Below are 56,966 nucleotides of genomic sequence, written 5' to 3'. Positions count from 1 at the left end.
CCTGCTCACCTTCGGCCTGATCGCCAATTTTACCGCGAAGAGCAATGCCGGCCGCGCGCTCGGCTGGGTGATCGGCGGCGCCGGCTTCCTGTGCGGGCTCTACCAGTGGATCTTCTATGCCGATTTGATCGCGCGCGACGGTGACCCGACGCGGCTTGATCTCGTCGTCGGCACGGTGCTGGCGGTGCTGATCTTCGAGGGCACGCGGCGCCTGATGGGCGCGGCGCTGCCGTTGATGTGCGGCGCGTGCCTCGTCTACTGGTTCTTCGGCCAGTATCTGCCGTCGCCGCTCAACCACCGCGGCTATGATTTCGACCAGATCATCACGCATCTGTCGTTCGGCACCGAAGGCTTCTACGGCGTGCCGATCTACGTGTCGGCGACCTACATCTTCCTGTTCATCCTGTTCGGCTCGTTCCTGGAGCGCGCCGGCATGATCCAGCTCTTCACCGACGTTTCGCTCGGCCTGTTCGGCCGCACCCGCGGGGGACCCGCGAAAGTCGCGGTGTTCGCCTCGGGCATGATGGGCACGATCTCCGGCTCGGGCGTCGCCAATGTCGTGACCGTCGGCCAGTTCACGATTGCCTTGATGATCCGGTTCGGCTATCGCCGCGCCTTCGCCGCCGGCGTCGAAGCCACGGCCTCGATGGGCGGGCAGATCATGCCGCCGGTGATGGGCGCGGTCGCCTTCATCATGGCCGAGACGCTCGGCGTGCAATATTCCGAGATCGTCAAGGCGGCGGCCATTCCCGCCATCCTCTATTTCGCGTCCGCCTTCTGGATGGTGCATCTGGAAGCCGGCAAGCACGGCCTCGTCGGCATGAAGCGCTCGGAAATCCCGAGCGCCTGGAGGGCGCTGGTGACGCGCTGGTACCTCGTGCTGCCGCTCGCCGCCCTCGTCTACATGCTGTTCGAGGGCTTTACGCCGCTCTATGCCGGCAGCATGGGTCTGGCGCTGACGGTGGCGCTGATCCTCGGCACGGCCATCACCACGGGCGCCTCCTCGAATGTGATCCGCACCATCTTCTGGATCGGCCTTGCGCTCGTCGTCGCCGCGCTCTCGCGTGACGGCCTCAAGATCGTGCCGGTCGCCTGCGTTGTCGTGGGGTTGATCGTGATCACCGCCTTCGTGCGCGGCGGCTTTGCGGCGTTGCGCGCCTGCCGCGATGCGCTGGCCGAGAGCGCCAAATCCGCCATCACCGTCGGCATGGCCTGCGCCATCGTCGGCGTCATCATCGGCATGATGTCGCAGACCGGCGTCGGCACCATCTTCGGCGGCTGGGTGATCGGTCTCGGCGAGAAGAGCCTGTTCCTGGCGCTGATCATGACCATGCTGCTGTCGATCCTGCTCGGCACCGGCATCCCGACCATCCCGACCTACATCATCACCGCCGCGCTCGCCGCGCCCGCGCTGGCCAAGCTAGGGGTGCCCTTGATCGCGAGCCACATGTTCGCGTTCTACTACGGCATCATGGCCGACCTCTCGCCGCCGGTGGCACTGGCGGCGCTCGCGGCGGCGCCGATCGCGAAGGAGAATCCGGACAAGATCGGCTGGGAGGCGATGCGCATCGCGCTCGCCGGCTACGTCATTCCGTTCATCTTTGTCTACTCGCCAGCCCTGATGCTCCAGGCCGGCGACCCCATGGCGGCCAAGCTCGGCTTCTACGGCGCGGTGGCGCTGGCGACCGTCAAGGCATTGGCGGCGATCGGCCTGTTCGGCATGGTGGCGATCGGCTTCCTGTTCACCCGGCTGACGCTGATCGAGCGTCTCGTCGCGCTCGGCGCCGCGTTCTGCCTGCTCGGCGATTTCCCGTTCAGCGACACTGCGGGCTTTCTGCTGACGGCGGCGATCGTGCTGTGGCAATGGCGCCAGCGCCCGCCTGTAACGGTCGAGGCGGCGTGAGCCTCTGCTTCGCAACGGCTTTCGGCGCGAAGGCGCTGGCGCTGTCCGCGTTCACGCTGGTCTGGACGCATTCGATCGCGAAAGTCGACTGGCAGGAGGATTGGCGCGTCACCCCCGCAGGCCTCGAACTGGTGCAGGCCCGCGTCAAGGGCACCGGCCCCGGCATGGAGCCGCCGCCCGAGGCGCGGCTGGTCGACGGCTGGTTTCAGTGGCAGCCCGCGCAGGCACCGATGCAAGAGGTCATGCTCGCCAATTCGGGCGCGGCGGGCGAATGGCGGCTGTGCCATGATGGACAATGCCAGGCGCTGTCGGAGATTGTCGGGCATCCCATTGGTGCTAACGTGACCACGATGAAGATTTGCGACGATCCGTAGCCCGGATGGAGCGCAACGCAATCCGGGACAGTGGCCCCGGATTACGCTTACGCTCCATCCGGGGTACAACAAGAATAACAACAAGGAGACACACGATGGATCGGCTCAAGGGCAAGGTTGCGATGGTGGTGGGCGCCGGCTCGATCGGACCCGGCTGGGGCAACGGCAAGGCGACCGCCGTGACCTTTGCGCGCGAGGGCGCGCAGGTGTTTTGCGTCGACCGCAACGGCGCCGCGGCCGAGGAGACTGCAAAGATCATCACGGGCGAAGGCGGCAAGGCGACGGCGTTCACGGCCGACGTGTCCCGGTCTGCCGAGATCGAGGCGATGGTGGCGGCGTGCCTGAAGGCCTATGGCCGCATCGACGTGCTCGACAACAATGTCGGCATCGCCGAGATGGGCAGCGTGGTCGAGGTGACCGAGGAAAGCTGGGACCGCGTCTTCAGCGTCAACCTCAAGAGCGCCTATTTCGCCATGAAGCACGTCATTCCAGTGATGGTGAAGCAGGGCGGCGGCTCGATCATCAACATCTCCTCGATCGCCTCGATCCGCCACATGGGCATTTCCTACGTCACCTATGGCACCTCGAAGGCGGCGATGAATCAGATGACGCGCACCACCGCGATCGAGTTCGCGCGCCACCATGTCCGCGTCAACGCGATCCTGCCCGGCCTGATGAAGACGCCGATGGTCGAACACTCTGCCGGCCTGGCCGCCAGCTACGCCAAGGGCGATGTCGAGGCGATGTGGCGCGCGCGCGATGCGCAGGTGCCGATGGGTCACATGGGCGATGCCTTCGACGTCGCCAACGCCGCGCTGTTTCTGGCGTCGGACGAGTCGAAATATGTAACCGGGATCGAGCTGGTGGTCGACGGCGGGATCACGTGCAAGGCGGGGGCGTAGCTCCAATCTCCGCTGTCGTCCCGGGGCGCGCAACGCGCGAACCCGGGACCCATAACCACGGGGTGGAGTTGTTTTGCTGAAATGGTAACCCCGAGTCTTCGCATAACCACTCCCTGTGGTTATGGGTCCCGGATCGGCGCTCCGCTCTAGACAACGCTTCGCGTTGCCTGGAGCTGCGCTTGTCCGGGACGACAGCGGAGGTTACTGCGCCAGCGCCAGAATTCCGCCGGCGAATGCGTGCCACGCCGCGCTCTCGCTGATCGGCCAGTTCAGGACCTTCACCGCCAGCAGCGCGAGCGTGCCATAGATGTAGACCGGATGCACGCGGCCTTCGGTGCGCCAGTCGCGCACCATGGCGACGACGAGCAGCAGCGATGCGACGACGGCAGGCGCAATCGTCACCGGCACCGGCGGCGGGCCGGGCGGTCCCGGAGGCGCCAGGAAGGTCAGGAACCAGCGCGCGATCGCGGCATCGAGGATCGAGACTGCGGCGAGTAGCATCAGGCGCTTGTGAATCTCGGGTCTGCGCGTGTTCATGATTGCGAGCACGAACACGATTGCGAAGAACGCAATCCCGCTCATCGGCACGATCGAGAAGCCGATGCCGGCCTCGCGCTGCCCGAGCGCGGCGGAATGCTGCATCACATGCACGGAGGCGAGGAAGCCGAAGATCGTCATCGCGGTGGCGAGCGACACGCCGGCGATGCCGAGCGAACGGTGATTGACCACGCGCCCCGAGGCCGCGAGCCAGGTCTGAAGCACGAAATAGACAGACCAGGTGAAGAACAAGAGTCCGTGAAAGTGAATCACGGGGCTCGCGGACAACGTCCGGTTGGCGAGCGGAACCCAATAGGTCGGTGCGAAGCCGAGAAACGCGGTGGCCGCGCAGGCCAGGGCCATATGCAGATAAAAATATCGCGCAGGCGACGCATCTCGCGCGCGTACACGACGGTCGTCGGTCAGGGTCGTCATCAGGAATGAGTCTGGGGAGGTGGGGTTTGGTTCAAACCCCGCTGTCGTCCCGGGGCGCGCGTAGCGCGAGCCCGAGACCCATAACCACAGGACGTGGTTCTGTCGTTGGCTGGCAACTCCGAGTCTTCGCCAAACATAATTTCGTGGTTATGGGTCCCGGATCGGCGCGCGCTTAGGGCGCGCTTGTCCGGGACGACAGCGAGATTGTTGCCTCATCCCCCCGCGCTCAATTCTGCGCGATCGAGCTCCTCTTCGAGCCGGTGGAAGGCATCGTCGCCGATCACCTCGGTGGCGCGGAGTTCGAAGATCGATTTGCGCGCGGCCGCGATGGCGCGGCGGCGCAGGGGATCGGCGGGCAGCTCGCCATTGGCGATGCCGCCGTGGGGATCGGTCCCGGCCTGCATCAGGATGGCGCGATATTCGAGCCGCAGGATCTCCGCCTCCTCCGACGGATCGCTCTCGATCGCATCGAGCGCGGCGCGATAGGCGACGGCGCGGGCGCGCGCGACCTCGGTGCCGACGGGGTCGTCGTCCCTAAGGCCGAACGCCAGGATCAGCGGCCGCAGCGTCAGGCCCTGGATCACCAGCGATCCCAGCACCACCGCAAAGGCGATGAAGACGATGAAGTCGCGATAGGGAAAGTTTTCCGGCAGAGCGAAAGCGGTGGCGAGCGTGACGAGGCCACGCATGCCGCACCAGGAGATGATGAGGCCGCCTTTGGGCGAGGCGACGGCCCTGGGGTCGTTCGGATGATAGATCCCCTGCGCGACCAGCACCCGCAAGGTCGTGCGATAGAACGTCACCCAGGCGAGGCGCACCAGGATCACCGTCAGCAGGATCCAGGCCGCGGCCACGCAATATTCCCAGCGCACGTCCGCATCCAGCCGCGTCCAGATCGGCCGCATCTGCATGCCGATCAGCATGAAGGCGAGCACGTTGAGCACGAACACCATCGTTTCCCACACCGCATAAGACGGCACCCGCAGCCGTGCCGGCATGCGCGCCCCCGCTGTGCGCGCCATGGTGATGGCGTAGACGACGATGGTGAGGATGCCGGAGAGGCCGAGATGCTCCGCGGCGATCCAGACCATGAAGGTGGTGGCGAACTGCACGATGATCGCGCTGGGTGCTTCCTTGACCCGTTCCAGGAGCAGCGGGATGATGTAGCCCGCGAGGAGGCCGGCGACGACGCTGCCGACCAGGGCCAGCGCCATCGTCGGCGCGACCTGGCTCCATGTCAGGTGCTCGGTGGCGACGGCACCGACCGCGATGCGGTAGATCAGAAGCGCGCTCGCGTCGTTGAGCAGGCTCTCGCCCTCCAGGACTTTCACCATGCGGTGGGGCAGCTTGACCTGGCTCAGGATCGCGACCGCAGCGGCCGCATCGGGCGGCGCGACGATGGCACCGAGCGCGACCGCGGCGGCCCACGGCATATCGGGCATCAGCCGGTGCGCGACGAAGGCGACGCCGGCCGTGGTTAGGCCGACCGCGGCGACGACCAGGGTCGAGACCGGAACCCAATTGTTGCGCAGATCGCGCAGCGAGGTGTCGAAGGCGGCATCGAGCAGCACCGGTGCGACAAAAAGCGCCAATGCCAGGTCCGGCTCCAGCGCCCAGGACGGACTGGACGGCACGAAGGCGATCAGCGCGCCGCCGATCGCCAGAAAGGTCGGGTAGGGGACCTTGATCCGCCGCGCCAGCGCCGATAAGGCAACGGCGCCGAGCAGAAGCGCGATGATCCATTCGAATGTCGACACGATGATCCCCGAAGCCGGTTTGAGCGGCGCCACAAGCTAGCACCAATCCGGCCGTATGATGGATAGTACGGCCCCGAGGCAAGACGTAAGGCAAGACTCAAGGCAAGACCGAAAGCAGACGTCCGACAGCAACGAGCATGCGTTTTCGAAAACTCATTCAATCGTCAGGTGCCGTATTGTTTGGGGCGCTGTCGCTCACTGCCGCCCAGGCTGCGACCGGCGGCGAGCCGGCCGCGGTGATACAGGTCGATGTCGCCTCATGCCTCGCGGCGACCGCGGCAGACGATGTGGACAAGGCTGCCACGGCCTGTGCCGCCGTGATCGACAATGAGAAGACGGCGAAGGGGGACCTGATCAAGGCGCTGATCGCGCGCGCGGCGCTCTATGCGCGGCACGACCAGGTCGACCGCGCCATCGCCGACGACAGCCGCGCGCTTTTGCTCGACCCTGGGATCGCCGACATCTGGAATGCGCGCGGCGAGCTCTGGCTGAAGAAGGGCGACAAGCCCAAGGCAGTGCAGGATTTCGGCGCGGCGCTCAAGATCGACCCGAACCACGAGAAGGCCAAGGCCAATCACAAGGCAATGGCGCGCGAGCTCGAGCGGATTGGCGCGCAGATGGCGGTCGCCGGCAAGCCCAGCTTCAATTGCAGGCGTGCGGCCCGGGCGGCGGTGGAGAAGGCGATCTGCGGCAACCGCGAGCTCGCCGATCTCGATCGCGAGATCTTTGCCTCCAATGCCCGGGTGATCCGGGAGGCGCGCAATCCGGCGGAAGCGAAGAACCTCCAGCGTGAGCAGGACGAGTTCATTGCCCGCCGCAATGCCGGTTACGGCCGGGCGGGGTATGACCTGAAGAAGGCGATGCAGGAGCGGCTGCAGCGACTGAATGGCGTGGACGGGTATTGACGATTCTTCGCCTCTCCCCGCAGGCGGGGCGAGTGAGTGATGCGCCGCGCGCCCCTAACTGTTCCCAAATTGAACCCATTTCTTCCCTGCCGCGACAATGGTGAGAACCCGACGTCACGGAGCACTCTGCCATGTGCGGCACACATCCTTCCGCGCAAGCGCTTTCGCTTGCCAAAATCTCGCTTCGCGCTTTTCTTCTCGGGGCGGCGATGAGCCTCGTCCTTGCAGCCCCCGCCTCGGCGGGCGCCGATTGCGTGATGGGCAGCAAGGCTGCTCCCGCGGAGCTGATCCCAGCCTGCACCGTCATCATCGACCAGAGCGCAAGTCCCGCGTCCGACCGCGCGGCGGCGCTGCTGGTTCGCGCCGACGCCAATGCCCGGACTTCGGGCGGCCTCACGCAAGCCCTGCGAGACATCGACCGCGCCATCGCAATCGACGGCAAGAATGCAAAGGCCTGGCGCCTGCGCGGCGACCTCTTGCGCGAGGCCGGCGGCGATCTCAACCGCGCGGCGGCGGATCTGAGCAAGGCGATCGAGCTCGATCCGCGGGATGCGGAGGCCTACGAGCTGCGCGGTGTCGTGTACACCACCCAGCGCAGGCTTGACCGTGCGCTCGCCGATTACGACCAGGCGATCAAGCTGAAGCCGGATGATGCACAGGCATGGTCCGACCGCGGCGTGAACTACTATCTCGGCGGCGACAACGAGAAGGCGATCAAGGATCTCAGCGAGGCGCTGCGGCTCGATCCCAACCGTCCGCGCACCTACACCAACCGCGGCGCGGCATACAAGAAGCTCGGCCAGCTCGACAAGGCGGTGGCCGACGACGGCGAGGCGATCAGGCTCGATCCGAAGGTGCCCGAATATTTTGACAATCGCGGGCTCACCTATGCCGCCATGAAAGAGTACGACAAGGCGATCGCCGATTACGACCAGGCGCTGCGCCTGGCGCCCCGGCCGAACTTCTTCACCAACCGCGGCGATTCCTACCAGTTCAAGGGTGAGTTCGGAGCGGCGCTCAGCGACTACGACGCTGCGCTGAAGCTCGATCCGAATTTCGCGCAGACCTACAACAACCGCGCCGTGCTCTACAAGAAGATGGGCGAGCGCAAGAAGGCGCTGGCCGATTACGAGACGGCGCTCAAGCTCGATCCCGGTAACGAGAATGCTGCCAACGGCCGCCGCAGCACGATCGCGGAGATCGCGAAATTCGGCGGTGAGCCGCCGCGGGCGCTGAATGCGGCGTCCGGCAATGGTCCGTCCTTCGAATGCGCGACGGCCAGGCGTGAGGTCGAGAAGGTGATCTGCGCCGATCCGCAGCTGGGCGTGCTCGACCGCCAGATCGCCGAGACCTACGAGCGCGTGCTGAAATCGGCGGGCAAGCGCTCGGCTGGCGAGCTGCGCAAGACCCAGCGCGATTTCCTTAGCCTCCGCAACGTCAGCTTCGGCCGGCCGGGCTATGATCTGAGGAAGGTCATGCAGGACCGGTTACAGAAGCTGAATGCGACGGAGAGCTGAAGGGGTGTTGAAGAAACCGAGGTAGAGCGGCTGGCTCGGTTACCTCTCCCGCTTGCGGGGGAGGTCGACGTGCTCGAAGAGCGCGGCGGGTGGGGGCTCTCTCCTCTCGGCGACTTCATCTGTATGTGTGAGTCTTGGACAACCCCGACGCGGTAATACCCCCACCCCAGCCCTCCCCCGCAAGCGGGAGAGGGAGCTAACTGCCGATGCCGCGCAAGCCTTCTCCAAAAGACCCATCCTTTTCAGCTTGAACCGCGGCCCGTTCCCGGGAAAATACCTCTCAAACAAAGTCCGACACTTGATCCGGGTCATGGCGGGGCGACCGTCCGGCCGCAAATTCAAGGTCAGGCTGATAAAGGTAACGGGAGCGCGGGAATGACCATCCAGGGCAAGAGCAGTTATCATGAGGTTCACGCGCGCTCGCTGGCCGACCCCGAAGGCTTTTGGGCCGAGGCGGCGAAAGAGATCGACTGGATCGAGCCGCCCAAATCGATCTTCGACCCCTCGCAGGGAACCTATGGCCGCTGGTTCACGGGGGGCGTCGTCAATACCTGCTACAACGCGCTCGACCGCCATGTCGAAGGCGGCCGCGCCGACCAGGTCGCGCTGATCCATGATTCGCCGCTCAGCGGCGGCGTCACCAAATTCACCTATGCCGAACTGCTGGACGAGGTGCAGGCGCTCGCCGCCATCATGCAGGATTTCGGCGTCGCCAAGGGCGATCGCGTCATCCTTTATATGCCGATGGTGCCGGAGGCCGTGGTCGCGATGCTCGCCTGTGCTCGGATCGGGGCGGTGCACTCGGTGGTGTTCGGCGGCTTTGCAGCGAAGGAGCTTGCGACCCGCATCGACGACGCGCAGCCGAAACTCATCCTCTCCGCAAGCTGCGGCATCGAACCCGGCCGCATCGTGCAGTACAAGCCGCTGCTCGACGAGGCGATCAGGCTTGCCGGCAGCAAGCCGAAGGCCTGCATCGTGCTGCAACGTCCGCAGCTCACTTGCGACCTGACCCCGGGGCGGGACTACGATTGGGCGAGCCTGCGCCGCAAGGCGATGAACGACGGCAAGAAGGCCGCATGCGCGCCTGTTGCCGCGACCGATCCGCTCTACATCCTCTACACCTCGGGAACGACTGGCATCCCGAAGGGCGTCGTGCGCGACAATGGCGGCCATCTCGTCGCGGTGAAATGGTCGATGTTCAACCTCTATGGCGTCAAGCCCGGCGAGGTGTGGTGGTGCGGCTCCGACATCGGCTGGGTGGTCGGCCACAGCTACATCGTCTACGGGCCGCTGCTGCACGGCGCGACGACGATCATGTATGAGGGCAAGCCGGTCGGCACGCCCGACGCCGGCGCGTTCTGGCGCGTGATCGCCGAGCACAAGGCGGTCGCGTTCTTCACCGCGCCGACCGCGTTCCGCGCGATCCGGAAAGACGATCCGGAAGGAAAGTTCATCCGGCAATACGACCTGTCGAAATTCCGCACCCTGTTCCTCGCCGGCGAGCGTGCCGATCCGCCGACGGTGGCATGGGCGGAGCAGCAGCTGAAGGTGCCGGTGATCGACCATTGGTGGCAGACCGAGACCGGCTGGTGCATCGCCGGCAATCCGGTCGGGCTTGGCATGCTGCCGGTGAAGCACGGCTCGCCGACGGTGCCGATGCCGGGCTATCAGGTCGACGTGGTGGACGAGGCGGCAAAGCCGGTCGGGCCCAACACCATGGGCTCGATCGTCATCAAGCTGCCGATGCCGCCGGGCTGTCTACCGACGCTGTGGAATCAGGATGCGCGCTTCAGGGAGGCTTATCTCAGCGAATTCCCCGGCTATTACAAAACCTCCGACGCCGGCTACAAGGACGAGGACGGCTATGTCTTCGTCATGGGCCGCACCGACGACATCATCAACGTCGCCGGCCATCGGCTCTCCACCGGCGGTATGGAGGAGATCCTGGCCTCGCATCCCGATGTTGCCGAATGTGCCGTGCTCGGCGTCAAGGACGCGATCAAGGGCGAGGTGCCGTGTGGCTTCCTGGTGCTCAAGGCCGGCGTGAAGCGTGCGCCCGCCGAGATCGAGAAGGAGATCGTCGCGCTGGTGCGCGACAAGCTCGGACCGGTCGCGGCCTTCAAGCTCGCGATCACCGTCGGCCGCCTGCCCAAGACGCGCTCCGGCAAGATTCTGCGCGGCACCATCAAGAAGATCGCCGACGGCGAGTCCTGGACCATGCCGGCGACGATCGAGGACCCCAAGACGCTCGACGAGATCGGGGAGGCGCTGAAGGGGCGGGTGTGAGGTTTGCTCTGGCGGTGATGCCGGTGAGACGCAGCGCTGCCGCATCACCTTCCGCTGTCATCGCCCGCGCAGGCGGGCGATCCAGTACTCCGCAGCAGCAGTTGTGACCCCATTCCCGCCGCGGCGTACTGGATGCCCCGCCTTCGCGGGGCATGACAGCGTGCCAGGGACTTACAATCTCCTCATTCCGCGCTAAACAGGACCGGCCAACAGGGGACCTCGTATGCCACTCGCCGCCGCGCCGCGCCTGCTTGCAGCCTTAGCTCTCGCCATCGCTCTCTCCGCCTGCTCCGCGCGCTACCAGACGCCGGTGGCGGTGGGCGGCGACGATGACGATGCGGTCTGCCTGAGCCGGGGCAATGCGCAGGGCTCGCCGGAATACGTGGCCTGCCGCAAGGATCGCGACGTTCAGCGCAACGCCGCCACCGCGCGTGCCGATCGCCGCCAGCGCGACCTCGGCGAATACATGCTGAACCATCCCGAGCGGCCCTGATGTGAGGTGCGGCATTATCCTGCCGCGCCGCGCACCCCGCATTCGTGACTTCCGTGACAGATCTGCAACGCCGTGGCCAAATCGTGGCGGCCTCTGGCTGAATTGATCGAAGTCAAATCCTTCGGCGCCCCCTTTCTGCTCTGACGCTCATGTCGCGCAACGACGCGCGAGTGAAGGCTGAAGGGGATTGAAATGCAGAGAACGACAAGAAACCTGGCGCGGCTTGCGACGGTTGGCGCGATGCTCGCGGGCACGTTTGCATCGGTGCAAGCTGCCGATTTGCCGGTTTACAAGAAGGCGCCGCCGCCGGTGGAGGCGTTCAATCCGTGGATGGTGCGTCTGCGCGTGCTCGGCGTGTTGCCGGATGCTGGCGGTTCAACCGTCAATGTCGCGGGCGTACCCTCGCTGTCCTCGCCGAATTCCGGCCTTTCGATCAGCGACCAGGTCGTCCCCGAGCTCGACATCAGCTACTTCTTCACCAAGAACATCGCGGCCGAGCTGATCCTCGGCGTGACCCGGCACTCGATCAGCGGCACCGGCTCGCTCGCCAACCTGCCGATCGGCAAGACCACGCTGCTGCCGCCGACGCTGACGCTGCAATATCACTTCGACCAGTTCGGCGCGTTCAAGCCGTATATCGGCGCCGGCGTGAACTACACCGTGTTCTTCAACAATTCCGCGGCCAATACGCCTGCCGCAATCGCCGGTCCGCCCGCGATCGTCGCCACCACCACCAATTTGCACGTCAGCAACGCCTGGGGCGGCGCCGTGCAGTTCGGCTTCGACTACATGATCGACCGGCACTGGGGTCTCAACGTCGACGTCAAGAAGCTCTGGCTGCGTCCGGATTACAGCGCCACCGTCTCTGGCCTGCCGGTCACCGGCACCGCGCATATCGATCCGTGGCTGGTCGGCGCGGGCGTGACGTACAAGTTCTGAGGGGCGTTGCTTGGAGACAAGCTGTGGCCGCAGCTCGCGTGTGACGACATGCGTCGCACTCACTCAGCCGTCCCCACAAACAAAAACGCGGCGGGTTTTCCCGCCGCGTTTGCATTCGATGGTGAATGAACGAGAGAGGACTACTCCTCCTCGTCTTCCTGCTTCTTGCCGCCGAGCGTCTTCAGCTTGGCGAACACGGCGTCGAGGTTGAGGTCGTCGCTCGATCGCTCGGCCGGCTCGAACTCGTCCTTCTTGGTGGTCTCGGACGCCGGCAGCAGGGTGGCGCCGCCATAGGCTGCGTCGATCGGCTTCTCCTTGGCGGCGCGCGCCACCTCGAAATCAAGCTCGATCTGCGAGCAGAGGCCGAGGGTGACGGGGTCGATCGGGGTCAGCTGGGAGGTGTTCCAGTGGGTTCGGTCCCGCACGCTCGCGATGGTGCTCTTGGTGGTGCCGACCAGGCGCATGATCTGGGCGTCCTTGAGCTCGGCATGGTTGCGCAGCAGCCAGAGGATGGCGCTCGGACGCTCGTGGCGGCGCGAGACCGGGGTGTAGCGCGGGCCCTTGCGCTTGGGCTGGGGCGGCAGCACCACCTTGCTCTCCTGGAGGCGGAGCCGATAATCCGGATTCCTCTCGCCCTTCTCGATCTCCTCGCGGGTCAGCTGGCCGTTGGAGAGGGGATCCATGCCCTTGATGCCCTGGGCAGCATCGCCGTCGGCGATCGCGCGCACCTCGAGGGGGTGCATCTTGGTGAAATCGGCGACCTGGTCGAAGGTCAGCGCGGTGTTGTCGAGCAGCCAGACGGCGGTCGCCTTGGGCATCAGCGGTGCGTTGCTCATGGCAAATCTCCTTTGTGCTTCGCCCACCCCTCTGGAGGCGAAACCGGTGGTCATCAGCGATGACTGGGAATTCGCGCTATATAAGCCCGGAGGGGGTAGCCACGCAATGGTTCTGCTATAGATAGTGCCTTGACAGCGCCCGAAAGGGGGCCCAATTCCCTGTAAGCCCGTACCCAAGCCCTATTCCATCCATCGACCGCTTCCCGCCCATTTGGCGAGGTGATTCGGTCCCGAGATCGCTCAATGTCAGCCAAACCAGACCTCAAGATCGTGCTTTGTTCTCCCCGTGGCTTCTGCGCCGGGGTGGTCCGGGCGATCGACACCGTGGAACGGGCGCTCGATAAGTACGGCGCCCCCGTCTATGTTCGCCATGAGATTGTGCACAACAAGTATGTCGTCGATGGGTTGAAGAAGAAGGGCGCCATCTTCGTCGAGGAGCTGGCCGAAATCCCGGAAAACACCACCGCGCCGGTGGTGTTCTCGGCCCACGGCGTGCCGAAGTCGGTTCCGGCCGATGCCCAGTCCCGCAATCTGTTCTCGCTGGATGCGACCTGCCCGCTGGTGACCAAGGTGCACCGCGAGGCCGCGATCCACTTCAAGCGCGGCCGCGAGATCTTCCTGATTGGCCACTCCCATCACCCCGAAGTGGTCGGCACGCTCGGCCAGCTTCCGACCGGCGCCGTGACCCTGATCGAGACCGCCGAGGATGCCAAGACCATCTCCCCGAAGGACCCCAACAACCTCGCCTTCGTGACCCAGACCACGCTGTCGATCGACGACACCGCGGAGATCGTGGCGCTGCTGAAGGAGCGCTTCCCGAACATCAACGGGCCGCACAAGGAAGACATCTGCTACGCCACCACCAACCGCCAGCTCGCGGTGAAGAAGGTGGCGCCGGTGGTCGACGCGCTCATCGTGGTCGGTGCTCCCAATTCATCGAACTCGCAGCGCCTGCGCGAGGTCGCCGAGCGCGAGGGCTGCGGGATTGCGGTGCTGGCGCAGCGTGCCACCGACCTCGACTGGGACAAGTTCGGCAACATCAAGAGCCTCGGCATCACCGCGGGCGCCTCCGCGCCGGAAGTGATCGTCGAGGAGATCATGGACGCCTTCGCCGAGCGCTACACGCTGCATGTGGAGACGGTCTCGGCCGCGGAGGAGAACGAGTTCTTCCCGCTGCCGCGTCAGGTGCGCCCCGAAGCCGCCGCCGAGTAGACCTTTATGGCGGTTTACACCGACGTTGCCGCCGAAGAGCTTGCGGATTTCCTGAAGCAATATGAGCTCGGCGAATTGCTCTCCTACAAGGGCATCGCCGAGGGCGTCGAGAACACCAACTTCCTGCTGCATACCAGCCAGGGCTCGTTCATCCTCACGCTCTACGAGAAGCGCGTGGCGAAGAACGATTTGCCGTTCTTCCTCGCCCTGATGACGCATCTGGCCGAGCACGGCATCAACTGCCCGCTGCCGGTGAAGGGAAGAGACGGCGAGGCGTTGCGCGAGCTGTCGGGGCGTCCCGCAGCGATCATCACCTTTCTCGAAGGCATGTGGCCGCGCAAGCCGAACGTGGCCCATTGCGCCGGCGTCGGTGCGGCGCTGGCGAAGATGCATCTGGCCGGTGCGAACTTTGCGGTTCGGCGCGCCAATGCGCTGTCGGTCGCGGGCTGGCGGCCGCTATTCGATGCGGCTTCGAACCGTGCCGACGCAGTGCAGCCGGGCCTGCGCGCCTTTCTCGCGACCGAGCTCGACTATCTCTCGAGCGGGATCTGGCCGGACGGTCTGCCGGAGGGCGTGATCCACGCCGACCTCTTCAACGACAACGTCTTCTTCCTCGGCGACCAACTCTCCGGGATCATCGACTTCACCTTCGCCTGCAACGACATGCTGGCCTATGACGTCGCGATCTGCCTCAACGCCTGGTGCTTCGAGCCGGATCATTCCTTCAACGTCACCAAGGCGCGCGCCTTCCTCAACGCCTATGGCCGCGTGCGAAAGCTCTCCGACGCCGAAGAGGCTGCGCTGCCGCTGCTGGCGCGTGGTGCCGCGATCCGCTTCCTGCTGACGCGGCTGGTGGATTGGCTCAACGTCCCCGAAGGCGCGCTGGTCAAGCCGAAGGACCCGCTGGAATATTTTCGCAAGCTGCGCTTTCACCAGAGCGTGACGAGCGTCCGCGATTACGGGCTGATGCCATCAGGATTGGTCGCGTGAGCGAGCGTCCCAATGTCACGATCTATACCGATGGCGCCTGCTCGGGAAATCCCGGGCCGGGCGGCTGGGGCGCGATCCTGAAGTTCGGCGACAAGGAAAAAGAGCTGAACGGCGGCGAGCGCCACACCACCAACAACCAGATGGAGCTGATGGCGGCGATCTCCGCGCTCGAGGCGCTGAAGAAGCCGTGCACGGTCGATCTCTACACCGACAGCCAATATGTCCGGCAGGGCATCACCGGCTGGATCCACGGCTGGAAGCGCAACGGCTGGCGCACCGCCGACAAGAAGCCGGTGAAGAATGTCGAGCTATGGCAGCGCCTGGATGCCGCGCTGAAGCAGCACGAGGTCCGCTGGCACTGGGTCAAGGGCCACGCCGGCCACCCCGAGAACGAGCGTGCCGATCAGCTCGCGCGCGACGGGATCGTGAAGGCGCGGTTGCAGCAGCGGCTGGCGGAGTAGGGGCGCTCTGCCGGCGCTCCGCTCTCAGGTTTCGTAGGGTGGGCAAAGCGAAGCGTGCCCACCGTTTTCTCTTGAAGGTAAAAGTGGTGGGCACGGCGCTAACGCGCCTTTGCCCACCCTACGGCAGTTTCGCCGCTGTCGGCGCTCCACTCTCAACTGTCATCGCCCGGCTTGACCGGGCGATCCAGTATCCCAGAGACGGTTGTGATTGAGCCGAGACGGCTCGGCGTACTGGATGCCCCGGTCAAGCCGGGGCATGACAGTATCTCTTGTCGCTAAGAGAAGCTCAGAGCTGCCCGAGCAGCGTATCGCCGCCGGAGACTTCGACCTTGCCGGGCATCGCCTCGAGGTTGAGCTTCTTGACCACACCGTCCTCGACCAGCATCGAATAGCGCTTGGAGCGGATGCCGAGGCCGTTGGCGGAGGCGTCCAGCTCCATGCCGATCGCCTTGGCGAATTCGGCATTGCCGTCGGCGAGGAAGATGGCCTCGTCGCGCTGGTCGGTGTCGCGCTTCCAGGCGTTCATGACGAAGGCGTCGTTGACGGACACGATGGCGATGCTGTCGACGCCCTTGTCCTTCATGGCATAGGCGTTGAGGAAGATGCTCGGCAGATGCATCTTGTGGCAGGTGCCGGTATAGGCGCCGGGCACCGCGAACAGCGCCACCTTCTTGCCCTTGAAGATATCGTCGGTGGTCTTCACCTGCGGGCCTTCCGCCGTCATCACGCGGAATTTCGCCTCGGGCAGCTTGTCGCCAGTCTGGATCGCCATTGTCGGTCTCCCTGAATATCGATCCCGCTTATTAGACCGTGCGGCGGGCCTGCACAATATTGCCGGCGGGCGAAGCGGTGGGGGTGGGGCCCCTTCACCGTGATGTCATCAACCGGCGAAGCCGCCCTTGTCGAGGAAGGCCTGCTCTTCCTCGGTGCTGTCGCGGCCGAGCAGCCGGTTGCGGTGGGGAAACCGGCCGAACCGCTGGATGATGTCGGCGTGCTCCCGGGCGTATTTCAGGTTTTCGGCATTCTCGGTGTTCTGAAACAAAGCGACGCAGTGCAGCTGGTCAGGAAGGTGCTCGGAATGCATGAGGGGCAGATAAAGGAATTCGAGCAGGACCGGATCGACCCTGGCATCGACACCGCGATCGATCGCCCGGCGGGCGACGTCGCGCGCCTGAGCATCGCTGGCAAAGGCCTGGGGCGTGCCGCGGAACATGTTGCGGGGGAATTGATCGAGCACGATGACCAGCGCGAGTGCGCCGTCATCGCTTGCCTCCCATGACGCGAGCTCGCCGGCGACCGCCTTCTGCCACAAAGCAAGGAAGCGGCGCCTGACCTCGGCATCGAAGGCGTCGTCGCGCTTGTACCAGCGCTCGCGGCCGGCCTCGCGCCAGAAGGCGAGAATGCCCGATGGCGCGATATCGCCAACCGCGGTCATGAACCGGCGACCCGCTTACGCCGCCTGAGCCTTTTTCTCGTCGCGCAGTTCGCGTCGCAGGATCTTGCCGACATTGGTCTTGGGCAGGTCGCTGCGGAATTCGATGTGCTTGGGCACCTTGTAGCCGGTGAGCTGCTCGTGACAGAATTTGATCACGGCCTCGGCGGTGAGGTTCTGATCCTTCTTCACCACGAAAGCCTTCACCGCTTCGCCCGACTTGGAATCGGGGATGCCGATCACGGCGCATTCGAGCACGCCCGGATGGCTCGCGATCACTTCCTCGATCTCGTTGGGATAGACGTTGAAGCCGGAGACCAGGATCATGTCCTTCTTGCGGTCGACGATCTTGGTATAGCCCTTCTCGTCCATGATGCCGATGTCGCCGGTGCGGAAATAGCCGTCCGCGGTCATCACCTTGGCGGTCTCCTCGGGCCTGTTCCAGTAGCCCGACATCACCTGCGGACCCTTGGCGCAGATCTCGCCCGCCTGGCCGAGCGGCACCTCGTTGCCGTCGTCGTCGCGGATCGAGATGTAGGTCGATGGCACGGGAATGCCGATCGTCCCGGTGAACTCGGTTGCCGTTGCCGGATTGCAGGTCAGCGTCGGCGAAGTCTCCGACAGGCCGTAACCCTCGGCGATGAAGCAGCCGGTGATCGCCTTCCATTGATCGGCCACGGGGCGTTGCACCGCCATGCCGCCGCCGTTGGAGATCTTCAGCTTGGAGAAGTCGAGCTTCTTGAAATCAGGGTGGTGCATCAGGCCGTTGTAGAGCGTGTTCACGGCCGGGAAGCTGTTGACCTGGTATTTCGCCAGCTCCTTGACGAAGCCGGCGATGTCGCGCGGGTTGGGGATCAGGAGATTGCAGCCACCGGCGCGCACCGCGAGCAGGTAGCAGGCCGTCAGCGCGAAGATGTGATAGAGCGGCAGCGCGCAGACGATCATGAGCTGGTCGACATGCGGCGGCGCGGCGAGCGCCGGCTGGAGCCAGGCGTCGTTCTGCAGGACGTTGGCCACGATGTTGCGGTGGAGCAGGGTGGCGCCCTTGGAGACGCCGGTGGTGCCGCCGGTATATTGCAGGAAGGCGACGTCGCCCGGCGAGAGTTTTGGCTTGTTGAAGGTCATGCCGCGGCCGGCCGACACCGCATCGTTGAAAGAGACCGAGCCCGGCAGCGACCATGCCGGTACCATCTTCTTGACGCGGCGGACGACGAGATTGACGATCACGCCCTTGAAGCCGAGCAGATCGCCCATGCTGCCGACGATCACGTGCTTCACCTGCGTCTTGGCGATCACCTGCTCGACGGTGTGAGCGAAATTCTCCAGCACGATGATGGCTTCGGCGCCGGAATCCTTGAGCTGGTGCTCGAGCTCACGTGGGGTGTAGAGCGGATTGACGTTGACCACCGCGAAACCGGCGCGCAGCGCGGCAGCCGTCGCGATCGGATATTGCAGCACGTTCGGCATCATGATGGCGATGCGGGCGCCGCGCTGCAGCCCGCGGCCCTGCAAATAGGCGGCGAGCGCGACCGACATCTGGTCGAGGTCGCGATAGCTGATGGACTTGTCCATGCAGATGAACGCCTTGCGGTCGGCGAACTTGGTGAAGCTCTCTTCAAGAAGGTCGACCAGCGATGCGTATTGGGTCGGCTCGATATCGGCGGGCACGCCGGGCGGATATTGCTTGAGCCAGATGCGCTCCATGGAAAACTCCCCTCATCTACCAGAGCCCGCTGTGTCTCGGGCTTGCCTCATTGCTGCCAGTATCGAGCCTGCCGGAACGGGTGGCAAGTCGTCGAGGCTTAAGACATAGGTCAGGAAGTGGCTACTGGAATCGTCGCGTAACCGCGCTGCCGCAGGTGCGAAGCGCGGGGGGCCCGGCTCGGCGCGCCGTTAACTGTTGTTGGCCGGCTTGGCGGCGGGCTTGGTCGCGGCCTTGGGCTTGGCGGGCTTCTGATCGCTGCTAGCCGCGGGCTTCTCGGCGGGTTTTGCCGCCGCGTCGTGCTTGGCGGCAGCATGCTTGGGCGCCGCCGGCTTCGTCGCAGTCTTGCCGTCGCTCTTATCGTTGCTCTTATCGTTTTTCTTGGCCTCAGCCGGCTTGGCGACAGGCTTCACGGCCGCCGTCTTGGTGTCCTTGGCGGGGTCCTTGCCCGCGTCTTTCGGCTTGTCGGCCGCGTCAGGCTTCTTGGCCACGCGCGACTTCTTGCCACGCGGCTTGGACGCCGTCTGCTGGTCGGCATCGGCCGCGACCGCCGCGATCAGGGCGGTGCCGGTGCGGGTTGGGCCGGTATAGACCAGCACGGGCTCGGTCGCCGCCGGAGCTGAGGCCATCAGCTCGGAGGCCTTCATCAGGGGCGGCTGGAGGCCGGCGGTGAAGAAGGTCACCTGGGCTTCGCCGCCGGTGGCCGAGGCCGATCCGGACGTCGCGCCATTGGCCGCGATCAGTGCATCGTCGTCGTCGCTGGCCGGCCGCTTGCGATGGCCGCCGCACATCTCGTCGCGCAGGTTCGGCGGCGAGGCGTCGACCGGCACGAGGTTATCGACCGTGCCGAGCGAGGGGCGCAGCCACGTCAGATTGTCCTGGCCGAAGCCGCGCTCCAGCAGCTGCGCCGCCTTCACCGCGCGCGCAGTGCCGGAATTGGCACCGAGCACCACCGCGATCAGCCGGCGGCCGTTGCGCGTGGCCGAGGCGACGAGGTTGTAGCCGGAGGCACAGATGAAGCCGGTCTTGAAACCGTCGGCGCCAGGATAGCGGCCGATCAGCTTGTTGAAATTGCCGGTGGTGCGCTTGCCGAAGCGGATCGCCGGGATGTGCACGAAGTATTCGTATTCCGGCAGGTCGCGCAGGAACGAGCGTGCGAGGATGCCGAGGTCGCGCGCCGACGTGATCTGGCCGTCGGCGGGCAGGCCGTTCGGATTGACGTAGCTGGTCTGCGTCATGCCGAGTCTCTTCGCGGTGTCGTTCATCATCGCGGAAAAACCGTCGATCGAACCGCCGATGCCTTCGGCGAGCACCACGGCCATGTCGTTCGCCGACTTGACCATCATCATCTTCAACGCGTTGTCGACGGTGAGCTGCGTTCCCGGACGGAACCCCATCTTCGAGGGCGACTGCGAGGCCGCCGTCGGCGATACCGTGAGCAGCGTGTCGAGCGTCAGCCTGCCGTCCTTGACTGCCCTCAACGTCACATAGGCTGTCATGATCTTGGTGACGGAGGCCGGATACCAGGGAATGGTCGCGTTGTCGGCCTGCAACACCTTACCGCTGTCGGCCTCGATCAGCAGCAGCGCTTCGGCGCTCGCCGCGCGCGGCGCAAGCAGCGCGGCACATGCGAGCGTCGCAGCGAACAGGTTGAACAGGGATTTGCGAAGCAGCGGGCGTAGGGCGTGCACTATCCGATTCCGGTCCTTGGAGACCCGCCTGATACGGGCGGTGCTCGTGATCTGATCGTCGGTTCTGAAATCCAGCGCCGCCGCTTGCGGCGCCGCAAACCTATACCGGCTGGTGCGTCGAGAACAGGGGCATGAGCTGGGTATTCCGCAATGAAATAGGCCGAATTTCGACGATCCTGTGGGGACTTGCTACGGGGATTTGGCAGCAGTCGCAGCAGCCTCTGCGGCTGTCACACTGGCCCGTGTGGTCTCGTGAACCATGAACTGGGCCCTGGCGAGCTCGGCGAAATGGCCGCTCTTGGCCACGAGTTCATCGAAAGTTCCACTTTCGATCACCCGTCCGTTCTCGAACACCAGGATCCGCGTGGCGTTGCGGATGGTGGAGAGGCGGTGGGCGATCACGAAGGTGGTGCGGCCCTTCATCACTTCGTCGAGAGCGGCATTCACCTTGGCTTCGGTGACGGCATCGAGCGCGGAGGTGGCCTCGTCCAGGATCAGGATCGGCGGGTCCTTCAACAGCGCGCGGGCGATCGACAGCCGCTGCCGCTCGCCGCCGGACAGCATGCGGCCGCGCTCGCCGGCATTGGTCTCGAAGCCGCCGCTGCGCTCGATGAAATCGAGCGCCTGCGCCCGCTCGGCCGCCTTGCGCATTTCGGCCTCGGTCGCGTCCGGCTTGCCGACGCGCAGATTCTCCGCGATCGAGCGGTTGAACAGCAGCGCCTCCTGGAACACGACGCCGATATTCCGCCGCAGCGAGGTCAGCGTGACGCCGCGCACGTCCATGCCGTCGATCTTGATGAAACCCGACTGCGGGTCGAAGGCGCGATGCAACAGCGCGATCGCGGTGGATTTGCCGGCACCGGTCGGGCCGACCAGCGCGATGGTCTGGCCGGGCAGTGCGGTGAAGGTGAGGTCCTCGATCGCCGGCCGCTTGCCGTCATAGGAAAAGGTGACGTCGTTGAACTCGACGAGGCCCGACAGCCTGCCGGCGTCGATTGCGTCGAGCCGGTCGTGCACCGCGGGCACGGCGTCGAGCACATTGAAGAACTCGCGCAGGCGGGGCGCTTCCATGAACACGTTGTTGATGAAGCTCACCACCTGCTCGAGCTTCTGGATCAGCAGCGTCGCAAAGCTCACGAACATCACGATCTCGCCGACCGAGGTGAGCCCCTGGTCGTGCAGCGCGATGCCGAGCGCGAAGATCGCGAGCACGGTGATGGTGGTGGAGGCGCGCGTGATGACGGTGACGAGCGCCCACCACGACAGCACCGGCATCTGCGCGGCCAGCAACTCGTCGGCGACGGAGCGCAGCCCCTTCACCTCGGATTCGACGCGCACGAAGCTCTGAACCAGCGCGACATTGCCGAGCGCATCGGAGGCGCGCGCGGACAGCTCGCTATATTGCTCCTCGACCGCCATCTGCATGCCGAAGGTCTTGCGCACCACGAAGGTCGTCAGTGCGGTGAAGACGATGCAGAGCACGAACAGCAGGATCGCGAGCCGCCAGTTCAGGTAGAGCGACAGCGGCAGCAGCACCACGACCGAGAGGATCGCGGCAAAGTGCTCACGGAAGAAGCCGAGCCACAGCCGCCACAAGGCGTCGGTGCCGTTGAGCATCACCTTCATCAGCCGGCCCGAATGGGTTCCGGAGTGGAAGGTCAGCGGCAATTGCAGGATGTGCTCGAAATAATCGGTCAGCACCGCTTGGCGCTGGCGGTGCGAGAGCCGGTCGGCCTGCAAGGCCACGAGCGCGCTGCAGAGAATGGTGAAGAGCCCGAACGCGACCCAGGCTACCAGGAACGGCCAGGCCGAGCTCGACCCGGCCACCGTCTTGCCCGACAGCACGTCGACGATCCGCCCGAACAGCACGGGCTCGGCGAATTGCGAGCCCGCGAGCAGGAGATTGGCGACCGCGAGCAGCCAGCCCAGCCGCGCCTCCTTGCCGAGCAGTTCGAGAACACGTGTGTAGAGACGGAGGATGGGCATGCGGGCAACGAACTCGAGCGGGTAACGGAGCCCGTATTTTAAGCAGGGATCGCGCGGGAGATATAGCGGAAGCTGTCAGTTTTGCTCAGTTGATCAGCCGCCCCGCGATCGGCGGCAGGAACCGGTCGTCGAAGATGTCGCCCGCCGTGGGCCGCTTGCGGAATTTGAAATCCTGCGCGATCTGGTCGATCGAGCGCTCCAGGCGCGCCGGCTCGACGCCGCCGAGGCCGTTGCGCTTGACCTCGTCGGTCAGGATGTTGTCGACGAGGACGGTGCGCAGGCGCTCCAGCTCCAGGTCGCGGTCGCCGTCGTCGATGCGGCCAGCGGCCTCGTCCGCCGCACGTGCCGGCTCCTTGATGGTCGCATTGATGCCGGCGATCAAGGCGCGGACGAAGCCCTTCACGGCGTCCGGCTTCGCCGCGGCGAAGGCGGGATTGACCACCACGGCGAAGCCATAGGCCTCGCAGCCATAGTCGGCATAACGCAGCACGACGAGATCGGCTCCGGGCACGCCGCGGTCGCGCAGGTTCACCGCGGAGAGATAGTTGAAGCCTGCGACGGCATCGACCTGCCCTGCGGACAGGATCGGCTCGCGGACCGCGGCGCCGATCTTGTGGAATCTGACGCGCGATGCCTTGATGCCGTTCTGCTGCGCCAGCGCCGGCCACAGCCGCATCGACAGATCGCCGTCGGCAACGCCGACGGTCTTGCCGTCGAGATCAGGCAAGAGATGGATGCCGCGGCTCCTGCGTGCGACGATCGCGTAGGGCGCGCGGTTGAACAGCACGAACACCGCCTTGACCGGCGCCGAGTCCTCCCTGTCGCGAAGGCGGATCAGCTCGTTGATGTCGACCAGCGCAAGCTCGCTGTCGCCCTTGGCGACGCGTGCGAGCGCCTCCGGCGATCCGGCTGCGCTGTTGAAGGACACGTTGAGACGTTCGGCGCCGAACCTGCCGTCCTTCGCCGCAAGGAAGAACGGCGCCATGCTCGCGTCCAACGGACGGTCGAAGGTGAAGTGAATCGCAATGGACGGCGCAGCGGTCTCGGCCGCACTGACATCGCGTGCAACGAGCGTTGCAAGCGAGATCGAGAGGGCCAGCAGCCAACGGAGGGCGGTCGTCTTGAATCCTGACATCGATTGCGCCGGTTCCGCATTGTTATGGTTTCGTGACGCTTTGCGGCGCCGGCTGCGACCAGTCTCTCCGCGCCAACATGAACGGCAGATGAGCGGCGGTTGCGGCACGATTACGCAACCCCGTTCAGCTTGTGTTGGGGTTGGGGAACCCAACTTAGGCTGTGCGGGTTTGAAAGGCATGAGCCTGTCCGCAGGCGTCCATTCCAGGTCCCAAGGAGGGCCCAAGACATGTTCGAGCGATTCTCCAAGTTTGCGGGCCGAAAGGCCGTTCTTGCCACCGCCGCGGTGCTGGCGCTGACTGCGCTTGCCCCGACCGCGTCCTATGCAGGTGGCCGTCATTGGCATGGTGGTGGAGGCGGCGCGGCCGCAGCTGCGGCTTTCGCGGCCATCGGCACCGGTCTTGCCATCGCCGCGACCCGTGACTCCTATGCCTATGACTACGGTCCGGGCTATGGCTATTACGGCGGTCCCGCCTATTACAGCGGCCCTGCCTACGGGCCCTATTATGGTCCAGGCCCGAACTTCCAATATCAGCGCTACGGCGGCACCGCTCCGTCCGAGTTCTGCGGCCAAGGTTACTACCAGAACTGCTACTAGCTCTGGCAGATGGAGTTGACCATGACAGGCCGTCGCGCTTGCCGCGCCGGCCTGTTTTCTGCTTTTATTGCCGCGCGTTAACACGCTCGCCATTTGTTTAGAGTAGTTTTGAGTACCATGAGTGATTCGCTTGAGCGGCTATATCTGGCTGTGCTCGCGGCCAGGGATCTTGATCCGGCAACATCGCGTACGGCCCGGCTGTTTCAGCGCGGGCCCTCGAAAATGGCAAAGAAGCTCGCCGAAGAGGCCATCGAGGTCGTGATCGATGCCGTCAACGGCGATACTGACGCCGTGATCCGGGAAAGCGCCGATCTCTTGTACAATCTCACCGTGCTCTGGGCCTCTGCGGGCGTGCGCCCCGAGGACGTCTGGCGCGAGATGACGCGGCGGGAAGACATGCTCGGCATCGCCGAGAAGCTGCCGAAATCGCCGATGAAGCTGCCCAAGGTCGCGTCACCGCGCGTGGCTGCCAGGCGGCCAATTGTCGCGCTCGAGGGGCGTGCCGCGCGCAAGCGCCACTAAAGCGCGATGGGATCAAGGTGAATGGTTCATCGCGCTTTAGCTTCTTGTTTGAGCATGATCTTTCCGGAAAACCGCCGCACACTTTTCCGGATCATGCTCGAAACGTCATAATTCGCCTCAATCTCGGCATGGACAAATCCGTCCTATGGTGCTTCATCGCGGCGCCATGCTGAAACGTATTTACGACTGGTGCATCGACGCCGCTCACAAGCCCTACGCGCTCTGGATCATGGGAGCGGTCTCTTTCGCCGAAAGCTCCTTCTTTCCGGTGCCGCCGGATGTGATGCTGATCCCGATGTCGCTGGCGCGCCCGCAGCGCGCCTGGCTCTACGCGACCGTCTGCACCATCACCTCTGTACTCGGCGGCATCCTGGGCTACGCCATCGGCGCGCTGCTGTTCGACTCGGTCGGTCATTGGCTGATCCAGGTCTACGGCCTCGGCGACAAGGTCGATGCCTTCCGTGCCTCCTATGCGGAGTGGGGCGCGGTGATCATCCTGCTCAAGGGTTTGACGCCGATCCCCTACAAGCTCGTCACCATCACCTCGGGCTTTGCCGGCTACAACATCTTGTTGTTCACCATCTGCTCGATCGTCGCGCGCGGCGGACGCTTCTTCATCGTCGCCATCCTGCTCAACCGCTATGGCGACTGGATCCGGGTCCAGATCGAGAAGCATCTCGGTCTCGTGGTGGCGGTCGGTGCCGCCGTGCTGGTGCTCGGCTTCGTGGTGGCGATCAAGTTGATCTAGATCCACAGCGCTTTGCCGCCGGGCCGGGTTCGGCTACGGTTGCCGTCATGATGGTTCGATCCGGCAATCCGGCCTTGCGGCTCGGGACGCTGATATCAGCAGTGCTGCTGGTCCTGTTCGGTGCCGCCGGGACCGGATGGCCGCAATCCGCTCCGCCGGCGCTTGGCTTGCAGGAACAGGGGCCGCAGGCCGCGCCTCAGCCGTCGACGCCCGCTCCATCGGCGCCGCCGGCAGCGGAAAATCCCGGGCTGATCAATGAAATGGGCAAGCTGTTCGACAAGCTGCCCTCGATCCTGCCGCCGATCAAAAGCCCGAGCGAGACCATGAACGATCTGTCGCGGCTGGCAAAGCCCTCGACCATGGTGTCGGGCCGGGTGGCCTGTCCGGCCTCGTCCAACGGCGCGCCCGATTGCAAGCAGGCCGCCGACCAGCTCTGCCAGAGCAAGGGTTACAAGGACGGCAAGAGCCTGAATGCCGACTCCGCGGAAAAATGCTCGGCCAAGGTCCTGATTCCCGGCAGGGCTCGCAAGCCGGACGACTGCCGCACCGATACTTTCGTGACCAGCGCGCTGTGCCAGAACTAAAGGACGTCGCGCGAGCAACAAGGAGCGCCCATGAGCCGTACGGAGCAGGACTTCCTCGGACAGCGTGAGATCGCCGACGACATCTATTACGGCGTCCAGACCATCCGGGGTAAGGAGAACTTCCACATCACCGGCGTTCCGATGAACCAGGAGCCTTACTTCGTGAAGGCGCTCGGTTACGTCAAGAAGGCAGCCGCCATGGCCAATCGCGATCTCGGCGCGATCGAGGCCAAGGTCGCGGACGCGATCATCCTCGGCTGTGACCGCGTGATCGCCGGCGACATGATGGACCAGTTCGTCACCGACTTCATCCAGGGCGGCGCCGGCACCTCCACCAACATGAACGCCAACGAGGTGATCGCGAACCTCGCGCTGGAATCGCTCGGCTTCGGCAAGGGCGACTATCAGCACGTCAGCCCGAACGATCACGTCAATTACGGCCAGTCGACCAACGACACCTATCCGACCGCCTTTCGTCTCGCGCTGATCCTGCGGCTCGAGAGCTACATGACCGCGCTGCGTCAGCTCCAGGAAGCTTTCTTCGCCAAGGGTCGCGAGTTCGACCGTGTGCTGAAGATGGGCCGCACACATCTGCAGGATGCCGTGCCGATGTCGCTCGGGGCCGAATTCCGGGGCTGGGGCACCACGATCGGCGAGGAGGTCGACCGCATCTCGGAAGCGCGTGCGCTGCTGCGCGAGATCAATCTCGGCGCCACCGCGATCGGAACCTCCGTCACGGCTGCGGTCGGCTATCCCAAGCTCGCGGTCCGGCACCTCAGCGCGCTGACCGGCGTCGACTTCATCCTCGCCGGCGACCTCGTCGAGGCGACTTCGGACACCGGCGCCTATGTGCAGCTCTCGGGCGTGTTGAAGCGCACCGCGAGCAAGCTGACCAAGATCTGCAACGACATCCGCCTGCTCGCCTCCGGACCGCGTGCCGGCTTCAACGAGATCAACCTGCCGCAGTTGCAGCCGGGCTCCTCGATCATGCCGGGCAAGGTCAATCCCGTGATCCCCGAGGTCGTCAACCAGACCAGCTTCCTCGTCATCGGGCTCGACACCACGGTGACGCTGGCCGCGTCAGCGGGCCAGCTCCAGCTCAACGTGATGGAGCCGGTGATCTCGTTCGCGCTGTTCTTCTCGATCCGCACCATGGAGCGCGCGGTCAACAGCCTGCGCGAGAATTGCGTCGTCGGCATCACCGCCAACGAGGAGCACACCCGCAACATGGTGCTCAACTCGCTCGGCATCGTCACGGTGCTGAAGCCGCTGCTCGGCTACAAGCAATGCGCCGAGATCGCGCGCGAAGGCTACAAGAGCGGCAAGTCGCTGCACCAGATCGTGGTGACCGAGCGCAAGCTGCTGACGCAGGAGAAGTGGGACGAGATGTTCTCGTTCGAGCGGCTGATCAATCCGGATATGATCGGGTAGGAGCAGCTCTCGCCTCTCGTCATTCCGGGGCGCGCGGAAGCGCGAACCCGGAATCCATTCGACCATTCGCGCTGACGCCCGATGGATTCCGGGTTCGCGCCAAGAGGCGCGCCCCGGAATGACGGAGAGGCGAATTCCGCTGCTTGGAAATTGCTGCCCAGGCATCCGCTCCGGCGACAAAACGCAATACTTGACAGTGGAAAGATTGCCTTGTTGGTATGGCGGTCAACCTTCCATTGACTTGCCAACAGAGGATCGTCCCGCAATGTCCATGCCTGCCTTGTTCAAAGGACGCCTGTCGATCCCCGTGATCGGCTCGCCGCTCTTCATCATCTCGGTGCCCGATCTCGTGATCGCGCAGTGCAAGGCGGGTGTGGTCGGCTCGTTTCCGTCGCTGAACGCGCGGCCGCCGGAGCTGCTCGACGAATGGCTGGCGCGCATCACCGAGGAGCTCGCGGCCTATGACCGCGCCCATCCCGACAAGCCCTCGGCGCCGTTCGCGGTCAACCAGATCGTGCACAAGTCAAACAACCGGCTCGATCACGACATGCAGCTCTGCGCCAAGTACAAGGTGCCGATGATCATCTCCTCGCTCGGCGCACGCGAGGAACTGAACCAGGCCGTGCACGGCTGGGGCGGCATCGTCTTCCACGACGTGATCAACCAGAAATTCGCCCACAAGGCGATCGAGAAGGGCGCGGATGGCCTGATCCTGGTCGCGGCCGGCGCCGGCGGCCATGCCGGCACCATTTCGCCGCTGGCCTTCGTCGCCGAGACGCGAAAATGGTTCGACGGCCCGATCGCGCTGTCGGGGGCGATCGGCAACGGCAAGGCAATCCGCGCCGCGCGCATCTTGGGGGCCGACTTCGCCTATATTGGCTCGGCCTTCATCGCGACCAAGGAAGCCAATGCGGTGGAGAAGTACAAGGAGATGATCGCGGGATCGACCGCCGACGACATCGTCTATTCCAACCTCTTCACCGGCGTGCACGGCAATTATCTGAAACCCTCCATCCTCGCCGCCGGCATGGATCCGGAAAATCTGCCGACCTCCGATCCGTCCAAGATGAATTTCGGCACCGACGCTTCCGGCGAGCGCGCCAAGCCGAAGGCCTGGAAGGAAATCTGGGGCTCGGGCCAGGGCATCGGCAGCGTCGAGGGCATCCTGCCCGCCGCCGAATTGATCGCGCGCTTCAAGAAGGAATACGACGAGGCGATCGATCCGCCGTTGTAGTTCTCTCTCGGACGCGCCGCAGCGTGCAACGCTGCTGCGCAGAGCCGGGACCCATTGCAACGCATGGACCCCGGCTCTGCTGCGCACCGCTACGCGCTGCGCAGCGTCCGGGGAACGCCAGCCGAGAGACCGAGCCAATATGCCCCCCATCTACCGCGTCGACGGCAACAGCGTCGTCACCAGTCCGGATGCCGCCGGTCCCTGGGACCGGCGCATGCAGCACGGCTCGGCGCCGGCGTCGCTGGTGACATGGGCGGCCGAACGCATTCCGACGCCTGCTCCGATGGACATCGCGCGCGTCACCATCGATCTGATGCGGCCCGTTCCGGTCGCGCCGCTGACGATCGCGACCGAGGTCTTGCGCGAGGGCCGCAAGATCCAGCTCTGCGAAATCAAGCTGCTCGCCGACGGCGTGCAGGTCGTCGGCGCCACCGTGCTCAAGATCAGGCGCCAAGCGCTGTCGTTGCCCGACGACGTCAAGGCGCTGCCGGTGACGCTGCCCATGCCGGAGGACTCGCTGGTCGAGGATGGTCACGCCGCCACCAGCCCGTTCGTGCGTTCGGTCTCGATGCGCGCCGCGCGCGGCCGCTTCGGCCAGGCCGGCGCCGGCGCGATCTGGTTTCGCGTCGACCATCCGCTGATTGCCGGCGAAGCAATCTCGCAGGCCATGCGTGCCGTGGTCGCCGCCGATTTCTCCAACGGCACCGCCTCGACCCTCGACTTCCGTGCCTGGACCTACATCAACGCCGACCTCACCGTGAATTTTTCGCGCCAGCCCGTCGGCGATTGGATTCTGCTCGACGGCGACTCCTGGATCGGCCCCGACGGCGCGGGGCTCGCAATGTCGCGGCTGGCGGATAGGCAAGGCTATTTCGGCCGCGCGGTGCAGAGCCTAGTGATCGAGAAGCGGTAAGCGTGACGGCCCTTGCAGCGGTTGCTCTGTGAGCCGATTGAACGGGCAGGCTTCCGCCGCCGCGGAAGGGATGCTTGGTCGTGTGCGACGAGGCATCCTGCCAGTTCACATTCCGTAGAAGATCTTGATCTCCCACAGCACCACGACGATAGCCGTGATCAAGGTGACCGCGGCGACTGCACTTTCCAGGGAAGCGACTCTCATTTCTTACTCCGCTTCCCAGCCCCGTCAGCGGTCTAGTTGATTCCCTGATTCGCCTGCAATCGGGCGGCCATCGCCGGCGCATACTCCGTTGCTCGTTGTGGTGCCGGGGCCACAATCACACCGTAAAATCCCGGGGTATTTACCCCACCATTCGGTCCCGCCCGCTCCAGAACCCCGCACGCAATACCTTCTTGTCGACCTTGCCGACGCCGGTCATCGGCAATTGCTTGACGAACTGGATCTGCTTCGGGGCATGCGCCGAGCCTTTTCGCGTCTTCACGAGGTTGATCAACTCGTCCGGATCGGGCCTTGCGCCCTCGCGCGGCACGACGATGGCGGTGACGGCCTCGCCCCATTTCTCGTCGGGAATGCCGACGACCGCGACCATGGCGACGTCGGCGTGCTGCGACAGCACGTCCTCGACCTCGCGCGGGAAGATGTTGAAGCCGCCGGACACGATCATGTCCTTCTTGCGGTCGAGGATGAACATGTAGCCACGCTCGTCCTTGCGCGCGATGTCGCCGGTGTGGACCCAGCCGTTCTTCAGCGTCTCGGCGGTGATGTCGGGCCGCTTCCAGTATTCCGCCATCACGTGCGGGGCCCGCACGCAGATCTCGCCGGCCTCACCCGTCTTCACCTCCTGGTCGTTGTCGTCGAGGATTTTGACCTCGCAGGCCGCGATCGGGAAGCCGCAGGACAGGAACAGTTCCGGTGTCTTGAGATCATGGTCCGCCTTGCGCAGCACCGAGACGGGATAGCATTCGGTCTGCCCGTAAAGCTGCGAGAACACCGGCCCGATCCGCTCGATGCCCTCGACCAGCCGGCTCGGCGACATCGCCGACGCCCCGTAGAGCACCAGCTCGAGCGAGGACAGATCGGTCTTGCCGAGCGAGGGATGGTCGAGCAGGACGTAGATCATGGTCGGCACGAACAGCGTGAAGTTGATGCGCTCGCGCGCGATCGTGGTCAGCACGGCCTCGGGATCGAATCCCTTCAGCATGTGCACGGTGCCGCCGCGCATCAGGGTCGGCAGCACTTTCGTGCCCGCGACATGGCTGATCGGGGCGACCGTGAGATAGCGTGCAGCGTCGGGGATCTCGAAATCGGCGAGGATCGCGGCGGCTGCTCCGGCATTCTCGCGGTGATAGCGCAGCGCGCCTTTGGATTTTCCGGTGGTGCCACCGGTGTAGTTCAGCGTGGAGAGATCGTCGAGGCCGGCGAGGCACAGCGCGCTGGCGTGTCCCGCGCTCTCGATCGCCGCCAGCAGATCGACACCGTAACCGGCCGGCCCCGTCGTGAAGGTCGCCTTCAGCCGGCTCGCCCTCGCGGAAAGCTCGCCGCCACGGTCGCGGAAGGCGGCCGCGTCGACCACCAGCATCTCGGCCTCGGAATCCTCGAGCTGGAACAGCTGGTCCTCCAGCGATCCCAGCGGATGCAGCCAGGTGATGCAGAGCCGCGACAATTGCGCGGCAACGCCGGCGCACCAGCTGTCGGCGCGGTTCGCGGTGAGGAAGGCGACGCGCGCGCCCGCCTGCAGTCCAAGCCGCATGAACACGCCCTGGATGCGTCCGATCAGGTCGATCGTTCCCTGATAGCTCAGCGATCCCTCGGGCCATGCGAAAGCAGTGCGACCGGGATAGCGCGACAACGCCCGTAGCGTCTGCGCGCAAGTCGGGGACGATGCGTGGAGCGGATCGGACATATGTTTCCTCGTTGCTTTGTCACCGGCTTCTGGCGTGCCAATGTTGCCGGCGACGCTAGCACAGAGACTGCGGGAGGAAACGACAAAGCCCGCACCGGGAGGCAAGCGTGACGAGGAGATTTGCGTGCCATCAGATCGACTGCAACGCTTCGGCGATCGTCTCGCTCTGCCGCTGATCGCAGCGCCGATGTTCCTGGTATCGGGCGTCGAGCTCATGGTCGCGGCCTGCCGCAACGGCGTGATCGGCAGCTTCCCCACCGCGAATTGCCGCAGCACGGAGCAGCTCGATGAATGGCTCACCGAGATCGATACGCGGCTGCGGCAGCATCAGGATCAAACCGGCTGCAAGCCAGCACCGCTCTGCCCGAACCTGATCGTGCACCGCTCCAATGCACGGCTCGCGCAGGATCTTGCCGTGCTGCTGCGGCACAAGCCGGAGATCGTCATCACCTCGGTCGGCTCGCCCGAGCCCGTGTTGAAGCCGCTGCACGATGCCGGCGTGCTGGTGCTGGCGGACGTCGCTTCCATCCGCCATGCCGAACGCGCGGCGGAAGCAGGTGCCGATGGGCTCGTGCTGCTCACGGCGGGCGCGGGCGGGCAGACCGGCTGGCTCAATCCGTTCGCCTTCGTCCGCGCGGTGCGCGCATTCTACGACGGCGTCATCGTGCTCGCCGGCGGCATCAGCGACGGCCGTTCGCTGCACGCGGCCGAAGTGCTCGGCGGCGATCTCGCCTATATGGGAACGAAATTCATCGCGACCCGCGAGAGCATGGCGGACGAACGCTACAAGCGGATGCTGGTCGAGAGCTGCGCCGACGACATTTTGCTCACCACCGCGTTCACGGGGTTGCAGACCAGCATGCTGAGGCCGTCGATCGTGGCCGCCGGCCTCGATCCCGACGATCTCCCGGCACGCGGCGCGATCGACATCGCTGAGGACATCGACGTTGCCGCGCGCGAGAGCCGGCCAAAACGCTGGCGCGACATCTGGAGCGGCGGCCACTCGACCTCGGGGGTGACGGACGTGCCGGCGGTTGACGAATTGGTTGCGCGGACGCTCGCCGAATATCGTGCGGCGGGCGGGCCGTAGGGCGCAGCCCGTCAAGCCCGGCCACGACGGTGTGGATCACGGTTAATCCCGGGCTCCTCCGCTCCCCTTATTTAACGGCAGATTAACCAACGCCGGCCAAGAATCCCCTTACGGCCACCAACCAGGGCCGAGAGGGACAGGCGATGGACTTCGATTTTCTCAACAGCAAGACAGCGGCTTCGCTGGACGAAATCCGCGTCCGCGTCGCTCATGCGCTGGCGCGTCACCCGCTGTGCCGCAACGTCCGTTTCGACATCGTCAGCGTCCCCCGCACCCGCCGGGGCGGCAACTGGACGGTGACGCTGCAATCGGTCGAGCCGCGCGCGGTGTGGGAGGCCTCGGAGATCGTCTCCGACATCCAGGACGCCTACGACCTTTCGGCAGCTGCCTGATTTCCTTGAATTTTCCGGGCGATGTCGCCGCAGTCCGCGCGATTGCCGCCGCGATGGCACGGTTAAGCCTTAATTATCGCCCAGTTGTCGGGCAGTGATCACGTGGACTTGAAGTTGGGCGCGGAGAGACGTTTGTCCAAAGCCATCACCATCGTTGTGCTGACCTGTTTCCTCGTCCTGGGTGCCGCCACCACCGCCATTCTTGGCCGGGACAGCGTGCCCAGCGTCAGCGAAGAGATGATCGCGCAGACGCCTCCGGCCAAGCCGCTCGCCACCAACCGCGCCGCCAAGGCTGACCGTCTGGTTCCGACTCTGGCCCTGGCTTCGGCCGCAATCGAGCCGGTCCAGGTGCCGGCCGACAGGCTTTCGCGGGCGCCCGTACTGGCCGAGCCGCTGCGCCAGGCCTTTGCCGCCGCCACGCCATCCGATTTCCCGATGCCCAAGGCGTCGAGCCTGTCCGAAGCGCCCGCGGCGGCTGAAGTTCCTGCCGTCGAAGTTCCGGCCAAGCCGAAGGTCGTGGCCAAGCCGCAGCCGCAGAAACATTATACCCTGCTGTCCGACGCACAAATCTCCGGCATCAGGGATCGCCTGAAGCTGTCCTCGTCGCAGGAATATTACTGGCCTTCGGTCGAGACTGCGCTGCGCAACGTTGTCCGCAAGATCTCGGCCAACAAGCTCTCCAATCCGAACGCGCCACCCAGCGCGCAGATCGATCCGAATTGCGACGAGGTCCAGCAGTTGAAGTCGGCAGCCATGCCGCTGCTGTTCCAACTGCGTGACGATCAGAAGGAAGAAGTGCGCAAGCTCGCCCGCCTCATCGGGCTTGAAAAAGTCGCGCAGCAGATCTGACACGCGGGTTTCCTCCGGGAACCGCTCCTGCATCAGGAACATCTGGCAATCAACGTGCGTTGCTCGCCCCAAAGAGGGAGTGGATCAATGCGCGCCTCGACAGCCTATTTCGTCGGTGCCGGAACCATTATCGCGGCCATTGCCATCGGTCTTGGCGGGGGCATCGTCGCCGGCAACATCATGAACCCGGTCGCGTCCAAACAGGGCCCGGACACCAGCAAGATGGCGCAGCGCGCGGAGTCCGCGGGCGCGCCGGCACAGACGAGCGCGCCTTCGGAACGCGTCAATTATCTCACCGGCTCGCAAGCCTTCGGCGCAATGATCGCCGCGCCGGCGCAAGCCGAAGCGAAGCCGGAAGCTGTAAAGCCCGACACGCAGACCACTCAGGCGAATGCCGGACCGCCGGCGCCGCCGCCTTCGCAAGCGGCCGCGCTCGAGCCGCCCAAGGAACAGTCCAAGGAACAGTCCAAGGAACAGTCCAAGGAACAGTCGAGGCCAGCAATCGCATCGCCTCCGCAAGCCGCAAAGCCGGCTGAGCAGCAGGCATCGGCCGACCCGGCCTCTTCACCCGAGAACGCCTATGCCAAGGCGAGGGAGTCCGACGTGAAGCGCGCGGCGTCCGAGCGGCGCCGGATGGAGCGCCGCGAGCGTTGGGCCGAGCGCCGCCACTACTATGAGGGTCGCGAGCAACGAAGCCTGCGCGACCGCACCGATTGGGACGACGTCGCGCGCAACATCCGCGAGGATTCCGATGCGCACGATTACGCCGGCCGGCCGCGCGGTGGCTTCCCGCAGATCAGGCTGTTTGGGTCCGACGACGATTAGCGCCTTAGCTTGCGATCGCGGCTGCGATGGGAGAAGGCGCGCCGCCGTCACGTCAATCCGGCGCGCCGCAATCCTTCGAGATAATGCGCACGATCCTCGTCCCGCAGCATCGGCAGCTCGCGCGTGATCCAGGCGAGCGAGACCTCGGGCTGGGCGCGGCGTAGGCCCTCCAGGGCCGAGGCCGCCAGCACCGGATCTCCTGACATCCCGGCGGCGGCCGTCAGCACGCGGTGCGCGCCGACGAAATCGCCGCGCTGCCGCATCGACTCCCGCGCCATCTGCACAGCTCCGTCATAGTCACGGCCGACGAACCGGGCATAGGCCGCAACCCCGCAATAGATCGCTGCGAGCGGATCGCGCGGGCTCAGCCGCAGCGCGCGACGTGCGGCGGCGTCGCCCTCCTGCCATCGTCCGGCGTAGCACAGCGTCACGCCGTAAAAGGCGTGCGCCATCGCGAAGTTCGGGTTGAGCGTCAGCGCCAGCTCGAACTCCGCCAGCGCGTCGTCGAAGCGGCGGCGGAACAGATAGGTGTAGGCGAGACCGTGATGGGCCCAAGCGTCCTCGCGATCGGCCTCCACCGCCGCGAGCGCCGCGCGTTCGGCGATCGGCACCGTCGCGGCCATGTCGGCCCAGCCCATATGCGCGCCGAAGATATGGCTGGTCGCGAGCAGGCCCAGCGCCTTGCCATAGGTGGGATCGATCGCGACGGCCTTTTCGAGCAGTCCTTGCGCGGCGGCATTGTCCTCGCGCGTGCTGCGCCAGTAATGCGACAAGGCGCGCATCACGAGGTCCCAGGCATCGAGGCTCCCCGGCGGCTTCTGCTCGGCGCGAAAACTTTCGGCGGCATAGAGCTGCGGCTCGATTGCGGCGACGATCGCCTCGGTGATCTCGTCCTGCACGGCGAAGATGTCAGCGAGCTCGCGGTCGTAGCGCTCGGCCCAGAGATGGCTCCCGGTGGAGACGTCGTTGAGCTGGGCCGAGATGCGCAGGCGCTCGCCGCTCCGCCGCACGCTGCCTTCGACCACGTAGCGCACTCCGAGCTCCTGCGCGACCTCGCGGATGTGCACGGCGCGGCCCTTGTAGACGAAGGAGGAGTTGCGCGCGATGACGAAAAACCAGCGCAGCTTCGACAGCGCGGTGATGATGTCCTCGCTGATGCCGTCGGAGAAATAATCCTGCTCGGCCGCGCCGCTCATATTGGTGAAGGGCAGCACGGCGATCGCCGGCCGCTCGGGAAGCGCGAGTGCGGCGCGCTGCACCCGTGCGGCGTAACCGGGCTCCGGCGCGATCGCGCCACCCATCGTGCTACCTTTGGCCTCGACATCTCCGACGAAGCGAAAGCCCTTGCGGGCGATGGTGCGGATCAACGCCTGGCTCGCGCCACTGTCGCCGACGGCCTTGCGCGCCGCGTTGATCCGGCTGGTCAAGGTGGATTCGGAGACGCTGCGCCCGTGCCAGATCTTGTCGATCAACTCGTCCTTGCTGACCACCCGGTCGCGGTTCTGCATGAGGTGGACGACGAGATCGAAAACCTGCGGCTCCACGGCAACGGGAACCTGCTCGCGGCTCAGCTCGCGCCGGTCGGTATCGAGAAGGTGGTCCCGGAACAGAAACTGCACGTCGAAACTCAGGCCTCATTACGAATTGGGACAGCAAACGACAAAATGAAAATTTGGGTCGAAAACTGTGAGTCTGCCTAAGGGGCCGCCTGGTTCATCGCGATCGCGTGATGGCAGCCATGCCGTTTGCGGGTGGGCGGGTTGCCAAGGAGATCATCTTCGCTCATCCAACACCGTCATCCTGAGGCACCGGAGCGTGGCTGTAGCCCGGATGAGCGAAGCGACATCCGGGGTCGGTCGTCCCCGCATATCGCTTCGCTCATGCGGGCTACGCATACGTTCCCTCGTCATTGCGAGCCACCGGGCCGCGCAAAGCGCGGCCCGGTAACAGGCTCCGCGAAGCAATCCAGATTCTCCCGGCGGAGACAGCCTGGATTGGTTCGTCGCAAGGGCTCCTCGCAATACGGCGTTGAGACATTAGCGCAATGCTCCCCTATCGGAGTCCTGGCGAGCGAACCAGGACACCTTATGAATGTGCGACGAGCCGCGAATGTCCTTTGCCGGACCGCGTGCCCTGCGTAAGCTGTCGCCCACACAAACACCAACCACGAAGAAACGCCGATGCCCGCTTTTCCTGCCTCCACCACCGTGCTCGATTCCATGCTGTTCCGCGACGCCTTCGGTACGCCCGAGATGCGGGAGGTGTTCTCCGACGTCGCGCTGGTGGCTCGCTACGCCGAGGTCGAGGTGGCGCTGGCGAAGGCTGAGGCGAAGTGCGGCGTGATCCCGCAGGAGGCCGCCGATCAGATCGCGGCGCGGACCGACGTTGCCGCGCTCGATTTCGATCTGCTCAGGCAGGAGACCGACATCGTCGGCTATCCGATCCTCCCTTTGGTGCATCAGATGGTGAAGCAGTGCGGCGAGGCCGGCCGCTACGTGCATTGGGGTGCGACCACGCAGGACATCATGGACACCGCCGTGGTGTTGCAACTGCGCGCCGCGTTCGAGATCGTCGAGCACGACATCGCCGAACTCCGCCGCATCCTCGCCGATCTCTCGAAGCGATATCGCGATACGCCGATGGCCGGCCGCACCCATCTCCAGCAGGCGCTGCCGGTGACCTTCGGCTACAAGACCGCGATCTGGCTCGCGATGTTCGACCGCCATGCCGAGCGTCTGGCGCAACTGAAGCCGCGCGTGCTGGTCGGCCAGTTCGCCGGCGCCGCCGGCACGCTGGCCTCGCTCGGCGACAAGGGTTTTGCGGTGCAGGAGGCGCTCTGCGCGGAGCTGAAGCTCGGCATTCCCGTCTCGACCTGGCACGTCGCGCGCGACGGCTTTGCAGAAGCCGTGAACTTTCTCGCGCTCGCCACCGGCTCGCTCGGCAAGATCGCACTCGACATCATGATCATGGCCTCAACCGAGTTCGCCGAGGTCTACGAGCCCTTCGTCAAGGGACGCGGCGCCTCCTCGACCATGCCGCAGAAGCGCAACCCGATCTCGTCGGAGCTGATGCTGGCGGCGTCTAAGGCGGTGCGCCAGCACGCCGGCCTGATGCTCGATGCCATGGTGCAGGATTTCGAACGCGCCACGGGCCCCTGGCACGCCGAATGGATGGCGATTCCGGAGAGCTTCGTGCTGACCGCCGGCGCGCTGCACCAGGCGAAGTTCGCACTCGCAGGCCTCATCGTGGACGAGGCGAAGATGAACGACAATCTCGCCGTCAGCCGCGGCCTGATCGTGGCCGAAGCGGTCATGATGGGGCTCGCGCCGCAGCTCGGCCGGCAGGAGGCCCATGACGTGGTCTATGACGCCTGCCGTCAGGCCAACGAGAAGGGCATGAGCCTGGCCGATGCACTGTCCGTGGACTCCCGGATAGCGAGCCGCATCGATCGTGCCACAATCGAGGCGCTCACCTCACCGAAAAATTACCTCGGGCTCGCGCCCGCCATGGTTGACCGGGTGCTGAAATCGGCAACGCGTTGAAAACCAAAATGCGTGAAACTGCGTATCTTCCCCATGTCGCAAGGTGCTCGCGCACTTGCGTCCCGCGATGCTAGACTTAGATTGAACGAGAGACTTTCGGCAGAGGGCCCCGCATGACTGATCACCGCAATTCCGCCACTCCCATCGATCCCGTGAAGCTCGACCGGCTGGCCGAGGTGGCGGTGAAGGTGGGCCTGGGCTTGCGGCCGGGACAGGATCTGCTTCTGACGGCGCCCGCGATCGCGCTGCCGCTGGTGCGGCGGATTGCCGTGCATGCCTACAAGGCCGGCGCCGGCATCGTGACACCGATCCTGTCGGACGAGGAGATGACGCTGGCGCGCTATCGCCACGGCCACGACAACAGTTTCGATCGCGCCGCCGGCTGGCTCTACGAAGGCATGGCCAAGGCGTTCTCCGACAACACCGCGCGGCTCGCCATCGTCGGCGACAATCCGATGCTGTTGTCGGGTGAGGATCCTTCCAAGGTGGCGCGCGCCAGCAAGGCGAATTCGATGGCCTATCAGCCTGCGCTGGAAAAGATCGTCAATTTCGACACCAACTGGAACATCATCGCCTATCCGAGCCCGTCCTGGGCCAGGCAGGTATTCCCTGATGATCCCGAGGATGTCGCGATCGGCAAGCTCGCGGATGCGATCTTCGCGGCATCCCGTGTCGATCGCGAGGACGCGATGGGCAATTGGGCGAGCCACAATGCGGTGTTGCGCGAGCGTACCAACTGGCTCAACGGCCAGCGCTTCCGCGCGCTCCAGTACAACGGACCGGGGGTCGACCTCACCATCGGACTTGCCGACGGCCACGAATGGGAGGGCGGCGCTTCGCTCTCCAAGAACGGCATCAGCTGCAACGCCAACATCCCGACCGAAGAGGTCTTCACCACGCCGCATTGCCGCCGCGTCTACGGCCATGTCGTGAGCTCGAAGCCGCTGTCCTATCAGGGCACGCTGATCGACAACATCGCGGTGCGCTTCGAGGACGGCAAGATCGTCGATGCAAAGGCTTCGCGCGGCGCAGAGGTGCTGAACAAGGTGCTCGATACCGACGAGGGCGCCCGGCGCCTCGGCGAAGTGGCGCTGGTGCCGCATTCCTCGCCGATCTCGCAGAGCGGGCTGTTGTTCTACAACACGCTGTTCGACGAGAACGCAGCGTCACACATCGCGCTCGGCCAGTGCTATTCGAAGTGCTTCGTCAACGGCGCGCAGCTCACCCCGCAGCAGATCGCCGCGCAAGGCGGCAACCAGAGCCTGATCCATATCGACTGGATGATTGGCTCGGCCGAGACCGATATCGACGGCATCTTGCCCGATGGCAGCAAGGTACCGGTATTCCGCAAGGGCGAGTGGGCGAAGTAGCGCGTCTTGCGGCCATCCTTCGAGACGCCCGCCGCTGGCGGGCTCCTCAGGATGAGGTCTTGGTCTGTTGCGACATCTTGGATCCTCATGGTGAGGAGCGCCGTTTACGGCGCGTCTCGAACCATGCAGGCCGGGCATGTTCCGTAATTCAACTCACGCCGCCGCGTTGCGCAGCATCGGATTGTTGTCGATGCTGAAGCGGTTGAACAGTGTCGTGAACGGGCTGCCGTCGGTGGCCCGCACGATGGCGTCGGAAGCAGCGATCGCCTCGTAGAGCGCGCCGACGGGATCGTCCGCCTCGTCCATGTCGAGGCTCTTGAGGATCTCCTCGCGAGCCTCGTTGATCTCGTCCTCGTCGTCGAGCGTCGCCTCCAGCGCCTCCGCCGCACGCCGCATCTCCGCGAGGTCGCCGCCGCCGGAAAACTTAAGGATGTCGAGCCAATAGGGACGGGCGACGACGAGCTGGACGAACGCCTCGAACGTATCGGCGATAATTCCGGCGCGGCCCTCCGATGAGACGTAGAGCACATTCTGCGGCGGCAGCAGCACGAACGCTCCCCCGGAGCCGTCACTGCCGATCTGCCGGGGGGTCTCGATGCCGTCGATGGTGAACCAGGGCTCCTCGTCCGGCGCGAAGGAGACATCGAGGCTGACCAGCCAGGCGACGGCCTCACGATTGGCTGTCAGAACCTCGGGCGTGAGGGGCATCGGCGTGGCTCCGTTTTATGCTTCCGCGCACTTTGTCGCACCCCGGAAAAGATCGGTTCATGTGCTCGAATTTGCAGGGAAATCGCCGCGTTAACCGCTTCGCGCCTGCAACTTCCGGCTGATTGTCGGGGCCTGCGTAAGAAAGAATTAAAAACCGATGACTAGCGTTCCCGGCATCTTTCGAAACAATCCGGGCCGAGACCCGGCAATTTTTTATATATCCGCTGGGGAAGAAGATGTCGCGCGCATTGATTGAAATCGGTAGTTGCAATGTCGAGCTCGAGCTGCGGCCGATCGAGCCGTCCTGGATTATCGAGGGCAATCCCGTGTCGCGCTCGCACATCCTGTCCACCAGTGCCGACGGCACCGCCTCGACCATCATCTGGCAGTGCACCGAAGGCCGCTTCAACTGGTACTACGATATCGACGAGACGATCATGATCATGGAAGGATCGATCGTGCTCGAAAGCGACGGCATGCCGCCCAAGCGCTACGGCCCCGGCGACGTGATCTTCTTCCGCGACGGCGCGCATGCCAAATGGCATGTCGAAGGCCACGTCAAGAAGATCGCCTTCTGCCGCAAGACCAATCCCGTGATGATCGGCTTCCTGATCCGCGCCGTCAACAAGCTGAAGAAGATCTTCGCCTCCACCGGCGAGCGCCGTCCGGCCTCCCTGATGGGTGCCGGCTAGAGCATGATCTGGAAAAGTGTGCAGCGGTTTTCCGAAAAGATCATGCTCAAACAATAATCTCAATTCAAGAACGCTTCCCAGCGGCCACGACGGAAGAGGGGTCGGGATCAACATCCCGGCCCCTCTTCTCGTCATGACGGCAGCGCGAGCCGATAGACGTCGGTGGCGGTCTGCGAGAACAGCGCGGTCTTCTCGGCCTCGCTCAGGGGTGAGGCGATGCGCTTGAAGGCGTTGAAGATCACCTGGTAGCTGCACTGGCCCTTGTCCGGCGGGAAGTTGCTCTCGAACATCGCGCGCTTGGGTCCGAACGCCTCGATGCAGGTCTCGACGTAAGGCCGCCAGGCCGCGGCGAGCTCCTCGGATGACGGCGGCCTGTCGCGCAAGTGGAAGTCGTAGCCGAGCAGGCACATGGCGAGGCCGCCGAGCTTGACCACCACGTTCTCGCATGTCGCGATCTCGCGGATTGAGGCGCGCCATTGTGCAAACACCTCTTCGCGCCGCCCTGCAAAGCGGCCGACGCCGGCCGGGCCGCCGCAATGGTCGAGCACGATCCTGGTGTCGGGGAAGGCGCGCGCAAGCTCGGTCAGCTCGCCGATCTGCGGATGGAACAGCCACGCATCGAAGCTGAGGTTGAGTGGGGCCAGGCAGGCAAAGCCTTTGCGGAAAGCTGGATCCTGCAACAGCCCCTTCGGCCGGTTCGCATACATGCCGGCGACGACGGGGTCTTCGTCCCAGGCCGAGGAATGCCGGATGCCGCGGAAGCGGCCATTGCCGGCGGCGATCTCTGCTTCCAGCACCGGCTTGGCGGCCTCGCTCAGCAGCAGATTGGCGTGGCTGACGATGCCGGCGCAGATCGCCGCCTTGCCGTAAGCGCCGCTCGCGCTCATCGCGGCGACGCCGTTGGCGAACTCGACCTCGCCGACGGGCCGGAACGCTTCCGGCCCATGCGCGCGATACATCGAGCGGCAATCGACATAGACGGTCGCGATGACGTTGTGGCCGGAGGCGATGTCGGCCGCCATTTCCTCGATCAGATAGCGGTGGCCGCGATTCCAGAGATGGTGATGGGGATCGACGATCGGTCGCAAGGGATCAATGGTCTCCTCCTGATGCAGCGCGAGCCAGTCCTCGCGCGGCTCGACGAACAGCCCGCTCGTATTGCCGGGCACGCTGCTTGCAGCCATCGGTGTCCGCTCCCTGTTGTCTTTTGAGGGCGGAGCCTAACATCTCACACGCACGCACAGCAGCGCGTATTGCTCAGAGCACCACAGCAGCGGCGTAGCACGTGCGCTCCCTCTCCCGCTTGTGGGGAGGGCCGGGGTGGGGGTGTCTCCGCAATGGGACACTCCCGATGCGGAGAAAGCCCCATCCGGCGCTGCGCGCCGACCTCCCCGGCAAGCGGGAGAGGTTGCAGCGAGCCCGGAGCCCGCGGCTTCAACCAACAGCCATCAGGTCTTTAGCTCTTCCGCCGCTCCGTCTTCACATCGACCATCAGCCGCCAATCGGCCACGGCGGATGGCTTGACCTCGCCGAGCCAGTGAAAGGAATCGCCGGTGATTTCCGTAAAGCTCCAGCGCGTCAGTTCGCCGGCCTCCGTCGTGCCTTCCTGCACGATGTCGGCGCCGCGCGGCCGGCCGATCTGCTGGCGGAAGACGCTGCGTCCGGGATCGAACCAGGAAATCCGCCACGCATCGATGGTCGGATCGTAGACGCGCAGCGTCGTGCCGTACCAATTGCCGGCAATCGGAAAGGCCTGAGAGCCTGCGGGACGCGGGATGATCCAGACGTCCTGGACCGCGCGTCCCTCCAGCACCCAGCCAAAATGGATATCGCCGCGCGCGGTATGTTTGGTTCCATCGAGGCCGTGCGCCGTGATTTCGGCGTCCCAATCGCCGACAAAGCGGCCGTAAAGCTGCAGCGCCGCGGCGTGCTCGGAATTCGGTCCATCGGCGTGCAATAGTCGCGCAAAGTCGTTCATGTCGATCTCCTGTTGCGAGGAGATCAGCACCGAAAGACGGCAGAAGGCTTGGAGAAAATTGCGCCTCAGACACCGTCGAGGATGATCACCGTCGGCTTCGACGGCAGCGCATCCCGCGACATCCGGAACGACCGCTCGGAGCGCCGGTCGATCTCGAACTGCTGGCCGATCCGGCGCATGAAATCGTCGAGCGGGGTGGCGAAGCGATGCATCGGCAGCACCACCGAAGCGCGCAGCCGCCTGGTGATCTCGGAGACGCCGTCCAGCGACATTGTGTAGGTGCCGTCGATCGGCACCATCACGATATCGAGCCGTCCGATCTGGGCGAAATGGCTGTCGTCGAGCTTGTGATGGAGGTGGCCGAGATGGCCGATGCAGAGGCCGGCGACCTCGAAGATGAAGATCGAATTGCCGTCGCGGATCATGTCGGTGCCGGCGTCGTCGCCGAAATAGCGGCGGATGTCGGTCGTGACATTGCGGATGAAGGCGTCACTGATGCGCTCCGACACGATCGCCGGCTTGCCGTCCTCGCCCCAACCATGCAGCACGTGAGGAATGCGCTTATCGGGAAACAGAGAGTAGTGCGTGCTGTGGGCCCGGTTCATGGTCACGACGTCGGGCAGCGGCCCGACCTGGTAGGCGCCGCTATAATCGGTCGCGATGCGCAAGCCGCCGGGCGTGTCGATGAAATAGGTGGAATGGCCGGCATAGGTAATCTCGACCTCGGCCGTGCCGGCCGCGGGCCGGAACGCAACCGGCATGGCCTGCGGTGCCGCGTTGGCCATCGCCAGGCATTCGCTGCGCTGTGGCTGCTGGGCGAAGGCAGGGGCGGCCAGCCAACTGAGAAACGCAAGAGCCGCCAGCAATGGTCGAAACATGCAGAACCGTCCGCCGCTCATCGACGATCTGCTGAGTGTATCTACGAATTATCCTCGCGTCATGTGGCGCCGGCCAGCCGCGCCAATCCGCCGCTTGTCTCGATCAGTTTCACGGCTTTCCTGTCGAAGGACACGAAAGTGTCGGCTCCAAGCCAATTGCCTTCATGGGCGATGACGCCATCGGCGAAATCGCCCCCGGCATCGAGGAACGCCAATCCAGCCTCGGCTGCCGGCCGATCGACGACGGCATTGGAGGCATTGATCAAATGCCGGATCGAAGCCGAGATATTCTCAGCCGAAGTTTTGTAGCCTCGAGAGAGAACCCAGGCCAGCTCGCACAGTGCGGGGATCGAGATGGCTATTAGGTCTGCCTTCTTGAGAAGGGCTTCGGCCACCTTGCTCTGTTCGGCGTCATCCCCGACCAGAACGCGCACCAACACGTTCGTGTCGGGCGTTATCTTCATCGCTTGCCGGTCCAGGCGTCAGCGATGACTTCGTTCATCTCCTCGATCGACAATGATCGACCGTTCGTTTTTCCTCTCAGGAAACCGAAGGCATCCGAAATCTTTCCGACGGGCCGAGCTGCCTTCACCTCAACCCGCCCTCCAGGAAGCTTCTCTATCGAGATCTTGTCGCCGGGATGCACACCGAGGTGCTCCAGGAGATCCTTCCGCAGCGTAACCTGCCCCTTTGCCGTGACAGTAAGCGTGCCCATGGGATCCTCAATCCTTGATAGTCGATAGGTAAGGTAATTTAGCCTTACTTTCAAGTGAGGCAGGCAAGGCGCCTCTCACACGCCTTCAGTCCCGCCTTGGGCTGAACTTCCAGGTGATCGCAACGAGGCTGGCGGTGATCAGGCCACTGAAGAGGCCGGCGATGGGGAGCGCAAGCAGCAGTGCCGCGGTTGCGGCCCAGCCAATCGAGGAGAACGCCTCCGCGAAGGTCGCGAGCCGCGACGAGGTCTGGCGGCGGCGGAATTGGCTGCGCCGGGCCTGCACCCGGAACCAGAGCTGGATCGCGGTCGCGGAGGCCGCGCTGAGGATGATCGCGCCGGCACTCACGGCAGCCTGGATCGGTGCGGCCAAGGCCAGCGCGGCGATCAGCGGGCAGAAGATCACGGCGATCGCGATCAGCACCACCTCGATCTTGGCGCGGATGACGGCGGATGGCGTCAGCGGCGCAGTCGCGACCAGGTCGGGGGCGTCCTCGCCGGAGATCGTCAGCCAGGCCAGCCCGCCGGCAAGCTGTCCGGCCGCCATCACGACGACCGGCGTGATCAGCGTCAGCGCCGCGGAGCTGTCGGCAAAATTGCGCCAGAGCAGCAGCGCCGGCGGCACCAGATAGAGCAGCTGCATCAGGGTCTGCGAGATCAGCCAGGGATCGCGCCAGAGCAGCGAGAATTCCTTGCGCCGCAGCGCCTGCTGCCGCGACCCGGCGCGGAACGGGCGCTCCTTCGCGCGCCTGCTGCCGGAGGTGCCGTAAGCGGCGGCATCGATCGCCGTGTCGGCAAAGCGGTGCGAGAAGATCGCCATGACGCTTCCAAGCAGCACCAAAGCGAGCGCCAGGAGCGGCAGCAGCGCTTCGCTGTCGCCCATCGCCGCCCGCGCCGGCCACCACAAGATGCTGTCGACATCGGGGGCATGGGCGGCGACGCTGCCTGAGGTCAGGATGGTGAAGCGCGACAGTGTGCCGTAGGACATGATCGCCGCGATCTGGAGCGCGATCACGAAGCCGGCGCCGATGATCGCGGCGAGGATCTGGGCGATCAGGCGCGTGCGCGCCGGGCCGATCAGGCGAAACAACAGGATGGTGACGGCGATCGCGACCGCCGCGGCCGACAGGCCCATGGCGACGACCACCCCGAATGCGCTGAGCCAGCGCGCGCCGCCGCCGATCACGAGCACGTCGATGAAGGGCGTCGAGAACAGCAGCGCGATCGCGGTGACGGTCAGCGCGATCGCGGCGATGCGGACCGAGAACAGATTGGCGAGCGTCGCCGGCGAGGACATGATCAGGTCGAGATCGGCGCGGGCGTAGAACACCCGCGTCACCGATTCGATCGCCTGTGACAGCATCAAGGTCCAGGCGAGAAAGATCGTCGCCGAGATCACGATCAGCGAGGATTTGTCGAGCGGCAGCTGCAGATCGGCGAAACGGCCGATCACCGCCCAGGCCGGCAGATGCAGCAGTGCGGCGAAGCAGATGAGACCGATGACGGCGGCGCGCGCCCGCTTGCGCCGTCCGCCGGTCATCATGGCGAACCATTCGCGCCAGGCGAGCCGGAGCTCGTGGCGTGCGAACCAGGAGAGCGCGGTTGCCGAGCTCATGCGGCTTCCGGAAGCGTCACCAGCGCGATGAAGAGATCTTCCAGGCTGGTGTCGGCATGGCCGTTCTGCTGGCGCAGCTCGGTCAGCGTGCCCTCGGCCACCAGGCGGCCCGAGGCGATCACGCCGATGCGGTCGGCCATGCGCTCGGCGACTTCGAGAATATGCGTGGTCATGATGACGGTGCAGCCGGCGCGGACACGCTCGCTGAGCAGGCCCTTCACGTGGCGGGCGGAGACGGCATCGAGCCCCGTCAGCGGCTCGTCGAGAATGATGAGGCGGGGATCGTGCACCAGCGCGCCGGCGAGAGCGACCTTCTGGCGCATGCCCTTGGAAAAGCCCTCGCAGCGCTCGTGCCGATGCGGCTCCAGGCCGAGCGAGCCGAGCAGGTCCTGCGCGACCGGCTTCGAGACCGATGGCGCGATGCCCCAGAGGCCGGCGACGAATTCGAGATATTCGAGCGGGGTCAGCTTGTCGTAGATCATCGGCTCGTCGGAGACCCACGCCATCACCTGCTTGGCGGCGACGGGATTTTCGAGCGCATCGATGCCGAAGATCGAGACCGCGCCGGCATCGGGCCGCAACAGGCCCGCAACCATGCGCAAAGTGGTCGTCTTGCCGGCGCCGTTGGGGCCGACCAGCGCATAGAATTCGCCGGCGTGAATGGTGAGATCGAGGCTGTCGACCGCCAGACGGTCAAAACGCTTCGTTAACCCCAGGACTTCCAGTGCCGACTTGTCCCGCTTCATGACGGCCACACTATCCGGTTTTGCATCGCTCGTGACCATGATCCCAAGATGTTTCGGCACCGTGAATCTACGGCCCACAAATTCCGCCATCCGGTTTCGACTAATGGCAAGTCACCGTTTGTTGACAGCGCTGAACGGTTCAGGCTGAATTGGTTCCGGACAAATGGCGCTAACGCAGCGAAACGACTGCGCAGCGACTGGACACAAGATGCGGCAAGGCGGTCAGGAAGAACCGGCGGTCGCATCGGGAGGACGCGCGTCAATGCTGGATTTCGTTCAGCAGCTGGTCAGCGGTGTTGCGCTCGGCTGCGTCTATGGCCTGATCGCGCTCGGCTTCGTGCTCGTCTACAAGGCCACCGAGGTCGTCAACTTCGCCCAGGGCGATCTGATGATGCTCGGCGGCTTCTTCGCCTTCACCTTCATCGGCATGATGGGCTTGAACTACTGGATCGGCTTTGCCGGTGCGGTGGCCGCGATGGCGCTGTTCGGCATGCTGGCGGAGCGCGTGGTGGTGCGGCCGATCCTCGGCTATCCGCAATTCTCCATCATCATGGCCACCATCGGGCTCGGCTATTTCCTGCGCTCGGTCGCCGGCATGATCTGGGGCACCGATGATCTGAAGATCGAGACTCCGTTCAGCCAGGGTGTGCTCCGCATCGGCTCGCTGGTGCTCGCCTACGACAAGCTCTCGGTGATCGCGGCGACGATGATCCTGTGCACGCTGCTCTATCTCTTCTTCAACAAGACAACGCTCGGCACCGCGATGCGCGCCAGTTCCGAGAACATGCTCGCGGCCTACTACATGGGCATCCCGGTCAAGCGCGTGGTGTCGGTCGTCTGGGCGATCAGCGCGGCCGTCGCGACCTGCGCCGGCGTGCTGCTGGCGCCGATCACCTTCATCCATTCCAATGTCGGCCTCGTGCTCGGCCTGAAGGCGTTTCCCGCCGCGGTCCTCGGCGGCTTCGGCTCGATCCCGGGCGCCGTGGTCGGCGGCGTCCTGATCGGCGTGATCGAGAGCATGGCCGGCTTCTACCTGCCCGAAGGCTGGAAGGATGTGGCGCCCTACCTCGTGCTGCTCGCCGTGCTGCTCTTGAAGCCAGAAGGCCTGTTCGGCCACCACGTCCGCAAGAAGGTCTGAACGCCATGCGCTTCCTGTTCAAGACCGACTATGAGGACGACATCAAGCTGTTTCCGCATTCGGGCTATCTGGTCTCGTACGGCATCCTGCTCGCACTGCTGCTGATCGCGCCCTTTGTGCTCTCCAGCTATCTGATGAGCCAGCTCGTCTTCGTCTGCATCTATGCGATCGTCGGCGTCGCGCTGCTGATCCTGACCGGCTTTACCGGCCAGGCCTCACTCGGTCACGCCGCGTTCCTCGCCATCGGGGCCTACACGGCGGCATACTTGCAGAAGTACAACGTGCCGTTCCCGGTCTACTTCCTCGCCGCCGGAGGTTTGACCGGCATCATCGGCGCGATGGTCGGCTTTCCCGCTTTGCGCCTCACCGGCATCTACCTCGTCATCGCCACCATCTCCTTTGCCCTGATCGTCGAGGAGATCCTGGCGCGCTGGGAGAGCGTCACCCACGGCAACGAGGGCATGCGGGTGAAGACGCTGTCGCTGCTCGGCGTCACCGTCCCGCGCGACAGCCCCACCTTCTATTTCCTCTGCCTCTCAGTGCTGGTGCTGACCATCGTCGGCACGCTCAATCTGCTGCGCTCGCCGACGGGGCGTGCCTTCGTCGCGATCCGCGACAGCGAGACGGCGGCGCGCAGCATGGGCGTCAACGTCGCGCTCTACAAGGTGAAGTCGTTTGCGATCTCGGCGGCGATCACCGGCTTTGCCGGCGTGCTGTTCGCCCACAAGCTCTCCTTCATCTCGCCGGAGATGTTCACGCTCCAGCTCTCGATCGAGTTCATCATCGTGATCCTGATCGGCGGCACCTTCAGCCTGCACGGCGCGGTGCTGGGAGCGATTTTCATCGTGATGATCGATCCGTTCCTGACGTATCTGAAGGACGACATGCCCGGCATGATCGCCGGTATTGCCGCGACGTTCGGGGCCGGCACGGCCACCGCGGGAAACATCCAGTCGAAGGTCGCGGCCTTCGCCTCGCTCAACGGCCTCAAAGGCGCGATCTACGGCATCATCATCGTGCTGTTCGTGCTGTTCGAGCCGCTGGGTCTCTATGGCCGCTGGCTGAAGATAAAACTCTTCTTCCAGCTGTTCCCGCTCTACAAGCGCGCCACCTTCAAGCGGCAGAAGATCTACGTGAAGTCGGAGCGGAACCGATGAGCTATTTCCGCGCCGAGAATTTGTCGCTGCATTTCGGGGGCCTCAAGGCCGTCGATGCGGTCTCGTTCGCGGTGGAGAAGGGCGAGATCCTGTCGATCATCGGGCCGAACGGTGCCGGCAAGAGCTCGATCTTCAACCTGATCTCGCGGATCTACCGGCCGACCTCGGGCCGCATCTTCTTCGAGGACCAGGATATCACGGAAGAGCCGCCCTACGACATCGCCAAGCTCGGCATCGCCCGCACCTTCCAGAACATCGAGCTGTTTGAGAATGCGACCGTGCTCTCCAACCTCCTGGTCGGCCGTCACCGGCACTCGACCACGCAGCTCTGGCAGGAGCTCTTGTTCCTGCCGAGCGTGCGGGCCAACGAGAAGGTGCACCGCCGCAGGGTCGAGCAGGTCATCGAATTCCTCGATCTCGAACCCTACCGCGACAAGCTCATCTCCGGCCTGCCTTACGGCGTGCGCAAGGTGATCGAGCTGGCGCGCGCGCTGTGCTCGGAGCCGAAGCTGATCCTGCTCGACGAGCCGTCGTCCGGCCTCAATGTCGAGGAGACCGACGACATGTCGTTCTGGATCCGCGACATGAAGAGCGAGCTCGGCATCACCGTGCTGATGGTCGAGCACGACATGTCGCTGGTCAACCGCGTCTCCGACCGCGTCATCGCGCTCAACTACGGTCGCGTGCTGGCGATGGGCTCGCCCGCCGAGGTGCAGCAGCATCCCGACGTCGTCGCCGCGTATCTGGGAGCTTGACGCATGGACGCCGCCGTCACGCCCGAGATCATCCTGAAGCTCTCCAACATCGAGAGCTATTACGGGCCGATCATGGCGATCCGCGGCATCTCGCTGGAGGTGCCGCGCGGCCGCATCGTCACCCTGCTGGGGGCGAACGGCGCCGGCAAGACCACGGTGCTGAAGACCATCTCGGGCATTCTCGACCCGCAAAAGGGCTCGATCGAATTCCTGGGCAAGCCGATCCAGCGCATGGAGGCCGACCGCATCGTGCGGCTCGGCCTCAGCCATGTGCCGGAGGGACGCGAGGTGTTTCCGTTCCTGTCGGTGCGCGAGAACCTGATGATGGGGGCCTATCCGCGCAAGGACCGTGACGGCGTCGCGGAGGACCTCGAGCGCGTCTATGGTTACTTTCCGCGGCTGAAGGAGCGCATCAACCAGCCGGCCGGCCAGCTCTCCGGCGGCGAGCAGCAGATGCTGGCGATCGGCCGCGCCCTGATGAACCGGCCGACGCTGCTGCTGCTCGACGAGCCGTCGCTCGGCCTGTCGCCGCTGCTGGTGAAGGAGATCTTCACCATCATCCGCCGCGTCAACGAGGAGCAGGGCATGTCGATCCTGCTGGTCGAGCAGAACGCCAAGGTGGCGCTGGAGACGGCGCATTACGGCTACGTGCTGGAGATCGGCCGTATCGTGATGAACGACACCTGCGACCGCTTGATGCATTCCCAGGACATCCAGGAGTTCTACCTTGGCGCCAAGGAAGCGGGCGCGCGGGGCGAGCGGCGCTGGAAAAAGAAGAAGACGTGGCGGTGAGGAAGAGCTGGCAGTAAGATGAGCTTGCCATCCGCAATAGAGACCGCCGGCAAGGCAGGCAGCGGAGGCAGGCGACAAGGAGGAGAGGTGCATGGCCCGACCGGCGGTGCTGACGGTCGCTGATACGATCGCGAAGAGCTTCTTGCGCGCTGCGGAGACGCGGGGCGATCGGCCGGCCATCCGCGAGAAGAAATTCGGCATCTGGCAGCCGACCAGCTGGCGCGAATGGCTGGCGATATCGAAAGAGATCGCCTACGCGCTTCATGCGACCGGCTTCATGCCCGGCGACGTCGCCTCCATCATCGCCAACGCCGTGCCGGAATGGGTCCATGCCGACATGGGCATCCTGTGCGCCGGCGGCGTCGCTTCGGGCATCTACCCGACCGACGCATCGTCCCAGGTCGAATATCTCATCAACGATTCCCGGACCAAAGTGATCTTCGCTGAGGACGAGGAGCAGCTCGACAAGATCCTCGCCTGCCGCGCGCGCTGCGCGAGCCTGCAGAAGATCATCGTGTTCGATATGGAGGGCCTCAGCGGTTTCTCCGACGACATGGTGATGTCGCTCGACGAGTTTCGCGCGCTCGGCCGCAATCACATGGTCGGCCGCGAGGCGCTGTGGCAGGAGATGATCGACAGCCGCGGCGCCGGCGATCTCGCGATCCTGGTCTATACGTCCGGCACCACCGGTCCCCCTAAGGGCGCGATGCACGCCAACCGCAGCGTCACGCACCAGATGCGTCACGCCAACGACTTCATCCCGGCGCAAGAGGACGAGGACAGGCTGATCTTCCTGCCGTTGTGCCACGTCGCCGAACGCATCGGCGGATACTACATCTCGGTCGCACTCGGCTCGGTGATGAATTTCGCCGAGAGCCCGGAAACCGTGCCGGACAATTTGCGCGAGGTGCAGCCGACCGTCTTCCTCGCGGTCCCCCGCATCTGGGAAAAATTCTACTCCGCCATCACCATCGCGCTGAAGGATGCGACCCCGCTCCAGCAATGGGTCTATCGCCGCGCCATCGGCATCGGCTATCGCATGGTCGATTACCGGATCGAGGGCAAGGCGCCGCCGCTGTCGTTGCGCCTCGCAAGCCGGATCGCCTACCGGGTCGCATTCCGCAACATCCGCCGCATGATCGGGCTCGATCGCTGCCGCGTCGCCTTCACCGGCGCAGCGCCGATCGCGCCGGAGCTGATCCGCTGGTATCTCGCGCTCGGCATCGACATGCACGAGCTCTACGGCCAGACCGAGAATTGCGGCGTCGCCACCATGATGCCGGCGACGCGGATCAAGCTCGGCTCGGTCGGCACCGCCGTGTCCTGGGGCGAGGTCGCGCTGTCGCCCGAAGGCGAGATTCTGATCAAGGGCGACTTCCTGTTCATGGGCTATCTCAACCAGCCGGAGAAAACGGCGGAAGCGATCGATCAACGCGGCTGGCTGCACACCGGCGACGTCGGCACCATCGACAATGAAGGCTTCGTCCGCATTACCGACCGCATGAAGGACATCATCATCACCTCCGGCGGCAAGAACGTCACGCCGTCCGAGATCGAGAACCAGCTCAAATTCTCGCCCTACATCTCCGATGCCGTCGTGGTCGGCGACAAGCGGCCGTATCTGACCTGCCTCGTGATGATCGACCAGGAGAACGTCGAGAAGTTCGCCCAGGACCACGACATTCCCTTCACCAACTACGCGAGCCTGTGCCGAGCGACGGAGATCCAGGACCTGATCGGGCGCGAGATCGAGCAGGTCAACGGCAATTTTGCTCGCGTCGAAACCATCAAGAAGTTCTATCTGATCGAGCGCCAGCTCACGCCGGAGGACGAGGAGCTGACGCCGACCATGAAGCTGAAGCGCGGCTTCGTGAACAAGCGCTACGCCGCCGAGATCGAGGCGATGTATCGCCAGCGCGCGGTTGCTTGAGCATGATCCGGAGGATCATGCTCAAGAGAGATGGATTTGAGAAAACGGCGAAGGCTTGAGAGGCCCGATCCTTCGCTCAACACGGGCCACTGAAGGAGGAGACTGCAATGTCGAAATCGCTGAAGGCGCTGGGCCTGGCGGTGAGCGCCCTTGCGCTGACCTGTCTGCCGGCCGCCGCTCAAACCAAGGTCACCAACGAGGGCATCTCGGCATCCGAGATCGTCATCGGCACGCATCAGGACCTGTCGGGCCCGATCAAGGGCTGGGGCGTGCCGGTCTCCAACGGCATGAAGATGGCGGTCGAGGAGATCAACGCGGCGGGCGGTGTCCAGGGTCGCAAGATCAAGCTTGTCGTCGAGGATAGCGGCTACGATCCGAAGAAAGCCGTGCTGGCTTCGCAAAAGCTGATCGAGCGCGACAAGATTTTCGCGATGGTGGGACCAATGGGATCGCCGACCGTGCTCGCTGCGCAGGATATCCTGCTCGACGCCGGCGTGCTTCAGCTCTTCCCGCTGACGGCGGCCGAGTTCACCTTCAAGTTCGATGCGGCTAAGCCGCAGGAGCGGCTGAAGTTCAACAACCTCCTGCCCTATGTCGAGAGCACGCGCGCGGCGCTCAAATACATGATTGAGGCAAAGAATTTCAAGAAGCCGTGCATCATGCATCAGGATGACGAGTACGGAAAAAACGTGCTCGATGGTTTTAACCAGCAGCTCGCCGCCATGAAGGTGCAGCCGGCCTCGATCACGAGCTACAAGCGCGGCGCCTCCGACTTCTCGGCGCAGGTCGCCAAGATGAAGTCCGACGGCTGCGACCTCGTCGTGCTCGGCGCGGTCCTCCGTGAGCCCATCGGCACCATGACCGAGGCAAGGAAGCTCGGCTGGGAGGTCACCTTCCTCGGTGCCACGCCCGTCAACGTGCTCGAAGTGCCGGCGCTCGGCAAGGAAGTGGTGGAAGGCTTGTATGCCGCTTCGAACTTCGAAATTCCCTACGAAGACACCGCGAAGGGAAAGGTGAAGGACTGGCTCGTCAATTACAAGAAGATGTTCAACGCCGACGCCAACACTCAGGCGATCATCGGCTACAATGCGGTGATGACGTTCGCGCATTATGCCAACAAGGCTGGCAAGGAACTCACTGGCCAGAAGATGCTCGACGCGCTGGAGTCCGGCGACAAGTTCCAGGATATCTTCAATTCGCCGCCGACCGTGTTCTCAAAGACCAACCATCTCGCCACCACCGTCACCCAGGTGCAGCAGGTGAAGAACGGTCGTTGGGTCCTGGTGAAGGACAATCTGATGTTTTGATCTTCGCCTCTCCCCGCGTGCGGGGAGAGGCTGGTGAGGGGGAGCCTCCGCGAGTCTCGCTCGTACTGAATTTGCGGAAGCAGCCCCTCACCCCAACCTTCTCCCCGTAAGAACGGGGAGAAGGAAGAAGCACCTACGATCCCCCGCTCGCGGTCCCGGAATTCACCGGCGCCAGCTCGTCCTCGCGGCAGCGCCAGCCGTCGGCGGCTTTGACGAACGCAAAAGTGCGCTGGATCCTCAAGCGGCGCGTCACGTTGAAGGCTTCCGCCGAACGCTCCTTGTTGGCGGCGCCCGGCTGCGGAAGACCCGTCCTGGCATCCCAGCAGGTGCCGGTGCAGCTGGATGCGACCTTGCTGCACATGGTGAAGGGCGCCAGCACCGCCATCTCGATTTCGCCGGTGACCTGGGCCTCCTGCTCGGTCACCTGGCTGTCGAGCGCGTAGACGCGGTTGATGCGGAGGAAGCTGCCGCACGAATTGGCCGCATGGATCCGTGCCGCGCAGAAGTCGACCGCGTCGGTGTCGGGGATGCGGGCCGCGACCTGCCGGCCGAACACCTTCTTGGGATCGCCCTTCGCCGCGCGGATGTCGTCGGCTTTGTGCTTCAAATGATCGGCGAGGCAATCCTCTGCGGATTCGAGCTCCTGGAGCGGCACGTTCTCCTTGCCGACCAGATTGCATTTGCGATCGCGCTCTCGTGTCCACCTGCCATATTCGGCGAAGGCAAAGCGCGCTGCGGTCGGGTCCAGCTTGCCGATCAGGCCGAGCACCTGGCCATTGAGCTCCGTTTCGGCAAGTGCCAGCGACGGGTCCGCACAAATCACCGCGCCCGCCGCGGTGTTGGCTGCGAGGCAGTCGAAATCCGGATCGCGCAGGATCGCGGCGCGCTCCTCGGTCACCTTGAGCAGGCACGCCTTCACCCGCTCGAAATCGTCGGGGCGGATCGCGGTCTGGCCGACGATGCCGCAGCCGAGATTGCGCTGGCGGATCCAGATCGCATTCTCCTCGATCGCAGGCAGGCGATCGGGCAGGCGGGCGAGCCGCGCCTCGATCGCGGTGTTCAGCTTCTCGGCGGCGGCGGCAAGCGTGGCATCACCGCAGAACAATTGATTGCCGGGGTCGCGAATCTGCTGGCAGTTGTTCTTGGCGAACAGCGGCAGCCGATCGGCGATGGAGCGGTCGGACTGCGCTGATGCGGGTGAGGCGAGCGCCAGCAGCGCAATCACAGTCAGCACGATGAACCGCATTCCCGTCGCCCCCGCAAAGCCGTGGCCATGCTAGCCGCCCGGATCGCGTGGTGGAATGGGTTTTTGGTGAACGGAGGTTCGTAGCCCGGATGGAGCGAAGCGTAATCCGGGATTCGTGCGACAAGCGACAGCGGCCCCGGATTGCGCTGCGCTCCATCCGGACTGCAAGATGGATCAGCGCGCCTCGGCGGCGACCATCGAGACCTGCATCGGTTCGTCGACATATTTCATCACGGCCGACTGATGGAGCGCGAACAGCGGCTGGTAGTTCCGCGCGGCGTCGTCCTCGACCATCGCCATGCGGCGGTTGTCGAGCATCAGCCAGTGGCCATCGAGGCGCGCGGCGACAACCGCATGCTCCTCGCCGGCCCTGACGTCGCGCACCACGAGGATGCGGAGGTCCTCGGCGGCCACGCCCGCCAACCGCAGCGCGGCCAGCTTGGCGATGGCATAGTCCTCGCAATCGCCGGCACCGCGCGCGAAGGTCGCCAGCGGCGAGCTCCAGACGTCGTCGATGCCGTCATTGGCGGCCCGGATGGCAAGGTTGATGGCGCGGTTGGTCTCGCCGAGCCGGGCGCGGCCGTCGCGGGCGCGGGCCTGGTCGACGATGGCGAGCAGCTTCAGGGCCGCCGGCGAAGCGCAATTGTCCCGGTCACCGTCGCATAGCGCGAGCTGCACCATGTCGCCGTCGAGCTTGTCCTTCACCGCGAGCCATTTCTGTTGCAGGCTGCCGGCGGAGATGGCGAAGGCGAACACGCCGAACGGCTCGGCGGATTTGCGCACGAGTAGGCCTGCGCCCGGCGACAGCAGCGTGCCGGCGCGAAGCTCGGCGGTCGATCCACACAGAACCAATCCGCACAGGACAAGGATTGCGCGCCAGGCGCGCGAGCGAGCAGCGGTCTCCATCTGACATCCCCTTCCAGCTTCGCCAGATCCCCCTCGACCTGAACGTGCCGGGCTTTGTTGCTTTCGCGGAGATAGTGCGAGACGGGCCGTTTTGTTCTGCTTAACGCACCCGGCTGGGGTTCCAAAACCGGGGAACAGGCTGAAACGGCCCCGTCCAAATTGCGTAAAATTTTACGATTCGACGGCTAGAGGTGTCCGGCCGCCGCGAAATCGAGCCAATTGCAGACACAAGTTGTGGCAGTGCCGAATCTGGGCCCTATGGCTTTACCGACCCCCTATTTCATGGGGTTCTGTTAGTTAGGTCACAGATTTAACTCCGTATTTGCCGCAGGATGCTGCGGGACCTCGCGAAGGAAAGATAACGCAAGTATCTGTTTCGTCACTATACGGCAGATTACTTTGGATGACTGGAAATGCGTGGAAACAGGCCGAATTCGACTTCCGAGTATTTCAACGATTACTTTCGCTTCTCTGCGGCGGCGCCAGGCTGTGGGGCCTCCTGGGGCCAAGTGATGCGAAATCACACAAGCAATAGATGGTATCGCTAAGGACTTGCTAATGCTATGCAAGCTTAGGCAGTTGATACTTACCTAAATTTTAACCCTTTATACGGTGACCGGTTGAATTACGCTGGCCAATTTGACGCCGCGATTCCTTTGGACGGCCAGGGTTCCCGTTCGCCCGGCGGCGCTCATGTCGATTCCTTTACGGCGAAAGCGCATGGCCACGTGCCTGAGGGCGCGTTCGTTGTTCCCGACCCCAACCTGATCTTCAACGGCGAATTCAAGCGGGCGGGTCTCGATCTCGTGCTGTCCCACGAGGGACACGAATTCGTCGTTCACGATTATTTCAGGGGCGACAAGCGTGCCGCGCTCGCCTCACCCGACGGCGCCCATCTCACCGGCGAAAT

53 protein-coding genes (2 of these 53 cut by a window edge) are annotated in these 56,966 nt (G+C 64.7%); 32 read left to right on the top strand and 21 right to left on the bottom strand.

The window, feature by feature from the left end; translation table 11 throughout:
• The 3 genes from RAD10_RS00780 to RAD10_RS00770 form a co-directional block, all read left to right on the top strand.
• Window positions 1–1,903 carry the 3' portion of a TRAP transporter permease gene (locus tag RAD10_RS00780; RefSeq protein ID WP_461615935.1) on the top strand. It extends 218 nt beyond the left edge of the window, so only the last 1,903 of its 2,121 coding nucleotides appear in the window; its start codon lies off the left edge, out of view; its stop codon occupies window positions 1,901–1,903.
• Window positions 1,864–2,277 carry a DUF1850 domain-containing protein gene (locus tag RAD10_RS00775; protein ID WP_461615934.1) on the top strand — a complete coding sequence of 138 codons (414 nt, stop codon included), beginning with the start codon at window positions 1,864–1,866 and terminating at the stop codon, window positions 2,275–2,277. The genes RAD10_RS00780 and RAD10_RS00775 overlap by 40 nt, the downstream gene beginning before the upstream one ends.
• A gap of 95 nt (window positions 2,278–2,372) precedes the next feature.
• Window positions 2,373–3,179, top strand: coding sequence for an SDR family NAD(P)-dependent oxidoreductase (locus tag RAD10_RS00770; protein WP_104464937.1), 807 nt, complete (start codon window positions 2,373–2,375; stop codon window positions 3,177–3,179).
• 201 nt (window positions 3,180–3,380) lie between these two features.
• Here the strand turns inward: RAD10_RS00770 and RAD10_RS00765 are convergent, their stop codons facing one another.
• Both RAD10_RS00765 and RAD10_RS00760 read right to left on the bottom strand, forming a co-directional pair.
• Window positions 3,381–4,151: a hypothetical protein gene (locus RAD10_RS00765; RefSeq protein WP_461615933.1), complete on the bottom strand. Its 771-nt coding sequence runs from the start codon at window positions 4,149–4,151 to the stop codon at window positions 3,381–3,383.
• Window positions 4,152–4,363: 212 nt separating this feature from the next.
• The gene (locus tag RAD10_RS00760; protein WP_461615932.1) at window positions 4,364–5,941 is read right to left on the bottom strand and encodes a cation:proton antiporter; all 1,578 of its coding nucleotides are present in this window, start codon (window positions 5,939–5,941) and stop codon (window positions 4,364–4,366) included.
• 104 nt (window positions 5,942–6,045) lie between these two features.
• Between RAD10_RS00760 and RAD10_RS00755 the strand changes: the two genes are divergently transcribed.
• From RAD10_RS00755 to RAD10_RS00735, 5 genes are all read left to right on the top strand, one after another.
• Entirely contained in the window at window positions 6,046–6,813 is a 768-nt protein-coding gene (locus RAD10_RS00755) for a tetratricopeptide repeat protein (RefSeq protein WP_461615931.1), read from the top strand.
• 131 nt (window positions 6,814–6,944) lie between these two features.
• Window positions 6,945–8,330, top strand: coding sequence for a tetratricopeptide repeat protein (locus RAD10_RS00750; RefSeq protein WP_461615930.1), 1,386 nt, complete (start codon window positions 6,945–6,947; stop codon window positions 8,328–8,330).
• 375 nt (window positions 8,331–8,705) lie between these two features.
• Entirely contained in the window at window positions 8,706–10,616 is a 1,911-nt protein-coding gene (locus RAD10_RS00745; protein ID WP_461615929.1) for a propionyl-CoA synthetase, read from the top strand.
• A gap of 223 nt (window positions 10,617–10,839) precedes the next feature.
• Window positions 10,840–11,109 carry a hypothetical protein gene (locus RAD10_RS00740; protein WP_092254141.1) on the top strand — a complete coding sequence of 90 codons (270 nt, stop codon included), beginning with the start codon at window positions 10,840–10,842 and terminating at the stop codon, window positions 11,107–11,109.
• 192 nt (window positions 11,110–11,301) lie between these two features.
• Window positions 11,302–12,048: an OmpW/AlkL family protein gene (locus RAD10_RS00735; protein ID WP_461615928.1), complete on the top strand. Its 747-nt coding sequence runs from the start codon at window positions 11,302–11,304 to the stop codon at window positions 12,046–12,048.
• Between the two features lie 140 nt (window positions 12,049–12,188).
• Here RAD10_RS00735 and RAD10_RS00730 read toward each other — a convergent pair whose 3' ends face one another.
• Window positions 12,189–12,884, bottom strand: a complete 696-nt coding sequence (locus tag RAD10_RS00730) for a DUF1013 domain-containing protein (RefSeq protein WP_026202531.1) — start codon at window positions 12,882–12,884, stop codon at window positions 12,189–12,191.
• Window positions 12,885–13,127: 243 nt separating this feature from the next.
• Between RAD10_RS00730 and ispH the strand changes: the two genes are divergently transcribed.
• From ispH to rnhA, 3 genes are read left to right on the top strand one after another with little or no spacing between them, the layout of a single operon-like run.
• Entirely contained in the window at window positions 13,128–14,096 is a 969-nt protein-coding gene (ispH, locus tag RAD10_RS00725; protein ID WP_461615927.1) for a 4-hydroxy-3-methylbut-2-enyl diphosphate reductase, read from the top strand.
• Between the two features lie 6 nt (window positions 14,097–14,102).
• A complete protein-coding gene (locus tag RAD10_RS00720) occupies window positions 14,103–15,086 on the top strand; it encodes a homoserine kinase (RefSeq protein WP_461615926.1) in 984 nt (327 codons plus the stop codon).
• A complete protein-coding gene (rnhA, locus tag RAD10_RS00715; RefSeq protein WP_091955789.1) occupies window positions 15,083–15,547 on the top strand; it encodes a ribonuclease HI in 465 nt (154 codons plus the stop codon). The genes RAD10_RS00720 and rnhA overlap by 4 nt, the downstream gene beginning before the upstream one ends.
• 286 nt (window positions 15,548–15,833) lie before the next feature.
• On the opposite strand, the gene RAD10_RS00710 is transcribed toward rnhA, so the two are convergent.
• From RAD10_RS00710 to RAD10_RS00685, 6 genes are all read right to left on the bottom strand, one after another.
• The gene (locus RAD10_RS00710) at window positions 15,834–16,319 is read right to left on the bottom strand and encodes a peroxiredoxin (RefSeq protein ID WP_091955791.1); all 486 of its coding nucleotides are present in this window, start codon (window positions 16,317–16,319) and stop codon (window positions 15,834–15,836) included.
• A gap of 108 nt (window positions 16,320–16,427) precedes the next feature.
• Window positions 16,428–16,982, bottom strand: a complete 555-nt coding sequence (locus tag RAD10_RS00705; protein WP_461615925.1) for a DUF924 family protein — start codon at window positions 16,980–16,982, stop codon at window positions 16,428–16,430.
• Between the two features lie 15 nt (window positions 16,983–16,997).
• Window positions 16,998–18,683: a long-chain fatty acid--CoA ligase gene (locus RAD10_RS00700; RefSeq protein WP_091955795.1), complete on the bottom strand. Its 1,686-nt coding sequence runs from the start codon at window positions 18,681–18,683 to the stop codon at window positions 16,998–17,000.
• A 189-nt stretch (window positions 18,684–18,872) separates the two neighbouring features.
• The gene (locus RAD10_RS00695; protein ID WP_461615924.1) at window positions 18,873–20,372 is read right to left on the bottom strand and encodes a D-alanyl-D-alanine carboxypeptidase family protein; all 1,500 of its coding nucleotides are present in this window, start codon (window positions 20,370–20,372) and stop codon (window positions 18,873–18,875) included.
• Window positions 20,373–20,561: 189 nt separating this feature from the next.
• Window positions 20,562–22,358: a glucan ABC transporter ATP-binding protein/ permease gene (locus RAD10_RS00690; RefSeq protein WP_461615923.1), complete on the bottom strand. Its 1,797-nt coding sequence runs from the start codon at window positions 22,356–22,358 to the stop codon at window positions 20,562–20,564.
• A gap of 85 nt (window positions 22,359–22,443) precedes the next feature.
• The gene (locus RAD10_RS00685) at window positions 22,444–23,493 is read right to left on the bottom strand and encodes an ABC transporter substrate-binding protein (protein ID WP_461615922.1); all 1,050 of its coding nucleotides are present in this window, start codon (window positions 23,491–23,493) and stop codon (window positions 22,444–22,446) included.
• Window positions 23,494–23,721: 228 nt separating this feature from the next.
• Between RAD10_RS00685 and RAD10_RS00680 the strand changes: the two genes are divergently transcribed.
• The 7 genes from RAD10_RS00680 (at window position 23,722) to RAD10_RS00650 (ending at window position 29,522) form a co-directional block, all read left to right on the top strand.
• The gene (locus RAD10_RS00680; protein ID WP_018321320.1) at window positions 23,722–24,090 is read left to right on the top strand and encodes a hypothetical protein; all 369 of its coding nucleotides are present in this window, start codon (window positions 23,722–23,724) and stop codon (window positions 24,088–24,090) included.
• Window positions 24,091–24,207: 117 nt separating this feature from the next.
• On the top strand, window positions 24,208–24,612 hold the full coding sequence (gene hisE / locus RAD10_RS00675) for a phosphoribosyl-ATP diphosphatase (RefSeq protein WP_091955803.1): 405 nt from the start codon (window positions 24,208–24,210) through the stop codon (window positions 24,610–24,612).
• Window positions 24,613–24,757: 145 nt separating this feature from the next.
• Complete coding sequence (locus tag RAD10_RS00670; protein WP_201760106.1) at window positions 24,758–25,360, top strand: YqaA family protein; 603 nt, start codon at window positions 24,758–24,760, stop codon at window positions 25,358–25,360.
• 47 nt (window positions 25,361–25,407) lie between these two features.
• Window positions 25,408–25,944, top strand: coding sequence for a hypothetical protein (locus tag RAD10_RS00665; RefSeq protein ID WP_461615921.1), 537 nt, complete (start codon window positions 25,408–25,410; stop codon window positions 25,942–25,944).
• Between the two features lie 30 nt (window positions 25,945–25,974).
• Window positions 25,975–27,375, top strand: a complete 1,401-nt coding sequence (locus RAD10_RS00660) for an aspartate ammonia-lyase (protein ID WP_461615920.1) — start codon at window positions 25,975–25,977, stop codon at window positions 27,373–27,375.
• Between the two features lie 265 nt (window positions 27,376–27,640).
• A complete protein-coding gene (locus RAD10_RS00655; RefSeq protein WP_461615919.1) occupies window positions 27,641–28,609 on the top strand; it encodes an NAD(P)H-dependent flavin oxidoreductase in 969 nt (322 codons plus the stop codon).
• Window positions 28,610–28,748: 139 nt separating this feature from the next.
• Window positions 28,749–29,522 (top strand): thioesterase family protein, encoded by a 774-nt coding sequence (locus RAD10_RS00650; protein WP_461615918.1) that lies wholly within the window; start codon window positions 28,749–28,751, stop codon window positions 29,520–29,522.
• Between the two features lie 343 nt (window positions 29,523–29,865).
• Here the strand turns inward: RAD10_RS00650 and RAD10_RS00645 are convergent, their stop codons facing one another.
• Complete coding sequence (locus RAD10_RS00645; protein ID WP_461615917.1) at window positions 29,866–31,428, bottom strand: AMP-binding protein; 1,563 nt, start codon at window positions 31,426–31,428, stop codon at window positions 29,866–29,868.
• A 124-nt stretch (window positions 31,429–31,552) separates the two neighbouring features.
• On the opposite strand from RAD10_RS00645, the gene RAD10_RS00640 reads away from it, so the two are divergent.
• The 4 genes from RAD10_RS00640 (at window position 31,553) to RAD10_RS00625 (ending at window position 34,584) form a co-directional block, all read left to right on the top strand.
• Window positions 31,553–32,518, top strand: a complete 966-nt coding sequence (locus tag RAD10_RS00640) for an NAD(P)H-dependent flavin oxidoreductase (protein WP_461615916.1) — start codon at window positions 31,553–31,555, stop codon at window positions 32,516–32,518.
• A 143-nt stretch (window positions 32,519–32,661) separates the two neighbouring features.
• On the top strand, window positions 32,662–32,910 hold the full coding sequence (locus tag RAD10_RS00635) for a hypothetical protein (protein WP_461615915.1): 249 nt from the start codon (window positions 32,662–32,664) through the stop codon (window positions 32,908–32,910).
• Window positions 32,911–33,042: 132 nt separating this feature from the next.
• Window positions 33,043–33,759 carry a hypothetical protein gene (locus RAD10_RS00630; protein ID WP_018321331.1) on the top strand — a complete coding sequence of 239 codons (717 nt, stop codon included), beginning with the start codon at window positions 33,043–33,045 and terminating at the stop codon, window positions 33,757–33,759.
• Between the two features lie 87 nt (window positions 33,760–33,846).
• Window positions 33,847–34,584, top strand: a complete 738-nt coding sequence (locus RAD10_RS00625) for a hypothetical protein (protein WP_461615914.1) — start codon at window positions 33,847–33,849, stop codon at window positions 34,582–34,584.
• A 47-nt stretch (window positions 34,585–34,631) separates the two neighbouring features.
• Here the strand turns inward: RAD10_RS00625 and RAD10_RS00620 are convergent, their stop codons facing one another.
• Window positions 34,632–36,203: a winged helix-turn-helix domain-containing tetratricopeptide repeat protein gene (locus RAD10_RS00620; RefSeq protein WP_461615913.1), complete on the bottom strand. Its 1,572-nt coding sequence runs from the start codon at window positions 36,201–36,203 to the stop codon at window positions 34,632–34,634.
• Between the two features lie 561 nt (window positions 36,204–36,764).
• Between RAD10_RS00620 and pcaB the strand changes: the two genes are divergently transcribed.
• Window positions 36,765–38,126, top strand: a complete 1,362-nt coding sequence (gene pcaB / locus RAD10_RS00615) for a 3-carboxy-cis,cis-muconate cycloisomerase (RefSeq protein ID WP_461615912.1) — start codon at window positions 36,765–36,767, stop codon at window positions 38,124–38,126.
• 113 nt (window positions 38,127–38,239) lie between these two features.
• Window positions 38,240–39,496 (top strand): aminopeptidase, encoded by a 1,257-nt coding sequence (locus RAD10_RS00610; protein WP_461615911.1) that lies wholly within the window; start codon window positions 38,240–38,242, stop codon window positions 39,494–39,496.
• Between the two features lie 153 nt (window positions 39,497–39,649).
• On the opposite strand, the gene RAD10_RS00605 is transcribed toward RAD10_RS00610, so the two are convergent.
• A complete protein-coding gene (locus RAD10_RS00605; protein ID WP_461615910.1) occupies window positions 39,650–40,204 on the bottom strand; it encodes a hypothetical protein in 555 nt (184 codons plus the stop codon).
• A gap of 236 nt (window positions 40,205–40,440) precedes the next feature.
• Here RAD10_RS00605 and RAD10_RS00600 point away from each other — a divergent pair, with 236 nt between their 5' ends.
• Window positions 40,441–40,896, top strand: a complete 456-nt coding sequence (locus RAD10_RS00600; RefSeq protein WP_461615909.1) for a cupin domain-containing protein — start codon at window positions 40,441–40,443, stop codon at window positions 40,894–40,896.
• 131 nt (window positions 40,897–41,027) lie between these two features.
• Here the strand turns inward: RAD10_RS00600 and RAD10_RS00595 are convergent, their stop codons facing one another.
• The 7 genes from RAD10_RS00595 to RAD10_RS00565 form a co-directional block, all read right to left on the bottom strand.
• On the bottom strand, window positions 41,028–42,080 hold the full coding sequence (locus tag RAD10_RS00595) for an amidohydrolase family protein (RefSeq protein WP_461615908.1): 1,053 nt from the start codon (window positions 42,078–42,080) through the stop codon (window positions 41,028–41,030).
• A gap of 272 nt (window positions 42,081–42,352) precedes the next feature.
• The gene (locus RAD10_RS00590) at window positions 42,353–42,874 is read right to left on the bottom strand and encodes a hypothetical protein (protein ID WP_461615907.1); all 522 of its coding nucleotides are present in this window, start codon (window positions 42,872–42,874) and stop codon (window positions 42,353–42,355) included.
• Between the two features lie 65 nt (window positions 42,875–42,939).
• Window positions 42,940–43,752: an MBL fold metallo-hydrolase gene (locus RAD10_RS00585; RefSeq protein ID WP_461615906.1), complete on the bottom strand. Its 813-nt coding sequence runs from the start codon at window positions 43,750–43,752 to the stop codon at window positions 42,940–42,942.
• Window positions 43,753–43,811: 59 nt separating this feature from the next.
• Window positions 43,812–44,216: a type II toxin-antitoxin system VapC family toxin gene (locus RAD10_RS00580; RefSeq protein ID WP_461615905.1), complete on the bottom strand. Its 405-nt coding sequence runs from the start codon at window positions 44,214–44,216 to the stop codon at window positions 43,812–43,814.
• Complete coding sequence (locus RAD10_RS00575; RefSeq protein WP_461615904.1) at window positions 44,213–44,467, bottom strand: AbrB/MazE/SpoVT family DNA-binding domain-containing protein; 255 nt, start codon at window positions 44,465–44,467, stop codon at window positions 44,213–44,215. Before RAD10_RS00575 ends, RAD10_RS00580 begins: the two co-directional genes overlap by 4 nt.
• Window positions 44,468–44,552: 85 nt before the next feature.
• Window positions 44,553–46,079, bottom strand: coding sequence for a permease (locus tag RAD10_RS00570; RefSeq protein ID WP_461615903.1), 1,527 nt, complete (start codon window positions 46,077–46,079; stop codon window positions 44,553–44,555).
• A complete protein-coding gene (locus RAD10_RS00565) occupies window positions 46,076–46,825 on the bottom strand; it encodes an ABC transporter ATP-binding protein (protein WP_461615902.1) in 750 nt (249 codons plus the stop codon). Before RAD10_RS00565 ends, RAD10_RS00570 begins: the two co-directional genes overlap by 4 nt.
• Window positions 46,826–47,087: 262 nt before the next feature.
• On the opposite strand from RAD10_RS00565, the gene RAD10_RS00560 reads away from it, so the two are divergent.
• The 6 genes from RAD10_RS00560 to RAD10_RS00535 all read left to right on the top strand — a co-directional run bounded on the left by RAD10_RS00560 (window position 47,088) and on the right by RAD10_RS00535 (window position 53,904).
• Window positions 47,088–47,963, top strand: coding sequence for a branched-chain amino acid ABC transporter permease (locus RAD10_RS00560; protein ID WP_091955829.1), 876 nt, complete (start codon window positions 47,088–47,090; stop codon window positions 47,961–47,963).
• 5 nt (window positions 47,964–47,968) lie between these two features.
• On the top strand, window positions 47,969–49,120 hold the full coding sequence (locus tag RAD10_RS00555) for a branched-chain amino acid ABC transporter permease (RefSeq protein WP_461615901.1): 1,152 nt from the start codon (window positions 47,969–47,971) through the stop codon (window positions 49,118–49,120).
• The gene (locus RAD10_RS00550; RefSeq protein ID WP_104465037.1) at window positions 49,117–49,875 is read left to right on the top strand and encodes an ABC transporter ATP-binding protein; all 759 of its coding nucleotides are present in this window, start codon (window positions 49,117–49,119) and stop codon (window positions 49,873–49,875) included. Before RAD10_RS00555 ends, RAD10_RS00550 begins: the two co-directional genes overlap by 4 nt.
• A gap of 3 nt (window positions 49,876–49,878) precedes the next feature.
• Window positions 49,879–50,667 (top strand): ABC transporter ATP-binding protein, encoded by a 789-nt coding sequence (locus RAD10_RS00545; protein ID WP_091955832.1) that lies wholly within the window; start codon window positions 49,879–49,881, stop codon window positions 50,665–50,667.
• Between the two features lie 91 nt (window positions 50,668–50,758).
• On the top strand, window positions 50,759–52,597 hold the full coding sequence (locus tag RAD10_RS00540) for an AMP-dependent synthetase/ligase (protein ID WP_461615900.1): 1,839 nt from the start codon (window positions 50,759–50,761) through the stop codon (window positions 52,595–52,597).
• A gap of 107 nt (window positions 52,598–52,704) precedes the next feature.
• Window positions 52,705–53,904: an ABC transporter substrate-binding protein gene (locus tag RAD10_RS00535; protein ID WP_104465039.1), complete on the top strand. Its 1,200-nt coding sequence runs from the start codon at window positions 52,705–52,707 to the stop codon at window positions 53,902–53,904.
• A gap of 133 nt (window positions 53,905–54,037) precedes the next feature.
• Here RAD10_RS00535 and RAD10_RS00530 read toward each other — a convergent pair whose 3' ends face one another.
• Both RAD10_RS00530 and RAD10_RS00525 read right to left on the bottom strand, forming a co-directional pair.
• The gene (locus tag RAD10_RS00530; RefSeq protein ID WP_461615899.1) at window positions 54,038–55,150 is read right to left on the bottom strand and encodes a lysozyme inhibitor LprI family protein; all 1,113 of its coding nucleotides are present in this window, start codon (window positions 55,148–55,150) and stop codon (window positions 54,038–54,040) included.
• A 174-nt stretch (window positions 55,151–55,324) separates the two neighbouring features.
• A complete protein-coding gene (locus RAD10_RS00525; RefSeq protein WP_461615898.1) occupies window positions 55,325–56,056 on the bottom strand; it encodes a transglutaminase-like cysteine peptidase in 732 nt (243 codons plus the stop codon).
• Between the two features lie 620 nt (window positions 56,057–56,676).
• On the opposite strand from RAD10_RS00525, the gene RAD10_RS00520 reads away from it, so the two are divergent.
• A protein-coding gene (locus RAD10_RS00520; protein WP_461615897.1) for a VCBS domain-containing protein crosses the window boundary here: on the top strand, window positions 56,677–56,966 show its 5' end (the start). Its footprint extends 5,158 nt past the window's final position; the window shows 290 of its 5,448 coding nt (coding positions 1–290); it begins with the start codon at window positions 56,677–56,679; the stop codon falls past the right edge of the window.

The sequence above is a fragment of the Bradyrhizobium sp. 23AC genome (assembly GCF_054863025.1).
Note: the sequence above shows the minus strand (reverse complement) of the source record. Positions and strands in the feature narration are given on the sequence as shown.

Coding starts and splice junctions, on each gene's coding strand:
- RAD10_RS00775 (WP_461615934.1), top strand. CDS start 1,864: ATGGCGCCAGCGCCCGCCTGTAACGGTCGAGGCGGCGTGAGCCTCTGC.
- RAD10_RS00770 (WP_104464937.1), top strand. CDS start 2,373: ATGGATCGGCTCAAGGGCAAGGTTGCGATGGTGGTGGGCGCCGGCTCG.
- RAD10_RS00765 (WP_461615933.1), bottom strand. CDS start 4,151: ATGACGACCCTGACCGACGACCGTCGTGTACGCGCGCGAGATGCGTCG.
- RAD10_RS00755 (WP_461615931.1), top strand. CDS start 6,046: ATGCGTTTTCGAAAACTCATTCAATCGTCAGGTGCCGTATTGTTTGGG.
- RAD10_RS00750 (WP_461615930.1), top strand. CDS start 6,945: ATGTGCGGCACACATCCTTCCGCGCAAGCGCTTTCGCTTGCCAAAATC.
- RAD10_RS00745 (WP_461615929.1), top strand. CDS start 8,706: ATGACCATCCAGGGCAAGAGCAGTTATCATGAGGTTCACGCGCGCTCG.
- RAD10_RS00740 (WP_092254141.1), top strand. CDS start 10,840: ATGCCACTCGCCGCCGCGCCGCGCCTGCTTGCAGCCTTAGCTCTCGCC.
- RAD10_RS00735 (WP_461615928.1), top strand. CDS start 11,302: ATGCAGAGAACGACAAGAAACCTGGCGCGGCTTGCGACGGTTGGCGCG.
- RAD10_RS00730 (WP_026202531.1), bottom strand. CDS start 12,884: ATGAGCAACGCACCGCTGATGCCCAAGGCGACCGCCGTCTGGCTGCTC.
- ispH (WP_461615927.1), top strand. CDS start 13,128: ATGTCAGCCAAACCAGACCTCAAGATCGTGCTTTGTTCTCCCCGTGGC.
- RAD10_RS00720 (WP_461615926.1), top strand. CDS start 14,103: ATGGCGGTTTACACCGACGTTGCCGCCGAAGAGCTTGCGGATTTCCTG.
- RAD10_RS00710 (WP_091955791.1), bottom strand. CDS start 16,319: ATGGCGATCCAGACTGGCGACAAGCTGCCCGAGGCGAAATTCCGCGTG.
- RAD10_RS00705 (WP_461615925.1), bottom strand. CDS start 16,982: ATGACCGCGGTTGGCGATATCGCGCCATCGGGCATTCTCGCCTTCTGG.
- RAD10_RS00700 (WP_091955795.1), bottom strand. CDS start 18,683: ATGGAGCGCATCTGGCTCAAGCAATATCCGCCCGGCGTGCCCGCCGAT.
- RAD10_RS00690 (WP_461615923.1), bottom strand. CDS start 22,358: ATGCCCATCCTCCGTCTCTACACACGTGTTCTCGAACTGCTCGGCAAG.
- RAD10_RS00685 (WP_461615922.1), bottom strand. CDS start 23,493: ATGTCAGGATTCAAGACGACCGCCCTCCGTTGGCTGCTGGCCCTCTCG.
- RAD10_RS00680 (WP_018321320.1), top strand. CDS start 23,722: ATGTTCGAGCGATTCTCCAAGTTTGCGGGCCGAAAGGCCGTTCTTGCC.
- hisE (WP_091955803.1), top strand. CDS start 24,208: ATGAGTGATTCGCTTGAGCGGCTATATCTGGCTGTGCTCGCGGCCAGG.
- RAD10_RS00670 (WP_201760106.1), top strand. CDS start 24,758: ATGGTGCTTCATCGCGGCGCCATGCTGAAACGTATTTACGACTGGTGC.
- RAD10_RS00665 (WP_461615921.1), top strand. CDS start 25,408: ATGATGGTTCGATCCGGCAATCCGGCCTTGCGGCTCGGGACGCTGATA.
- RAD10_RS00660 (WP_461615920.1), top strand. CDS start 25,975: ATGAGCCGTACGGAGCAGGACTTCCTCGGACAGCGTGAGATCGCCGAC.
- RAD10_RS00655 (WP_461615919.1), top strand. CDS start 27,641: ATGTCCATGCCTGCCTTGTTCAAAGGACGCCTGTCGATCCCCGTGATC.
- RAD10_RS00650 (WP_461615918.1), top strand. CDS start 28,749: ATGCCCCCCATCTACCGCGTCGACGGCAACAGCGTCGTCACCAGTCCG.
- RAD10_RS00645 (WP_461615917.1), bottom strand. CDS start 31,428: ATGTCCGATCCGCTCCACGCATCGTCCCCGACTTGCGCGCAGACGCTA.
- RAD10_RS00635 (WP_461615915.1), top strand. CDS start 32,662: ATGGACTTCGATTTTCTCAACAGCAAGACAGCGGCTTCGCTGGACGAA.
- RAD10_RS00625 (WP_461615914.1), top strand. CDS start 33,847: ATGCGCGCCTCGACAGCCTATTTCGTCGGTGCCGGAACCATTATCGCG.
- pcaB (WP_461615912.1), top strand. CDS start 36,765: ATGCCCGCTTTTCCTGCCTCCACCACCGTGCTCGATTCCATGCTGTTC.
- RAD10_RS00610 (WP_461615911.1), top strand. CDS start 38,240: ATGACTGATCACCGCAATTCCGCCACTCCCATCGATCCCGTGAAGCTC.
- RAD10_RS00605 (WP_461615910.1), bottom strand. CDS start 40,204: ATGCCCCTCACGCCCGAGGTTCTGACAGCCAATCGTGAGGCCGTCGCC.
- RAD10_RS00600 (WP_461615909.1), top strand. CDS start 40,441: ATGTCGCGCGCATTGATTGAAATCGGTAGTTGCAATGTCGAGCTCGAG.
- RAD10_RS00595 (WP_461615908.1), bottom strand. CDS start 42,080: ATGGCTGCAAGCAGCGTGCCCGGCAATACGAGCGGGCTGTTCGTCGAG.
- RAD10_RS00590 (WP_461615907.1), bottom strand. CDS start 42,874: ATGAACGACTTTGCGCGACTATTGCACGCCGATGGACCGAATTCCGAG.
- RAD10_RS00585 (WP_461615906.1), bottom strand. CDS start 43,752: ATGTTTCGACCATTGCTGGCGGCTCTTGCGTTTCTCAGTTGGCTGGCC.
- RAD10_RS00580 (WP_461615905.1), bottom strand. CDS start 44,216: ATGAAGATAACGCCCGACACGAACGTGTTGGTGCGCGTTCTGGTCGGG.
- RAD10_RS00575 (WP_461615904.1), bottom strand. CDS start 44,467: ATGGGCACGCTTACTGTCACGGCAAAGGGGCAGGTTACGCTGCGGAAG.
- RAD10_RS00570 (WP_461615903.1), bottom strand. CDS start 46,079: ATGAGCTCGGCAACCGCGCTCTCCTGGTTCGCACGCCACGAGCTCCGG.
- RAD10_RS00565 (WP_461615902.1), bottom strand. CDS start 46,825: ATGAAGCGGGACAAGTCGGCACTGGAAGTCCTGGGGTTAACGAAGCGT.
- RAD10_RS00560 (WP_091955829.1), top strand. CDS start 47,088: ATGCTGGATTTCGTTCAGCAGCTGGTCAGCGGTGTTGCGCTCGGCTGC.
- RAD10_RS00555 (WP_461615901.1), top strand. CDS start 47,969: ATGCGCTTCCTGTTCAAGACCGACTATGAGGACGACATCAAGCTGTTT.
- RAD10_RS00550 (WP_104465037.1), top strand. CDS start 49,117: ATGAGCTATTTCCGCGCCGAGAATTTGTCGCTGCATTTCGGGGGCCTC.
- RAD10_RS00545 (WP_091955832.1), top strand. CDS start 49,879: ATGGACGCCGCCGTCACGCCCGAGATCATCCTGAAGCTCTCCAACATC.
- RAD10_RS00540 (WP_461615900.1), top strand. CDS start 50,759: ATGGCCCGACCGGCGGTGCTGACGGTCGCTGATACGATCGCGAAGAGC.
- RAD10_RS00535 (WP_104465039.1), top strand. CDS start 52,705: ATGTCGAAATCGCTGAAGGCGCTGGGCCTGGCGGTGAGCGCCCTTGCG.
- RAD10_RS00530 (WP_461615899.1), bottom strand. CDS start 55,150: ATGCGGTTCATCGTGCTGACTGTGATTGCGCTGCTGGCGCTCGCCTCA.
- RAD10_RS00525 (WP_461615898.1), bottom strand. CDS start 56,056: ATGGAGACCGCTGCTCGCTCGCGCGCCTGGCGCGCAATCCTTGTCCTG.